The organism is Paenibacillus sp. 481 (genome assembly GCF_021223605.1).
Lineage (GTDB): Bacteria > Bacillota > Bacilli > Paenibacillales > Paenibacillaceae > Paenibacillus_B.
The window spans coordinates 4,962,992-5,020,662 of the sequence record NZ_CP075175.1 but is presented as its reverse complement, the minus strand read 5'-3'; the positions used below and the strand labels follow the sequence as shown (position 1 = coordinate 5,020,662).

Annotated in this window: 13 protein-coding genes and 1 pseudogene (2 of these 14 running past the window's edge); 2 read left to right on the top strand and 12 right to left on the bottom strand. The window is 44.1% G+C overall.

The window, feature by feature from the left end:
- On the top strand, positions 1-1,691 hold the 3' portion of the coding sequence (locus KIK04_RS21735; protein ID WP_232275740.1) for an ABC transporter ATP-binding protein. 91 nt of this gene lie to the left of the window's left edge; the window shows 1,691 of its 1,782 coding nt (coding positions 92-1,782); its start codon lies beyond the left edge, outside the window; it ends in the stop codon at positions 1,689-1,691.
- Positions 1,692-2,094: 403 nt separating this feature from the next.
- On the opposite strand, the gene KIK04_RS24495 is transcribed toward KIK04_RS21735, so the two are convergent.
- Positions 2,095-2,253 (bottom strand): hypothetical protein, encoded by a 159-nt coding sequence (locus KIK04_RS24495; protein WP_442951191.1) that lies wholly within the window; start codon positions 2,251-2,253, stop codon positions 2,095-2,097.
- 642 nt (positions 2,254-2,895) lie between these two features.
- Here KIK04_RS24495 and KIK04_RS21730 point away from each other — a divergent pair.
- Positions 2,896-2,982: pseudogene (locus KIK04_RS21730) on the top strand (transposase); the annotation flags it as partial.
- A 159-nt stretch (positions 2,983-3,141) separates the two neighbouring features.
- On the opposite strand, the gene KIK04_RS21725 reads toward KIK04_RS21730, so the two are convergent.
- The 11 genes from KIK04_RS21725 to KIK04_RS21675 all read right to left on the bottom strand — a co-directional run.
- A complete protein-coding gene (locus KIK04_RS21725) occupies positions 3,142-24,846 on the bottom strand; it encodes a non-ribosomal peptide synthase/polyketide synthase (protein ID WP_232275738.1) in 21,705 nt (7,234 codons plus the stop codon).
- A 124-nt stretch (positions 24,847-24,970) separates the two neighbouring features.
- Positions 24,971-41,074, bottom strand: a complete 16,104-nt coding sequence (locus tag KIK04_RS21720; RefSeq protein WP_232275737.1) for a non-ribosomal peptide synthetase — start codon at positions 41,072-41,074, stop codon at positions 24,971-24,973.
- 21 nt (positions 41,075-41,095) lie between these two features.
- Positions 41,096-41,320 carry a hypothetical protein gene (locus KIK04_RS21715; RefSeq protein ID WP_232275735.1) on the bottom strand — a complete coding sequence of 75 codons (225 nt, stop codon included), beginning with the start codon at positions 41,318-41,320 and terminating at the stop codon, positions 41,096-41,098.
- 62 nt (positions 41,321-41,382) lie between these two features.
- Positions 41,383-42,117 (bottom strand): thioesterase II family protein, encoded by a 735-nt coding sequence (locus KIK04_RS21710; RefSeq protein WP_232275734.1) that lies wholly within the window; start codon positions 42,115-42,117, stop codon positions 41,383-41,385.
- A 52-nt stretch (positions 42,118-42,169) separates the two neighbouring features.
- A complete protein-coding gene (locus KIK04_RS21705; protein WP_232275732.1) occupies positions 42,170-42,694 on the bottom strand; it encodes a GNAT family N-acetyltransferase in 525 nt (174 codons plus the stop codon).
- A gap of 108 nt (positions 42,695-42,802) precedes the next feature.
- The gene (locus KIK04_RS21700) at positions 42,803-47,698 is read right to left on the bottom strand and encodes a type I polyketide synthase (RefSeq protein WP_232275731.1); all 4,896 of its coding nucleotides are present in this window, start codon (positions 47,696-47,698) and stop codon (positions 42,803-42,805) included.
- 16 nt (positions 47,699-47,714) lie between these two features.
- Entirely contained in the window at positions 47,715-52,385 is a 4,671-nt protein-coding gene (locus KIK04_RS21695; protein ID WP_232275729.1) for an SDR family NAD(P)-dependent oxidoreductase, read from the bottom strand.
- Between the two features lie 20 nt (positions 52,386-52,405).
- Positions 52,406-53,650 carry an ACP S-malonyltransferase gene (fabD, locus tag KIK04_RS21690; protein ID WP_232275727.1) on the bottom strand — a complete coding sequence of 415 codons (1,245 nt, stop codon included), beginning with the start codon at positions 53,648-53,650 and terminating at the stop codon, positions 52,406-52,408.
- A gap of 29 nt (positions 53,651-53,679) precedes the next feature.
- Complete coding sequence (locus tag KIK04_RS21685; RefSeq protein ID WP_232275725.1) at positions 53,680-55,581, bottom strand: polyketide synthase; 1,902 nt, start codon at positions 55,579-55,581, stop codon at positions 53,680-53,682.
- 16 nt (positions 55,582-55,597) lie between these two features.
- Complete coding sequence (locus KIK04_RS21680; protein ID WP_232275724.1) at positions 55,598-56,665, bottom strand: ACP S-malonyltransferase; 1,068 nt, start codon at positions 56,663-56,665, stop codon at positions 55,598-55,600.
- A gap of 108 nt (positions 56,666-56,773) precedes the next feature.
- On the bottom strand, positions 56,774-57,671 hold the 3' portion of the coding sequence (locus tag KIK04_RS21675; protein WP_232275723.1) for an ABC transporter permease. 233 nt of this gene lie beyond the right edge of the window; 898 of the gene's 1,131 nt are visible here — the last part of the coding sequence; its start codon lies off the right edge, out of view; it ends in the stop codon at positions 56,774-56,776.

The window sequence follows — 57,671 nt, the reverse complement described above, 5'->3', positions numbered from 1 at the left end:
TACTATCTAATGTGCCGATATTTGCAGTTCTGTATATATTCACAAAAATGTTAGACCAGTCGATTACGCCGCTGGATGCGTGGCTGAGCGGTGGCATTATGTTGGCCGCTATTGTCGTAAGATGTATATTGCGACGCATGTTTGTTTCCTTACAGAGCGGGACAGGATATGATATCTGTGCTCGAGAAAGGGTTAGCATTGGCGACCGCTTCAAACGCTTTCCGATGAGCTATTTTACAGAGGGCAACAAGGGAAACGTAACTTCCGCTGTTTCCATTGACTTGTTATTTATCGAAGAGCATGGCATGGGGGCTCTGGATAAAGTCATTAACGGTTACATAGGCATTGTCATCGGGAGTGTGCTGCTGTTCATTATGGATTGGCGCATTGCACTAGTATCCTTAGCGATGTGTATTTTCTCGCTGTTTGCGCTTGAAAAGCTGCAAAATGTAGGCAAAGAGCAGTCTAAAATCAGACAGCGACAGCAAGCAAGCCTAACATCATCTGTGCTTGAATATGTACAGGGAATTTCCGTAATTAAGTCGTTCAACATGACCGGCGACAGAGCAAAATCGGTCAAAGACACGATCGAGCGCACACGTGACCACGCCATTGATTATGAGGAGAAGTTCACTCCTCCCAGCTTTCGCTATCAAACATGCTTTTCGATTGCAACTGCACTTGTTGTGTTACTAGCAACGCTATTTTGTTATCAAGGAAGCATGGATATGTCTGTCATGCTCCTGCTTCTCATTTATGTGTTCTATATGTATATTCCTGTAAAAGCACTATCGACGCTCACAAGCCAGATTCGGGTTATGGAAGCGGGACTTGACCGCTATGAGCAATTGAAAAATGTAGACATTATTGACAATGACGGCAAAGATATTACATTGGATCAATTTGATATCGAATTTAAAAACGTTTCGTTCGCTTATGAAAAAAGTGAGGCGATCAAAGAACTCAGCTTCAAGGTGCCCGAAAAAAGCATGACAGCTCTAGTGGGCGCGTCAGGTTCTGGTAAATCTACGATTGCGAATCTAATCGTCAGATTTTGGGATGTTCAGCAAGGCGAGGTTCTTGTCGGCGGAGTCAATGTGAAGCAGATGACATGTGACAGCCTGCTTAAAAATATGAGCATGGTGTTTCAAAAAGTGTATCTGTTTAACGATACGATTCTGAATAACATCAAGTTCGGAAAGTCTGATGCCACTTATGAAGAAGTCGTAGCCGCAGCTAAAAAAGCGCGTTGCCACGATTTCATTATGGCGCTAGAGAACGGATACGATACAATCGTCGGAGAAGGCGGCTCGACTTTGTCAGGTGGGGAGAAGCAGCGGATATCGATTGCAAGGGCTATTCTCAAAGACGCCCCCATTGTGCTATTAGATGAAGCAACAGCGAGTGTTGATCCAGACAACGAGAAACATATCCAATTAGCCATTAATGAGCTGGTCAAAAATAAAACACTTGTCATCATCGCGCATCGGCTGTCTACGATACGCAATGCGGATCAGATTCTTGTCATCGACAACGGATCGGTTATTCAAACAGGAACGCATGACGAACTTATGTTGCAAGGCGGCCAGTATCGCAATCTATGGGACAAGCGTTCCATGGCCCGCAGTTGGAAAATAGCTGCGACAACTGAACACTCGCTTGAAAAAAGCACAGTAGCGAGTACGATTTAAGCGCATTTACTGCTGCCGCTTGCTTCATTCCACTGCTTTCAGCAGTAATGGCTTCAATTACACGTGAAAGAGGCACCTATTCGCACGATATTGTGCGAATAGATGCCTCTTTTATTTTAGAAGATCATTTAACCTCCACATGTCATCTATGTATTAATGTGCGGTCCTTTTTAATATCAAAGCTACTTATCTCTACATCTGAGATTTTTTTCAATTTCGATACAACTTCCCTAGTGGAGAGTAGCCAAATGTCCCATGGTTCTGTTAATCTAACAGCATAAAAAACATGTCTATCCAATATTTTTCTAATGCATAATAGACTCTTCTATTTTCGATCCTTGGGCTTGAATTGTTCTTCGATGCACATTCAATCCAAAAGGATCGACTTCAAATAATGGATCGCTTACATCTGCGTAAAGTGTAGGATTTCCACCCGCAAGCCCAAACGAATCAACCCATGACAGTGAATCGTGTACGTACACATAAAAGCGCATTCTGCCTGCTGGGTATACGTTCCTTCAATCGGTGAATAGTAGCGGAGTCTATTGTAGTAGAGCCCAATTTTCTCAACCTCATACTGCCCCTGATACCGAAACGGACATGCACTGCACTTACCTTTTAGCCTGTAAAACGAAGTCTTCTTGTTGGAGGTTTAATGTTGTCTATCATTTTCTTGACCTCGCTCTTTTTTGATTATATTTATGATGAAAGTAAAGAACACGCAGGAAATAGACACTTTTTCCAAAAAAGTGTCTACCCTACACGGATTACAGTTCACAAAGCCACATCAAGTTCTAAAAATGAATAAATTCCACTTTATGTATTGAAAAAGCTCTTTCTTTTTCCTGATCATTTCACTTTCATTATCAGATATTTCTTATGTGCTTCTAATCATGTTAATTACAAACCAATGTCTCTTTTTATGAGGATTAAGCTTTAACCCCGCTTAATTTAGTATGCTGTTCTACTGTAGATAAAAAGCATGATATTTGCACTGATATCTATTAATATTTTACAAAAATCGGGGCATCATCAGGGAGGATATTAAATTTCAGAAAGGTTCTATAGTGCTTTTTAGTTGAGTCCGTATAATTGTGAAAAATAGCTTCTTCCAATAAATGAAGAGAGCCATATTCAAAACCCTCAAGTAGAATGTTGTTGTCGAGACAACAAACTAGTGAGGTGGATTTGAATATGGCTCAATATTACGCTTCATATCCCACGTATCCGGGATGGTAGGTTCTCTACCGATTTATTTGCCCGATACCAACGTAGCGAGCAAGCTTTTGTATTTGTGGAATTCGTTGATTCTGTTTTCTGATGTGTTTATATTTCATTTTAGAGTGCCTCCTGTGCTGGGATTTGTTCTTTGGATCGAACGTTCCCCAGCATACAGAAGGCGCTTTTTTCATTCAAACCTCGAATTCATTTATTACAGGAATGGCTCCTATCATACTTTGTTATTATCTTTATCTTTCAAACTGACATGCTGGACAATCTGAATCCATCTTAAAAACAACGATTGAATATAATCCGAACTGAGGGTGCGATTTAAAATCTTTGCCTCAAAATAAACAGCTTCTTCATTCATAGTAAAAGAGAATGAGAAATCACAGTATTCTGTATAGCCTTTATTTCCTGTGAACTGATATAAAAACATCGGAAATAACCCATTTTGCTTGTAATCAATAACAAATTTTGCTTGAGTATATTTTGGAGCTGCTTGGTTCTTGCTTTTTACGTTCTCCAACAATACATTCAAGTCGTCATGATTACTGATCTCGAACGATGAAAAAGTACTATTCGCCCCATAGCAAACCGATAGCTCCTGCTGACCTGTCGCCTCGATAACACTATATGTGTACAGAAACATTAGCCACGACTCTAGTGCTGTCTCGTTCTCTGATTGCATTTCCTTCAGTACATGGAATAAATCACTGTTATCTTGGAAACGGAATACGAATTCCTTGTTCCTACTACCTAACAGATACGAATCTGGGAACGGAATTTGTGCACATCTCAAGGCTGTTTGACTGCTTACATCTATGAACGTTGCCAGCTGGGCGATAGTAGGATTTGCGAATATATCGCCCACTTTTACAATACCTGGGTACCTCTCTTCAATTCGAGCCAGCATACTCATGATTAATAATGAATTTCCGCCTAGATCAAAGAAATTATCATGAATACCGATTTGCTCACTCACAAGAATGTCACGCCAAATGGTTACAAGTTCCTTCTCCCTATCGTTTTGCGCGGCAACAAATGTATCTTGTTCCACAAGGGCTCGCACGTTTGGCGAAGGCAACCGATGTTTATCCACTTTTCCTGATCTTGTGACAGGAATTTCCTCCAATTGCACAATAAACGATGGAATCATGTACGATGGAAGGTACTTCTTTAAGTTTTGTTTAATCTCAAATGGATCAACCACTGTATGAGATACTATATACCCACATAACGATTGGTTCTCATGAGTATTAGTTGCAACCACAACCGCATCTTGGATTCCTGCCAGCTGCCGTAGTGCACTTTCCACTTCTCCCAGCTCGATCCGGAATCCTCTGATCTTCACTTGATCATCCATACGGCCTAAATAAGCTATGTTCCCGTCCGGCAACCATTTGGCTAAGTCCCCTGACCGGTACAGTTTTCCTTCTCCGTATGGATTGTCAATAAACTTCTCTGCGGTTAGTTCCGGAAGATTCAAGTATCCTTTGGCCACACCGCTGCCTGCAATACATAACTCCCCAGGTACTCCTATTCCGCACAGCTTCATGCCATCCATCATATAGATTTGCGTATTACTCGTTGGTTTCCCAATCGGTATCGGATAAGGAATGTGACTCTCTCCATCGTATTCCCATCCCGTCGCCAATACGGTACTTTCCGTCGGGCCATAGGCATTCATATAGCGTGTACCGCTTCCCGCCTTTTCGATCATCTCCGCGTTTGCTGCCGATCCCCCGGTCGTCAGTACCCGTAGTCCGCTTATATCCGTCTGCAAATAGTATTGCGGCGGTAGCAACGTCAACGTGATTCCGTGTTTCTTCACAAAAGCGTTAAAGCTGCTCACATCCGCTATTACCGCTTGGGACACAAGAGTTAGCTTTGCACCCAACAACAGCGACAATGTCATCTCCCATACGGAGGCGTCAAATATATAGTTGGCAAACTGAAGCACGTTATCTTGCGGCGTCACTTCATACTTCTCCTGCAAGTAACTCCTCATCGCCACTACGCCGCTGTGTGCTAACATGACCCCTTTCGGCTGTCCCGTCGTTCCGGATGTATAAATAATATACGCCAAATCATCGGGGCGATTAACTGGCTCCGGATTGTCACTCGGCCCTTCCCAGAGCTTATCATCCGCCAAATTGATCGTCGGCAGATCCGTTTCCATCGTCGTCTGATACACCAGCACGGCCTTTGGTTTGCAGTCATTTAGGATAAACTGCATACGCTCGGCTGGGAGGGTAGGATCGACTGGCACATACGCTCCACCTGCTTTGATGATGCCATACATCCCGGCAATCATCTCCACACTTCGTTCTGCTACGATAACCACGCGGTCACCCGGTTGAATGTGCAGTTTGCGAAGCGCCCATGCCACTTGGTTGATTTTTTGGTTTAACGCGTCATACGTCACATCGTTATCTTCATATACAACGGCGATGGCATCTGGTGTGGTAGCCACCTGCTCTTCCCATAATGCTGGAATCGTTTTATCCTTGGCATACGGTAAGCTCGTATCATTAAATGCACCTAGGATCTGTTTTTTCTCTTTCTCTGTTATCGTCGCAAGTTCAGACAACTTCATTTCTGGGTTTACGGCGAAGGCATGTAGCACATGTTCGAGCCGCGCAAGCATGTGTACAATGTCCTCATTCGCATACACATTCGGATTGTAAAGCATTTCACAGACGATGTTCTCTCCCGACTCGTATGCGCATAACGTCAAATGATATGGCGGTTGGTCACGGGATGACGTAATCTGATACGTGAAATCGGTTAGCTTATTCTCATCCACATAATAGTTTTCAAACGCATAGAGCACTTGAATCAAGTGTTGTTTCTGCTCCGTCTGTGCTTGAATCTCTGCAAGCGAACAATACGCATACTGTTCACTTTCCGACCCTTGCTGTTGCATGTCTTTGAGCAGGTTCATAACACTCATGCCTTCTTTGCTCGCTACACGTACCGGGATCGTATTAATAAACAGACCGACGATATCTTCGATTCCACGCACATCGCTTTGCCGTCCAGATGTGACTTTCCCGAATACGACATCTTTTTGTCCGCTGTAGGCTTGCAAGACCATTCCCCACGCCGTTTCCACGACATTACTCACCGTCATTCGATGAGCGGAAGTCAATTCTTTGATCCGCGCTCGGTCCTCAGGTGTTAAGGTAATCGCTAGGCGCTCCACTTGCTGTTCGCTCGCTTGCGGAGTATACACCGGTTTGATCTCCGCGATTTCTTCATACCCTGCTAATACGTCTGACCAGTAAGACAGCCCTTTGTCTTGATCCTGTTTTTCTAGCCATACGATATAATCTTCGTAGGAGGCGTGATCTTGCTTGTCCTTCATGATCTGCTGCTTGAGATCCGCTGGTAAAGCCCCTTGTTGCAGCGCTTGATACAGTCGATTGAACTCCCCGTATACTGCGGATAGACACCAGCCATCCATAATAATGTGATGGAAATTCCAGATCAATTGATAATGGTCTTGTGACAGGACGACGTGGTGTACACGCAATAACGATTCTTGTGCAAGGTCAAAGCCTCGCTGGATTTGATCGTATGCGATCGTTTCCGCCAGTTCTGCCTGCACGATCGCTTCTACTCCCGTGAGGTCCGTTCTTGTGTATTCCACTTCCCTCTCTCGGATCACGACTTGCGCTGGCATCGATATATTTTTATGAATAATCGCCGTACGTAGCACTTCATGCCGGATCGCAAGCAGGTGGAGTGCATGCTTCACCATGTGCTCATCCGCATAGCCTTGCCCGATAAACACATTCTGGTTTCGATAGGCTGTCGATTCAGGTTCGGCGATGCTATGGTAGAGCATCCCTTTTTGCAGGGAAGTGAGTCCGTATATGCGCTCGACCTGAGATGAACCCCCGACTGCTTGTTGAATGACCGATAAATCCGTTCGGGTTAAAGACGCTGCTCGGTAGTCAGACGGTGTCTGAACCGTTTCTTTTATCGCGATACAGTGGTCTTTTATCGCTAGTAACGCTGCTTGGTATCGTTCACTAAAGGATTGCATCTTCTCACGGGATAGATAGGATCGGTTATACCCGATCACCAGCTGCAGCTGTCCATCTAGGATGCCCCCGTTGACGATCAGCTTGCGAAAGACGGTATTTTCAGCGGCTGATCCCTTGCCCGAACTAAAGAAGCGTAGCTTTTTCCCCTTCGCTTCCGCGTCCATTTGTCCCATGTAGTTAAACATGACTTCAAGCGGACGGACTGGCAATTCATCCTGTAATAGACCGTACCCAAGGCCTCGGTTCGGAACTTTACGCAGCGTCTCTTTGGTTGCAATGATACTTTCTGTGATGTCCTCATGACACGGTACCACTACCGGATATATACTTGTAAACCATCCGATCGTCCGGTCGATATCGATCCGCTTATGAATCGGTTCCCTACCGTGTCCTTCCATGCCTATCGTGACATCGTTTGCCCCTGTTAGTTTCTGCAAGGCCATTCCCAGGGCGCTAATAAGCAAGTCATTGATCTCGGTATGATAGGCCCGACCTGATTGTTGGATCAGTTGCTCAGTTTCTTCCTTATTGAAATGGATCGTGCAACTGTCATAGCCACTTTCTCCCGTCTGTTCGTTCATCCCGAGTTCGCCTGCCGCCATCTGCGCGGCGACTTGTTCCCAGTACGCCCGTTCTTTCTGCAAGAGAGAGGTGTCCTTATATTCTACCAGCGCTTCTGCCCATGCCTGATAGGACGCTGTCTTTGCTGGGAATCGGATCTTGGCCCCTTCTTTTACTTGCTGGATCGCTGTGCCAATATCTTCTTGCAGGATACGCCAGGATACACCGTCCACCACAAGATGATGGATTCCTACAAACAGTAGGTTCCCTTCACCCGTCCGGAACATCGCCGCCTTCACCAGCGGGCCTTTTTCTAAGTTGATACTGCTATGCAACTCCGTACATACCGCATTCATTCGTTCTGCTACTGCTTGTTCTTCGCTAAAGTCATACACCTTTAGCTCATACGCTTTGCTATCACTCATCCCTAGAATCTCTAGCTGGCCTTCCCGGTAGACGGATCTCAAGATATCATGATGTGCCATAAGGGCATCTAGCACTTTCCGAAGCTGCTGCTCATCGTCCAGATCTATCTCCATCAGCATGTCCTGATTGAAGTGGTCTGGCTTTGGGAGATTCCAAGACGCAAACTCCCTGATGATCGGTGTCAGCGGTACGAGGCCACTTACCTCACCTTGCTCGTACTGTTCCTCTACGGCAGACTTTTGTGCCGCATAACTAATCGCCTCAACGGTATACTTTTGCATAATATCTTTGATCGCGATCTGATAGCCTGCACTTCTTAGCTTCGACACGATCCGTATTGCTTTGATCGAGTCCCCACCTAGCTCAAAGAAGCTGTCCTGCGTGCCGACTCTCTCTACGCCCAGTACTTCACTAAAAATATCGCATAGTTGTGCTTCAAGTTCGTTTTTCGGAGCCGTGTATGCCTTCTCACTTACGACCACAATCTCCGGCAGCGCCCGTTTATCCAGCTTGCCGTTGCGCGTCACCGGCAGTTGTTCGATCTGCATCATATATGCTGGCACCATATAGGCCGGCAGCACTTCCTCCAAGTCCCGTCTCACTATTTGCAGTTGGACTCGATCTTTCGAGATGAGGTAAGCGAACAGCGCTTTCTCTCCGTCTTGGGTATCCCGTACGATGACCGCCGCGTCTTGGATTCCTTCGAGCTGCCGCAGTGCATTTTGTACTTCCCCTATCTCTATCCGGAATCCCCTGATCTTCACTTGGTCATCTATGCGCCCCAAATAGGCTATATTTCCGTCCGGCAACCATTTGGCTAAGTCCCCTGATCGGTACATCCGCTCCCCGGGTACAAAAGGGTTCGCTACGAATTTTTTATTCGTGAGTTCCGGTTTGTTGAGGTAGCCTCTTGCAACGCCAACGCCTGCCACGCACAGTTCCCCAGGCACACCAATTCCGCATAGCTTGTCCCCATCTAGCATATAAATCTTCAGTGTAGGGAGCGCTTTTCCGACATCGTTTACATCTAGCGCAATATCTTCTGCCGTGATCGCTTTGTACGTGACATGGACCGTCGTCTCGGTTATCCCGTACATATTTACGATGTTCATTTCTGGATACTTTTCATGCCATGCCTTTAACTTTCCTACTTGCAACGCCTCTCCAGCAAAGATGAGATGTTTGACGTGCAGTCTCTCACCTGCTTCTTCTAGCTCTACTTGCATCAGATTATAAAAAGAGGATGGCACTTGGTTGAGTACGGTCACCCTTTTTTCACGCAATATATCTAAAAAGGCATAACTATCTTTTTTGGCGTCGTTTGGTATGACGACGAGGTGACCTCCGTATAAGAGTGCTCCGTACATTTCCCATACCGATACGTCAAAGTTGTAGGCTGCAAATAGGCTCCATACATCCTCTTCATGGAAATCAAACGGCATGTCATCGTTATGCATCAACCGAACGACGCATTCATGTTCGATTATCGTTCCCTTCGGCTCACCGGTCGTCCCTGACGTATAGATGATATATAGAGCATCTTGCGGTGCGATGGATACATCCGGATTGGCTTCCAGTTCTGTTCTGTTTGGCACATCCGATATACTTGGTTCATCCGCATACAAATGTTCTATCGCATACATATGTCCTTGCGGAAGTGAAACCATCCGCTCTTTTCCTTGATTGACAAGAAGCAAGCTTGCGCCACTGTCTGCCAGCGTATACTGGATACGGTCTTGCGGCGCCTCTGGATCGATTGGCACATAAACATATCCAGCCTTCACTACACCAAGTATTCCAATGACCATATCGATATTACGTTCTAACAGTAACGCTACCATCGTTTCGCCTTTGCCTGTTTCGCTCTCGGCTTTAGTAGCAAGCAGCCTATTGGCAACGATATTCGCCTTCGCATTCAACTCCGCATACGTCAGTTGCTCCGTCCCGCAAGATACCGCTATCCGATCTGGTGTTTTCTTCACCTGCGCCTCGAATAAGCTTTTGATCGATTCCTCATGCGGATATGGAGTTGGCTTCGTTTGAAACGCACCTAGGATCTGCTCTTTTTCTTCTTCTGTTGTCGTCTCTAGTTCAGACAACTTCATTTCTGGGTTTATGGCTAAGGCATGCAGCACATGTTCGAGCCGCGCAAGCACTTGTGCAATGTCCTCACGTGCATACCTATTTGGATTGTATAGCATTTCACATACGATCTTCTCTCCCGACTCGTATGCGCATAACGTCAAGTTGTACTGGTTTTGATCGCGGCCAGATACGATCTTATACGTGAAATCTGTAAGCGTGTCTGTATCGACATAATAGTTTTCAAACACATAGAGCACTTGAATCAAGTGCTGTTTCTGCTCCGTCTGTGCTTGAATCTCTGCAAGCGAACAATACGCATACTGTTCACTTTCCGACCCTTGCTGTTGCATGTCTTTGAGCAGGCTCATAACACTCATGCCGTCTTTGCTCGCTACACGCACCGGGATCGTATTAATAAACAGACCGACGATATCTTCGATTCCACGCACATCGCTTTGCCGTCCAGATGTGACTTTCCCGAATACGACATCTTTTTGTCCGCTGTAGGCTTGCAGCACCATTCCCCACGCCGTTTCCACGACATTACTCACCGTCATTCGATGAGCGGAAGTCAATTCTTTGATCCGCGCTCGGTCCTCAGGTGTTAGGGTAATCGCTAGGCGCTCCACTTGCTGTTCGCTCGCTTGCGGAGTATACACCGGTTTGATCTCCGCGATTTCTTCATACCCTGCTAATACGTCTGACCAGTAAGACAGCCCTTTGTCTTGATCCTGTTTTTCTAGCCATACGATATAATCTTCGTAGGAGGCGTGATCTTGCTTGTCCTTCATGATCTGCTGCTTGAGATCCGCTGGTAAAGCCCCTTGTTGCAGCGCTTGATACAGTCGATTGAACTCCCCGTATACTGCGGATAGACACCAGCCATCCATAATAATGTGATGGAAATTCCAGATCAATTGATAACGGTCTTGTGACAGGACGACGTGGTGTACACGCAATAACGAGTCTTGTGCAAGGTCAAAGCCTCGCTGGATTTGATCGTATGCGATCGTTTCCACCAGTTCTGCCTGCACGATCACTTCTACTCCCGCGAGGTCCGTTCTTGTGTATTCCACGTCCCTCTCTCGGATCACGACTTGTTTGGGCATCGATATGTCTTTATGAATAATCGCCGTACGTAGCACTTCGTGCCGTATCGCAAGCAGGTGGAGTGCTTGCTTCACCATCTCCTCATCCGCATAGCCTTGCCCGATAAACACATTCTGGTTTCGATAGGCTGTCGATTCAGGTTCGGCGATGCTATGATAGAGCATCCCTTTCTGCAGGGAAGTAAGTTCATAGATTCGCTCTATCTGAGAGGAGCCCCCCACTGTTTGTTCAATGACCGACAAGTCCGTTCGGGTTAAATACGCTGTCCGGTAGTCAGACGGTGTCCGAACCGTTTCTTTTACCGCGATACAGTGGTCTTTTATCGCCAGTAACGCTGCCTGGTATCGTTCACTAAAGGATTGCATCCGATCATGGGATAGATAGGACCGGTTATACCCGATCGCCAGCTGCAGCTTCCCGTCTAAGATACCCCCGTTGATGATCATCTTGCGGATGACGATATTTTCATCGGCAGATCCCTTACCTGAACTAAAGAAGTGTAGTTTTTTCCCCTTCGCCTCTGCGTCCATTTGTCCCATGTAGTTAAACATGACTTCAAACGGACGTACCGGCAATTCTTCCTGTAACAGACCATATCCAAGGCCCCGGTTCGGGATCTTACGTAGCATCTCTTTGGTTGTAATGATGCTTTCTGCTAGATCCTCATGACACGGTACCACTACCGGATACATACTTGTGAACCATCCGACCGTCCGATCGATATCGATCCGCTTATGAATCGGTTCCCTTCCGTGTCCTTCCATGCCTATCGTGACATCGCTTGCCCCTGTCAGTTGCTTCACGGCCATTCCCAAGGCGCTGATAAGCAAGTCATTGATCTCGGTATGATATGCCCGACCTGATTGGTGAATTAGCTGCTCGGTTTCTTTTTCATTTAATTGTATCGTGCAACTGCCGTACCCGCTTTCTCCCGTCTGTTCGTCCATCCCGAGTTCGCCCGCCACCATCTGCGTGGCTACTTGCTCCCAGTACGTCCGCTCCTTCTGCAGCAGGTGGCTCTCCTTATATTCTGCCAACGCCTCCGCCCATGCCTTATAGGACGCTGTCTTTGCCGGGAATTGGATCTTTGCCCCTTCTTTTACTTGCTGGATGGCCGTACTGATATCTTCCTGCAGGATACGCCACGATACCCCGTCCACCACCAGATGATGGATCGCCACAAACAGCAGATTCCCTTCATCCGTCCGGAACATCGCTGCCTTCACCAGCGGGCCTTCTTCTAAGTTGATGCTGCTATGCAGATCCGTACATGCCGCTTCCATTAATTTTACTGCTGCTTGTTCTTTGCTATAGTCATACACCTTTAGTTCATATGCTTTGTTGTCACTCACTTTTACGATCTCTAGCTGACCTTCCCGGTAGACGGCTCTCAGGATATCATGATGTGCCATAAGGGCATCTAGTACTTTCCGAAGCTGCTTCTCCTCTTCCAGATCAATCTCCATCAGCATATCCTGATTGAAATGGTGTGGCTTAGAAAGATTCCAGGAGGCAAACTCTCTGACGATCGGTGTCTGCGGTACGCTACCGCTTACTTCCTCTTGATCGTATTGTTCCTCTAGGGCAGACTTTTGTGCCGCATAGCTAATCGCCTCAACGGTATACTTTTGCATGATATCTTTGATGGCAACGTGATAGCCTGCACTTCTTAGCTTCGACACGATCCGGATTGCTTTGATCGAGTCTCCGCCCAGTTCAAAGAAGCTGTCCTGCGTACCGACTCGCTCTACGCCCAGTACTTCACTAAAGATATGGCATAGTTGTGCCTCAAGTTCGTTTTTCGGAGCCGTGTATGCCTTCTCACTTACGGCCACGATCTCTGGCAGCGCCCCTTTATCCAGCTTGCCGTTGCGCGTCATCGGCAGTTGATCGATCTGCATCATATACGCTGGTACCATATAAGCTGGCAGCACTTCCTCCAAGCCCCGTCTCACCGCTTGCAGCTGGACTTGGTCTTTCGAGATGAGGTACGCAAACAGCGCCTTCTCTCCGTCATGGGTTTCCCGCACGATGACCGCCGCATCTTGGATTCCTTCGAGCTGACGCAACGCATTTTCTACTTCTCCCGGCTCGATCCGGAACCCTCTAATCTTCACTTGATCATCTATGCGCCCTAAATAGGCAATGTTCCCGTCCGGCAACCATTTAGCTAAGTCCCCTGACCGGTACAGTTTTCCTTCTCCGTATGGATTGTCAATAAACTTCTCTGCGGTTAGTTCCGGAAGATTCAAGTATCCTTTGGCCACACCGCTGCCTGCAATACATAACTCCCCAGGTACTCCTATTCCGCACAGCTTCATGCCATCCATCATATAGATTTGCGTATTACTCGTTGGTTTCCCAATCGGTATCGGATAAGGAATGTGACTCTCTCCATCGTATTCCCATCCCGTCGCCAATACGGTACTTTCCGTCGGTCCATAGGCATTCATATAGCGTGTACCGCTTCCCGCCTTTTCGATCATCTCCGCGTTTGCTGCCGATCCCCCGGTCGTCAGTACCCGTAGTCCGCTTATATCCGTCTGCAAATAGTATTGCGGCGGTAGCAACGTCAACGTGATTCCGTGTTTCTTCACAAAAGCGTTAAAGCTGCTCACATCCGCTATTACCGCTTGGGACACAAGAGTTAGCTTTGCACCCAACAACAGCGACAATGTCATCTCCCATACGGAGGCGTCAAATATATAGTTGGCAAACTGAAGCACGTTATCTTGCGGCGTTACTTCATACTTCTCCTGCAAGTAACTCCTCATCGCCACTACGCCGCTGTGTGCTAACATGACCCCTTTCGGCTGTCCCGTCGTTCCGGATGTATAAATAATATACGCCAAATCATCGGGGCGATTAACTGGCTCCGGATTGTCGCTCGGCCCTTCCCAGATCTTATCATCCGCCAAATTGATCGTCGGCAGATCCGTTTCCATCGTCGTCTGATACACCAGCACGGCCTTTGGTTTGCAGTCATTTAGAATAAACTGCATACGCTCGGCTGGGAGGGTAGGATCGACTGGCACATACGCTCCACCTGCTTTGATGATGCCATACATCCCCGCAATCATCTCCACACTTCGTTCTGCTACGATAACCACGCGGTCATCCGGTTGAATGTGCAGTTTGCGAAGCGCCCATGCCACTTGGTTGATTTTTTGGTTTAGCGCGTCATACGTCACATCGTTATCTTCATATACAACGGCGATGGCATCTGGTGTGGTAGCCACCTGCTCTTCCCATAATGCTGGAATCGTTTTATCCTTGGCATACGGTAAGCTCGTATCATTAAATGCACCTAGGATCTGTTCTTTTTCTTCTTCCGTTGTCGTCTCAAGTTCAGACAACTTCATTTCTGGGTTTTCGGCAAAGGCATGTAGCACATGTTCGAGCCGCGCAAGCATGTGTACAATGTCCTCATTCGCATACACATTCGGATTGTAAAGCATTTCACAGACGATGTTCTCTCCCGACTCGTATGCGCATAACGTCAAATGATATGGCGGTTGGTCACGGGATGACGTAATCTGATACGTGAAATCGGTTAGCTTATTCTCATCCACATAATAGTTTTCAAACGCATAGAGCACTTGAATCAAGTGTTGTTTCTGCTCCGTCTGTGCTTGAATCTCTGCAAGCGAACAATACGCATACTGTTCACTTTCCGACCCTTGCTGTTGCATATCATTCAGCAGGCTTATTGCACTCATGCCCTCTTTGCTCGTTACACGCACCGGGATCGTATTAATAAACAGACCGACGATATCTTCGATTCCGCGCACATCGCTTTGCCGTCCAGATGTGACTTTCCCGAATACGACATCTTTTTGTCCGCTGTAGGCTTGCAAGACCATTCCCCACGCCGTTTCCACGACATTACTCACTGTCATTCGATGAGCGGAAGTCAATTCTTTGATCCGCAATCGGTCCTCAGGTGTTAAGGTAATCGCTAGGCGCTCCACTTGCTGTTCGCTCGCTTGCGGGGTATACACCGGTTTGATCTCCGCGATTTCTTCATACCCTGCTAATACGTCTGACCAGTAAGACATCCCTTTGTCTTGATCCTGTTTTTCTAGCCATACGATATAATCTTCGTAGGAGGCGTGATCTTGCTTGTCCTTCATGATCTGCTGCTTGAGATCCGCTGGTAAAGCCCCTTGTTGCAGCGCTTGATACAGTCGATTGAACTCCCCGTATACTGCGGATAGACACCAGCCATCCATAATAATGTGATGGAAATTCCAGATCAATTGATAACGATCTTGTGACAGGACGACGTGGTGTACACGCAATAACGAGTCTTGTGCAAGGTCAAAGCCTCGCTGGATTTGATCGTATGCGATCGTTTCCACCAGTTCTGCCTGCACGATCGCTTCTACTCCCGTGAGGTCCGTTCTTGTGTATTCCACTTCCCTCTCTCGGATCACGACTTGCGCTGGCATCGATATATTTTTATGAATAATCGCCGTACGTAGCACTTCATGCCGGATCGCAAGCAGGTGGAGTGCATGCTTCACCATGTGCTCATCCGCATAGCCTTGCCCGATAAACACATTCTGGTTTCGATAGGCTGTCGATTCAGGTTCGGCGATGCTATGGTAGAGCATCCCTTTTTGCAGGGAAGTGAGTCCGTATATGCGCTCGACCTGAGATGAACCCCCGACTGCTTGTTGAATGACCGATAAATCCGTTCGGGTTAAAGACGCTGCTCGGTAGTCAGACGGTGTCTGAACCGTTTCTTTTATCGCGATACAGTGGTCTTTTATCGCTAGTAACGCTGCTTGGTATCGTTCACTAAAGGATTGCATCTTCTCACGGGATAGATAGGATCGGTTATACCCGATCACCAGCTGCAGCTGTCCATCTAGGATGCCCCCGTTGACGATCAGCTTGCGAAAGACGGTATTTTCAGCGGCTGATCCCTTGCCCGAACTAAAGAAGCGTAGCTTTTTCCCCTTCGCTTCCGCGTCCATTTGTCCCATGTAGTTAAACATGACTTCAAGCGGACGGACTGGCAATTCATCCTGTAATAGACCGTACCCAAGGCCTCGGTTCGGAACTTTACGCAGCGTCTCTTTGGTTGCAATGATACTTTCTGTGATGTCCTCATGACACGGTACCACTACCGGATATATACTTGTAAACCATCCGATCGTCCGGTCGATATCGATCCGCGTATGAATCGGTTCCCTACCGTGTCCTTCCATGCCTATCGTGACATCGTTTGCCCCTGTTAGTTTCTGCAAGGCCATTCCCAGGGCACTAATAAGCAAGTCATTGATCTCGGTATGATAGGCCCGACCTGATTGTTGGATCAGTTGCTCAGTTTCTTCCTTATTGAAATGGATCGTGCAACTGTCATAACCGCTTTCTCCTGTCGGTTCGTTCATCCCGAGTTCGCCTGCCGCCATCTGCGCGGCGATTTGTTCCCAGTACGCCCGTTCTTTCTGCAAGAGGGAGGTGTCCTTGTATTCTACCAACGCCTCCGCCCATGCCTGATAGGACGCTGTCTTTGCTGGGAAGCCGATCTTGGTCCCTTCTTTTACTTGCTGGATCGCTGTGTCGATATCTTCTTGCAAGATACGCCACGATACACCGTCCACCACAAGATGATGGATTCCTACAAACAGTAGGTTCCCTTCACCCGTCCGGAACATCGCCGCCTTCACCAGCGGCCCTTTTTCCAGAACCATACTGCTATGCAGTTCTGTACATGCCGCTTCCATGAGTTCTGCTACTGCTTGTTCTTCGCTAAAGTCATACACCTTTAGCTCATACGCTTTGCTGTCACTCACCTTTACGATCTCTAGCTGACCTTCCCGATAGACGGATCTCAAGATATCATGATGCGCCATAAGGGCATCTAGCACTTTCCGAAGCTGCTGCTCATCGTCCAGATCAATCTCCATCAGCATGTCCTGATTGAAGTGGTCTGGCTTTGGAAGATTCCAAGACGCAAACTCCCTGATGATCGGTGTCAGCGGTACGAGGCCACTTACCTCACCTTGCTCGTACTGTTCCTCTACAGCAGACTTTTGTGCCGCATAGCTAATCGCCTCGACGGTATACTTTTGCATAATATCTTTGATCGCGATCTGATAGCCTGCACTTCTTAACTTCGACACGATCCGGATCGCTTTGATGGAGTCCCCGCCTAGCTCAAAGAAGCTGTCCTGCGTGCCAACTCGCTCTACGCCCAGTACTTCACTAAAGATATCGCATAGTTGTGCCTCAAGTTCGTTTTTCGGAGCCGTGTATGCCTTCTCACTTACGACCACGATCTCCGGCAGCGCCCGTTTGTCCAGCTTTCCGTTGCGCGTCACCGGCAGTTGATCGATCTGCATCATATACGCTGGTACCATATAAGCTGGCAACACTTCCTCCAAGTCCCGTCTCACTGCTTGCAGTTGGACTTGATCTTTCGAGATGAGGTAAGCGAACAGCGCTTTCTCTCCGTCTTGGGTTTCCCGTACGATGACCGCCGCATCTTGGATTCCCGCTAACTGTCGCAGTGCATTTTGTACTTCCCCGATCTCTATCCGGAATCCCCTGATCTTCACTTGGTCATCTATGCGCCCCAAATAGGCTATATTTCCGTCCGGCAACCATTTGGCTAAGTCCCCTGACCGGTACATCCGCTCCCCAGGTACAAAAGGGTTCGCTACGAATTTTTTATTTGTTAGTTCCGGTTTGTTGAGGTAGCCTCTTGCGACGCCGACGCCTGCCACACACAGTTCCCCAGGCACACCAATTCCGCATAGCTTGTCCCCATCTAGCATATAAATCTTCAGTGTAGGGAGCGCTTTTCCGACATCGTTTACATCTAGCGCAATATCTTCTGCCGTGATCGCTTTGTACGTGACATGGACCGTCGTCTCGGTTATCCCGTACATATTCACGAGATTCATCTCCGGATACTTCACATGCCATGCCTTTAATTTCCCTACTTGTAGCGCCTCTCCAGCAAAGATGAGATGTTTGACGTATAGTCTCTCACCTGCTTCTTCTAGCTCTACTTGCATCAGGTTATAAAAAGAAGAAGGCACTTGGTTGAGTACGGTCACCCTTTTTTCACGCAATATATCTAAAAAGGCATAACTATCTTTTTTGGCGTCGTTTGGTATGACGACGAGGTGACCTCCGTATAAGAGCGCTCCGTACATTTCCCATACCGATACGTCAAAGTTGTAGGCTGCAAATAGGCTCCATACATCCTCTTCATGGAAATCAAACGGCATGTCATCGTTATGCATCAACCGAACGACGCATTCATGTTCGATTATCGTTCCCTTCGGCTCACCGGTCGTCCCTGACGTATAGATGATATATAGAGCATCTTGCGGTGCGATGGATACATCCGGATTCGCTTGTAGTTCTGCACCCCGTGCACCCCATGCTGTATCCGATTCATCCGCATACAAATGCTCTATCGCATACATATTTCCTTCAGGAAGTGAAACCATCCGCTCTTTTCCTTGATTGACAAGAAGCAAGCTTGCACCGCTGTCTGCCAGCGTATACTGGATACGGTCTTGCGGCGCCTCTGGATCGATTGGCACATAAACATATCCAGCCTTCACTACACCAAGTATTCCAATGACCATATCGATATTACGTTCTAACAGTAACGCTACCATCGTTTCGCCATTGCCTGTTTCGCTCTCAGCTTTAGTAGCAAGCAGCCTATTGGCAACGATATTCGCCTTCGCATTCAACTCCGCATACGTCAGTTGCTCCGTCCCGCAAGATACCGCTATCCGATCCGGTGTTTTCTTCACCTGCGCCTCGAATAAGCTTTTGATCGATTCCTCATGCGGATATGGAGTTGGCTTCGTTTGAAACGCACCTAGGATCTGCTCTTTTTCTTCTTCCGTTGTCGTTTCTAGTTCAGACAACTTCATTTCTGGGTTTACGGCTAAGGCATGCAGCACATGTTCGAGCCGCGCAAGCACTTGTGCAATGTCCTCACGTGCATACCTATTTGGATTGTATAGCATTTCACATACGATCTTCTCTCCCGACTCGTATGCGCATAGCGTCAAGTTGTACTGGTTTTGATCGCGGCCAGATACGATCTTATACGTGAAATCTGTAAGCGTGTCTGTATCGACATAATAGTTTTCAAACACATAGAGCACTTGAATCAAGTGCTGTTTCTGCTCCGTCTGTGCTTGAATCTCTGCAAGCGAACAATACGCATACTGTTCACTTTCCGACCCTTGCTGTTGCATGTCTTTGAGCAGGCTCATGACACTCATGCCTTCTTTGCTCGCTACACGCACCGGGATCGTATTAATAAACAGACCGACGATATCTTCGATTCCACGCACATCGCTTTGCCGTCCAGATGTGACTTTCCCGAATACGACATCTTTTTGTCCGCTGTAGGCTTGCAAGACCATTCCCCACGCCGTTTCCACGACATTACTCACCGTCATTCGATGAGTGGATGTCAGTTCTTTGATCCGCGCTCGGTCCTCAGGTGTTAAGGTAATCGCTAGGCGATCCACTTGCTGTTCGCTCGCTTGCGGAGTATACACCGGTTTGATCTCCGCGATTTCTTCATACCCTGCTAATACGTCTGACCAGTATGACAGCCCTTTGTCTTGATCCTGTTTTTCTAGCCATACGATATAATCTTCGTAGGAAGCCTGATCTTGCTTGTCCTTCATGACCTGCTGCTTGAGATCAGATGCCAAAGCCCCTTGTTGTAGCGCTTGATACAGTCGATTGAACTCCCCGTATACCGCCGATACACTCCAACCATCCATAATAATGTGATGGAAATCCCAGATCAATTGATAACGGTCTTGTGACAGGACGACATGGTGTACACGCAATAACGGGTCTTGTGCCAGGTCAAAGCCTCGCTGGATTTGATCGTATGCGATCGTTTCCACCAGTTCTGCCTGCACGATCGCTTCTACTCCCGTGAGGTCCGTTCTTGCGTACTCCACTTCCCTCTCTCGGATCACGACTTGTGCTGGCATCGATATATTTTTATGAATAATCGCCGTACGTAGCACTTCATGCCGGATCGCAAGCAGGTGGAGTGCTTGCTTCACCATGTCCTCATCCGCATAGCCTTGCCCGATAAACACATTCTGGTTTCGATAGGCTGTAGATTCAGGTTCGGCGATGCTATGGTAAAGCATCCCTTTTTGCAGGGAAGTGAGTCCGTATATGCGCTCGACCTGAGATGAACCCCCGACTGCTTGTTGAATGACCGATAAATCCGTTCGGGTTAAAGACGCTGATCGGTAGTCAGACGGTGTCTGAACCGTTTCTTTTACCGCGATACAGTGGTCTTTTATCGCTAGTAACGCTGCTTGGTATCGTTCACTAAAGGATTGCATCTTCTCACGGGATAGATAGGATCGGTTGTACCCGATCACCAGCTGTAGCTTTCCATCCATGATGCCCCCGTTGACGATCAGCTTGCGAAAGACGGTATTTTTAGCGGCTGATCCCTTGCCCGAACTAAAGAAGCGTAGCTTTTTCCCCTTCGCCTCCGCGTCCATTTGTCCCATGTAGTTAAACATGACTTCAAGCGGACGGACTGGCAATTCATCCTGTAATAGACCGTACCCAAGGCCTCGGTTCGGAACTTTTCGCAGCGTCTCTTTGGTTGCAATGATACTTTCTGTGATGTCCTCATGACACGGTACCACTACCGGATATATACTTGTAAACCATCCGATCGTCCGATCGATATCGATCCGCTTATGAATCGATTCTCTTCCGTGTCCTTCCATGCCTATCGTGACATCGCTTGCCCCTGTCAGTTGCTTCACGGCCATTCCCAAGGCGCTAATAAGCAAGTCATTAATCTCGGTATGATACGCTCGACCTGCTTGGTGGATCAGTTGCTCAGTTTCTTCCTTATTGAAATGAATCGTGCAACTGTCATAACCGCTTTCTCCTGTCGGTTCGTCCATGCCAAGTTTCCCAGACTCCATCTGCGTAGCTACTTGTTCCCAGTACGCCCGTTCTTTCTGCAAGATTGGGCTGTCTTTATATTCTGCCAACGCCTCCGCCCATGCCTTATAGGACGCTGTCTTTGCTGGGAATCGGATTTTGATTCCTTTTTTTACTTGCTGGATCGCTGTGCCGATATCTTCTTGCAGGATACGCCACGATACGCCGTCCACCACAAGATGATGGATCCCTACAAACAGCAAGTTCCCTTCACTCGTCCGGAACATCGCCACCTTTACCAGTGGTCCTTTTTCCAGAACCATACTGCTATGCAGTTTCGTACATGCCGCTTCCATGAGTTCTGCTGCTGCTTGTTCTTCGCTAAAGTCATACACCTTTAGCTCATACGCTTTGTTGTCACTCACCTTTACGATCTCTAGCTGACCTTCCCGGTAGACGGATCTCAAGATATCATGATGCGCCATAAGGGCATCTAGTACTTTCCGAAGCTGCTTCTCATCTTCCAGATCAATCTCCATCAGCATATCCTGATTGAAGTGATGCGGCTTAGAAAGTTTCCAGGACGCAAACTCCCTAATGATCGGCGTCAAAGGTACGAGGCCACTTACTTCAGCTTGCTCGTACTGTTCCTCGATTACAGACTTTTGTGCCGCATAGCTAATCGCCTCAACGGTATACTTTTGCATAATATCTTTGATCGCGATCTGATAGCCTGCACTTCTTAGCTTCGACACGATCCGGATTGCTTTGATCGAGTCTCCGCCCAGTTCAAAGAAGCTGTCCTGCGTGCCGACTCGCTCTACGCCCAGCACTTCACTAAAGATATCGCATAGTTGTGCTTCAAGTTCGTTTTTCGGAGCCGTATATGCCTTCTCACTTACGGCTACGATCTCTGGCAGCGCCCCTTTATCCAGCTTGCCGTTGCGCGTCATCGGCAGTTGATCGATCTGCATCATATACGCTGGTACCATATAAGCTGGCAGCACTTCCTCCAAGTCCCGTCTCACCGCTTGCAGCTGGACTTGGTCTTTCGAGATGAGGTACGCAAACAGCGCCTTCTCTCCGTCATGGGTTTCCCGCACGATGACCGCCGCATCTTGGATTCCTTCGAGCTGACGCAACGCATTTTCTACTTCTCCCGGCTCGATCCGGAACCCTCTAATCTTCACTTGATCATCTATGCGCCCTAAATAGGCAATGTTCCCGTCCGGCAACCATTTAGCTAAGTCCCCTGACCGGTATAGTTTTCCTTCTCCGTAAGGATTGTCAATAAACTTCTCTGCGGTTAGTTCCGGAAGATTCAAGTATCCTTTGGCCACACCACTGCCTGCAATACATAACTCTCCAGGTTCACCTATTCCGCACAACTTCATGCCATCCATCATATAGATTTGCGTATTGCTCGTTGGTTTCCCAATTGGTATCGGATAAGGAATGTGACTCTCTCCATCGTATTCCCATCCCGTCGCCAATACGGTACTTTCCGTCGGGCCATAGGCATTTATATAGCGTGTACCGCTTCCCGCCTTTTCGATCATCTCCGCGTTTGCTGCCGATCCCCCGGTCGTCAGTACCCGTAGTCCGCTTATATCCGTCTGCAAATAGTATTGCGGCGGTAGCAACGTCAACGTGATTCCGTGTTTCTTCACAAAAGCGTTAAAGCTGCTCACATCCGCTATTACCGCTTGGGACACAAGAGTTAGCTTTGCACCCAACAACAGCGACAATGTCATCTCCCATACGGAGGCGTCAAATATATAGTTGGCAAACTGAAGCACGTTATCTTGCGGCGTCACTTCATACTTCTCCTGCAAGTAACTCCTCATCGCCACTACGCCGCTGTGTGCTAACATGACCCCTTTCGGCTGTCCCGTCGTTCCGGATGTATAAATAATATACGCCAAATCATCAGGGCGATTAACTGGCTCCGGATTGTCGCTCGGCCCTTCCCAGATCTTATCATCCGCCAAATTGATCGTCGGCAGATCCGTTTCCATCGTCGTCTGATACACTAGCACGGCCTTTGGTTTACAGTCATTTAGGATAAACTGCATACGCTCGGCTGGGAGGGTAGGATCGACCGGCACATACGCTCCACCTGCTTTGATGATGCCATACATCCCCGCAATCATCTCCACACTTCGTTCTGCTACGATAACCACGCGGTCATCCGGTTGAATGTGCAGTTTGCGAAGCGCCCATGCCACTTGGTTGATTTTTTGGTTTAACGCGTCATACGTCACATCGTTATCTTCATATACAACGGCGATGGCATCTGGTGTGGTAGCCACCTGCTCTTCCCATAATGCTGGAATCGTTTTATCCTTGGCATACGGTAAGCTCGTATCATTAAATGCACCTAGGATCTGTTTTTTCTCTTTCTCTGTTATCGTCGCAAGTTCAGACAACTTCATTTCTGGATTGTTGGCGAAAGAGAGTAAGACAGCTTGTAAGCGCAATAACATTGCTTCTATTTCCTTTGATCCATAACGATTTGACGCATACTGCATCTGAAAACGCAAAAACCCGTGTTCATAATTTGCGATTAAGACTAAATCATAATTCGTTTGCTCCCGATAAGCTTCTATTTTTAACCCAAGTCCCTCACTGTGCTGTGTCACTAAAGTCTCATCAATCTCATAATTTTCAAAGGCATATAAGTACTTGATTAACTCTGATTTTTGCTTCGTTAAACTCAGTATCTTCTGTAAGGGACAATAAGAATAAACTGTACTTTTCGTTCCTTGTAGCTGCGTGCTTTGCAAAACTTCAACAACGTTATCATCTTTTGTATACCTAATTCTTGCGGGAATCGTCACGATAAATGGACCTACAATTTTTTCAATTCCTCTAATTTCAACATGCCTTCCTGAAATCACCTTGCCATAAACAACATCTTTGGCACCTGTATACGCTTGCAAAACAATTCCCCAGGCTGTTTCCACAATCGTATTCATCGTAATATGATGGGTGGCAGCGAGATTTTGCAAACTTGCCGTCTGTTCTTTAGATAATGTCATGTCGCTCAAAGAAACAGTTTCCACCGTTAATGGCGTTTGCTCCATTGACTTTATATCCGCTGTTCCATCATAGTCAGATAACAATTCTTCCCAATACGCCATTCCTTCAGTAGCATTTTGCTGCTCTAGCCACTTCACATAATCCCCATATTTTTCGCTTCTCTTCTTATCGGTTTCCACTATCGAAATGATAGATTCCAAGCTCTTTCCATGTTCAAGCATGTCATAATACGTTTTGAAATCACTGAACAAAATAGATAAGCTCCAACCATCAATAATGATGTGATGAAAAGTCCATAACATCTTATATTGGTTTGCTCCAAAATGAACGAGCTTGACCCTTAATAAAGAATCGCGTTGTAGATCAAACCCGCGCTCCACATCAAGTTGCGCAATCATATCCATTTCATTATTTCGATCATCTGCCGCAATATCCGATACATCTATCCGTTCATATTGTATTGTCCGGTTCTTGAGTACAATTTGTCTTGGCACAGTCAATTTCTCAAATACGATGGAAGTTCTTAACACGTCATGCTTCATCGTTACAAGTTGGATAGCCTCTTGTACCTTTACTTCATTAATCATACCGTTCAGTTCAAAACGATGCTGAACGACATAAGCGGTAGAATCACCATTCATCAGCTTATGATAGAGCATCCCTTCCTGTACTGGGGTAAGAGAGTAAATATTCTCAATATTAGAACCTAAAACCATCTTTGAGCTCATGTATGCTCCTCCACCTTATAGTAGATTTATTCTAGATCGAATAGCTCATTTATCACCTGGAAATCGTCTGTAACCAAATCAGTGGCATCCGTATCTGAGATCGTGATGCCACCTTATAATAGATTTATTCTAGATCAAATAGCTCATTTATCATCTGGAGATCATCTGCAATCAAATCAGTGGCATCCGTATCCGAGATCGTGATAGCCACTTCCTCCTGCGATGTACAAAATTGAATCGTAGCCATTAAACAATCATGGAATGTTTCAATAAAAAGTTGTATCTTCCCAGCAGATAACTTGCTTTTGTCATAGACAATACTGAAATGCAACTGTTCTTTCAGCAAGCTTCCGTTAATATTGATTTTACGGTTTACAATATTTTCAGCTGCTGATCCCTTGCCCGAACTAAAGAAGTGTAGTTGTCTCCCCTTCGCCTCAGCATCCATTTGTCCCATGTAGTTAAACATGACTTCAAGTGGTCTGACCGGCAATTCGTCCTGCAATAGACCGTATCCAAGGCCTCGGTTAGGGATTTTACGTAGCATCTCTTTCGTTGTAATGATGCTTTCTGCTATATCCTCATGACACGGCACGACCACTGGATATATACTTGTAAACCATCCGACCGTCCGGTCGATATCGATCCGCTTATGAATCGGTTCTCTTCCGTGTCCTTCCATGCCTATCGTGACATCTCGTGACCCTGTCAGTTTCCTCACGGCCATACCCAAGGCGCTAATAAGCAAATCATTGATCTCGGTATTATACGCCCGACTTGCCTGGTGGATCAGCTGCTCGGTTTCTTCCTTATTGAAATGGATCGTGCAACTGCCATACCCGCATTCTCCCGTCTGTTCGTCCATCCAGAGTTCACCTGCCGCCATCTGCGTGGCGACTTGTTCCCAGTACGCCCGTTCTTTCTGCAAGAGAGGGCTGTCCTTATATTCTACCAGCGCCTCCGCCCATGCCTGATAGGACGCTGTCTTTGCTGGGAAGCCGATCTTGGTCCCTTCTTTTACTTGCTGGATCGCTGTGTCGATATCTTCTTGCAAGATACGCCATGATACACCGTCCACCACAAGATGATGGATTCCTACAAACAGTAGGTTCCCTTCACCCGTTCGGAACATCGCCACCTTTACCAGTGGTCCTTCTTCCAGATCCATACTGCTATGCAGTTCCGTACATGCTGCTTCCATGAGTTCTGCTGCTGCTTGTTCTTCGCTAAAGTCATACACCTTTAGCTCATACGCTTTGCTATCACTCATCCCTAGAATCTCTAGCTGACCTTCCCGGTAGACGGCTCTCAGGATATCATGATGTGCCATAAGGGCATCTAGCACTTTCCGAAGCTGCTGCTCATCGTCCAGATCAATCTCCATCAGCATGTCCTGATTGAAGTGGTCTGGCTTTGGAAGATTCCAAGACGCAAACTCCCTGATGATCGGTGTCAGCGGTACGAGGCCACTTACCTCACCTTGCTCGTACTGTTCCTCTACGGCAGACTTTTGTGCCGCATAACTAATCGCCTCAACGGTATACTTTTGCATAATATCTTTGATCGCGATCTGATAGCCTGCACTTCTTAGCTTCGACACGATCCGTATTGCTTTGATCGAGTCCCCGCCTAGCTCAAAGAAGCTGTCCTGCGTGCCGACTCTCTCTACGCCCAGTACTTCACTAAAAATATCGCATAGTTGTGCTTCAAGTTCGTTTTTCGGAGCCGTGTATGCCTTCTCACTTACGACCACAATCTCCGGCAGCGCCCGTTTATCCAGCTTGCCGTTGCGCGTCACCGGCAGTTGATCGATCTGCATCATATACGCTGGCACCATATAGGCCGGCAGCACTTCCTCCAAGTCCCGTCTCACCACTTGCAGCTGGACTTGGTCTTTCGATACGAGGTACGCAAATAGCGCTTTCTCTCCATCAGGCGTTTCCCGTACGATGACCGCTACATCTTGGATCCCTGCCAGTTGCCGTAGTGCACTTTCCACTTCCCCGATCTCTATCCGGAATCCCCTGATTTTTACTTGGTCATCCATACGGCCTAAATAGGCTATACTCCCGTCCGGCAACCATTTGGCTAAGTCCCCTGACCGGTACATCCGCTCCCCAGGTACAAAAGGGTTCGCTACGAATTTTTTATTCGTTAGTTCCGGTTTGTTGAGGTAGCCTCTTGCGACGCCGACGCCTGCCACACACAGTTCCCCAGGCACACCAATTCCGCATAGCTTGTCCCCATCTAGCATATAAATCTTCAGTGTAGGGAGCGCTTTTCCGACATCGTTTACATCTAGCGCAATATCTTCTGCCGTGATCGCTTTGTACGTGACATGGACCGTCGTCTCGGTTATCCCGTACATATTCACGAGATTCATCTCCGGATACTTCACATGCCATGCCTTTAATTTCCCTACTTGTAGCGCCTCTCCAGCAAAGATGAGATGTTTGACGTATAGTCTCTCACCTGCTTCTTCTAGCTCTACTTGCATCAGGTTATAAAAAGAAGAAGGCACTTGGTTGAGTACCGTCACCCTTTTTTCACGCAATATATCTAAGAAGGCATAACTATCTTTTTTGGCGTCGTTTGGTATGACGACGAGATGACCTCCGTATAAGAGCGCTCCGTACATTTCCCATACCGATACGTCAAAGTTGTAGGCTGCAAATAGGCTCCATACATCCTCTTCATGGAAATCAAACGGCATGTCATCGTTATGCATCAACCGAACGACGCATTCATGTTCGATTATCGTTCCCTTCGGCTCACCGGTCGTCCCTGACGTATAGATGATATATAGAGCATCTTGCGGTGCTATGGATACATCCGGATTGGCTTGTAGTTCTGCCCCCCGTGCACCCCATGCTGTATCCGGTTCATCCGCATACAAATGCTCTATCGCATACATATTTCCTTCAGGAAGTGAAACCATCCGCTCTTTTCCTTGATTGACAAGAAGCAAGCTTGCACCGCTGTCTGCCAGCGTATACTGGATACGGTCTTGCGGCGCCTCTGGATCGATTGGCACATAAACATATCCAGCCTTCACTACACCAAGTATTCCAATGACCATATCGATATTACGTTCTAACAGTAACGCTACCATCGTTTCGCCTTTGCCTGTTTCGTTCTCGGCTTTAGTAGCAAGCAGCCTATTGGCAACGATATTCGCCTTCGCATTCAACTCCGCATACGTCAGTTGCTCCGTCCCGCAAGATACCGCTATCCGATCCGGTGTTTTCTTCACCTGCGCCTCGAATAAGCTTTTGATCGATTCCTCATGCGGATATGGAGTTGGCTTCGTTTGAAACGCACCTAGGATCTGCTCTTTTTCTTCTTCCGTTGTCGTTTCTAGTTCAGACAACTTCATTTCTGGGTTTGCTGCACATGCCAATAATACATTTTGTATCTTTGACATCACATTGACCATGTCGTCTGCTGCCAGCTGTCTAGGATCATACAATACATCGACATGTAGCTGACTGCTACCAAGATACGCTTTAAACGTGGTCGTATAATTGGTTTGCTCCCGTCCATCTTCCACGGTAAACCGAAAAGCTGAAGTTTCACTTTGGCTTACTTCATCCCATGTATCATTGTTATCAAATGTAAACAAAACTTTAACTAAATCCGTGTTTTGTTGAGTCAGTCGTTGTACTTTGGCAAAAGAGCAATGTCCATGCTGATCACTTAGTATCGCTTGTTCTTGCGTTTTTCTCCAAATATCGTATATGTGCATTCCATCATCACAACAAATACGAATTGGAATGGTATTAACAAATATTCCGGCAATATGCTCTATCCCACTTACGTCAGCATTTCTTCCGGAGACCACTTTGCCAAATACAACATCCTTGATGCCGCACAATTCCTGTAAAACGATACCTAAAGCCGTCTCTACCATCGTATTCAGCGTAATATTGTACGTTGCAGCCATATGAATAAGTTGTCTTGTTACATCAACAGAAAGTTTATGATTAATTCGTTTCATCTCGTTAGATGTTTCTTCAGGTTGACGGAGCGGCTTAATGTCAGCAGACTCTTCGTAGTCTTGTAGGAGCTCTCTCCAGTATAGTAAGCTCCTTTCTTCGTCTTGTTTTTCCAACCAGTTAACGAAGTCCTTGAAATTTAAGCTCTTTTCCTTCTCTTCCACTAGCCCCTGCTCAAGCTCGACAACAGACAAGCCTTGTTGTAGCTTTTCGCATATTTGTATAAAGTCATTAAATATGACGTTGTCTGACCATCCATCCGAGACGATGTGGTGAGAACTCCATATTAATTTCCCTTCAGTTTTACTTAACATGATGTTAGTAACCCGTAACAATGCTTCTTGCTGTAGATCAAAACCCCGTTGCAAGTCAGAATCAATCCATGTAGCAGTATGAGAAGCTTGTTCTGCAACATCCTTGCCCGACCAGTCCACAACTGCATATTCGATTTCACGACTACGCAAAAGAAGTTGTCTAGATTTAGCACCATGGTCATATACAATTGCAGTACGCAGTACATCATATCGTTTCGCTAGCAGTTTCAGAGCTACCTCAAACGTATGTTCACTTTGATTACCGTTATAGTGGTACACCAATTGTGTAACATAGCTGGTTGATTGCCGATTCAGTAAATAATGATATAAGATTCCTTCCTGCATCGGAGTTAGCGAATAAATATCAGCAATATCCTCTTTATTAGCAATGAACTCCTGGATCAGTCCTAATTCATCACTCGTCAAGTCATCACAGGAATAATCAGAAGCCGTCTTCACCGGCTTGTCTTGTACACAGCAATAGGCGATAATATCGCTAAGCTTTTCCTTATATAATGCTGCAAAACGCTCTACGGTGTTCCTATTATATTTACTGCGGTCATAGCGGATAATAAAATGTAGCATATTCTGTGAAATATACCCGTTCATATCCATTGCGCCTTCGGTACCATTCGAATTTGCTAAACTCTTGTTGTTCGTAAACAGGGTAGCATTCGATTCTGTATCCAACTGTCCTAAATAATTGAAGTGAATATCGGACTCAATCGCCAAATAATCACCTTGTAATAAGCCAAATCCCAACCCACGTAAAGGTACTTTCCGTAACATTTCTTTTGTATCAATAATACTGTTCTGTAAATCATCATGACACGAAACACGAATAGGGAACTTTATCGTAAACCATCCTATCGTACGATCGATATCCGCTTTCTTGTGTATCGCTTCTCTTCCATGTCCTTCTAGACAAACAGACACTTTTGATTGTTTCGTCAGCGCATGTGTTGCAACGCCGATTGCACTTATAAGCAAATCATTAATTTCGGTACCAAACGCTTTTCCCGCTTGCCTTATAAGCTGTTCTGTCTCATCCTTACGGAACGTTATTGTCACATCTTCATACCCATGATCATGCGGATCGTCGTCTATAAGCAGTTTCTCTTCCTGCATGGCTGCGATGATTGTATTCCAATAATTCGCTTGGCTAGTAATCTCGTTTGTACTTTTAAATTGTTCTAATGATTCCGCCCAGTCTTTAAAAGCAAGTGTTTTGGATGGTAGCTTTATTTCCTTTCCGTCTTTAAGCTGCTGAAGAGCAGTCTCCAAGTCTTCAAGCAAAATTTGCCATGACACTGCATCAATGACAAGATGATGAATACACAAGAAAAGATAATTGTCAGACTCCGTTTTGAAAAGTGCCGCTTTCATCAAAGGCCCCTTGTTAATATTCATGCTTTGATGAATTTCGTAGAAAGCGCTTTCAAACCACGCCGAACCGTTAAGATCAGCCTGAACCTCAAACACTTGTAACTCATAAAGTTTACTGTCCGTACTACTTAAAATGGTCAGACTACCATCGCGGTAAATAGCCCGTAATATATCATGGTGAATAGCAACAGCTTGTAATGCTTTATGAATGTGCGTTTCGTTATCTGTACTAACTGACAAAAAAGCATCTTGATTATGATAGTTACGATTAGAGTAATTTCTTACTCCAAAATCATGTAAGATCGGTGTATTCATGACCTGACCCGTAACTTCACCCTGCTCATATTGGATCTCTGATTCCCTACCTACTCTGTATGCAATCTTTTCAACTGTGTATTGACTTAAAATATCCGGTACCGAAATAAGATAACCGGCGCTTCTCATCTTCGATACAATCCGGATAGCTTTTATGGAGTCTCCGCCAAGTTCGAAGAAACTATCTTTTATACTAATACGTTCAACACCAAGTACTTCTCGGAAAATATTCACAAGCACTGATTCAGTTTGATTTCTCGGAGCAATATACTGATTGCCCCTTCCCTTGCGATCTGGCTCAGGAAGGCTGCGGCGATCTAATTTCCCATTATTCGTAATAGGAAACTGCACTAGTGGAACGATATATGCTGGGATCATATAATCAGGTAAAACTAGACGAATATTTTCTCTAATTGCTTCAATATCCAAAGTTACCTGATCATTTGGCACCACATAAGCGCATAAATAATCATCCCCTGCCGCATCTTCTCTAACTATCACAACAGCATTCAGCACGTCAGGTTGTTTCCGCAAGACATGCTCAATTTCGCCCAGTTCGATGCGGTATCCTCTAACCTTTACTTGACCATCGATGCGGCCCATATATTCAATATTACCGTCTGGAAGCCAGCGGGCAAGGTCTCCCGTGCGATACATCCGCTCACCCTGCAAAAATGGGTTGGCAACGAATTTCTCTGCGGTAAGATCACTCCGATGAAGATATCCCCTAGCAACGCCCGGTCCACTGATACAAAGCTCACCTGCCACACCGATTGGCAGCGGAGATCCGTACGAATCTAATATAAAGATTTGTGCATTGGCAATCGGTTTTCCAATCGTAACTTTGTCATGTAAATGAATTTCAATCCCAGTTGCGTCTACCGTTGCTTCTGTCGGACCATACACATTGAACAAACGAATATCCCAATTTTCAATCAAAGCGGTAGCCAAATCATCCGTTAATGGCTCGCCGCCAACAACGATTACTTCCAAACCATGTAATGGATGAGCATCCCCAACTTCATCCATAAGTATCTTCATCCGCGTCGGTGTACCCTTCACGATGTTCACATCATATTGCTCAATCAATTGCAAGAGTAACTTTGGATCGTGATGTGCTTCCTCATCGGCAATTACAATTTCCATTCCTTTGAGCAAGGCAAATAGTGTTTCATAGACTGTGCCGTCGAACGCAATATTCGATACACATAACATGGTCTTCGTCGAATCCAAGTTTTGCAACTGATCTAGCCCTGCAATCAAGTTACTAATCGAACGATGCTCCACCATTACCCCTTTTGGTTTGCCTGTAGAGCCTGAAGTATAGATGATATAAGCGATATCGGTTGCGTCTGCAATCGTATGCAAATTATGGCTAGATTCATCATATTTTTCTTGATCCACATGAATGCGTCTTACATGGGAAGGTAGCTCGATCGTGTCATCGTATTGCCGCTGGGTCAATACTGTCGATAACTCGCTATTTTCCACCATATAATGAACCCGCTCCAAAGGATATGTCGGATCTATTGGCACATAAGCTGCGCCTACCTTTAACGTTGCGAGTATTCCGACCATCATTTCTATACTGCGACCGAGTAAAATACCGACAAAATCTCCGCGGCGCGTACCATGAAGTTGCAATATTCTCGCAAGCTGATTTGCCCTTACATTTAACTGTTCGTACGTCAGAGCTTGATCTCGAAAGCGTAGAGCCGTTTTATGCGGCATAGCCTGTACAATCTGCTCAAATTGTTCATGAATGGGTGTCGTCGCATCATAAACACAGGACGTAGCGTTAAATGCGGTCAATATGTGCTGCCTTTCTGCTTGCGTCATCATTGGCAATTGACAAATTTCAAGTTTAGGAGATTGCGTAACTGCTGCCAACAACGTTTCATAATGTTTCAACATTCGGCGTACGCTATCTTCATGATATAGGCTTGTTGCATAGCGTACTTCAATGCGATAGCCACTTGCCATTGGCGTCACTTCTAAGGTTAGATCAAATTTAGCCGAAGTTTGCTGTAAACTATACTCATCATGAACATCCATACTGTTTATTCCATAAAAATCAAAATCTGCTTCTTCATTATTCTGAAGCACAAACAACACATCAAAAAGCGGATTCCGGGACATATCCCGATGCAAGCCCATCGTATCAACCAGATCTTCGAGTGGATATGCTTGATGCTCTATCCCTTTTAGACATGCTTCTTTCATCTCCGACAGAAAATCCACGAAATTCTTCTTTTCCGAAGGTCTTCCACGTAATGCAATCGTATTCACGAACATACCGATTAATGGCTCTGTATCATAGTGTAAACGTCCATTAACAGGGCAACCTACGATAATATCATCCTGACGGCTATATTTACTCAACAACATCATCCATGTGCTCAGCAGTATCATATACTCGGTTGCACCTGATGCCCGGCTCAATGCTGTTACAGCTTCCCTTAACTCTACATGACTCACGACTGCTTTCCCTGTATACTGTTGTACTTGCGGACGTGTAAAATCTGTTGGTAAATCCAGTAACGGTATTTCACCTTGCAACGAGTTCAACCAATACGTCTCATGTTCCGTAATGTCTTGAGTCTGTAACCATTCGCTATAATCTTTATATTGAATCGGCATTTTCTCAAGGGGTTCGCCATTATATAGCTTGGACAAATCGTGCATTAGATTATTTATTGATGTTCCATCAGAAATGATATGGTGCATATCAAAGGCTAGGAGATAACTACCTTCTTTTTGATTCGTTACTTTAGTTACTTTAACACGTAATAATGGTGCTTGAGACAAATCAAATGCACGCACAAACCTTGTATCATCATCTTCTTCCTCAGTAATCAGAAGCGTAAACGGCACATGGTCATGAATACGCTGTATGGCTTCTCCGTTCTCCATATGAAAGCTTGTTCGTAAGCTTTCATGCCGTTGGATGAGTTGCTTCAATGCTAACTGAAGCCGTTCAATATCAAGGTCTGCATCCATTCGACGCCATAACGTCATATTATAAGCCGTACTATGCGGATCCATCTCTTGAATCGCATAAAGACGCTTTTGAGCTGAAGACATCCGATATGTTTCTTTCTGCATGGCATGCGGTATGGGTTCAAACACAGTCTTCGTATATAACGTATTCTGCGTAGTATGTCCTGCACTAATTAGTTCAAGGTGCTGACTAAGCGCTTTAATATGCGGATGCTCAAACAATTCTGTTATCGGTAACCGTATGCCAATCATCGCTTCAATCTGATTGATAACGCGTACAGCATGTAAGGAGTGACCACCTAAAGCAAAGAAATCATCATAAATACCAACACGCTCAACAGAAAGGACATCACCGAATATATTGCAAAGAATGACTTCCAGTTCAGTCGCCGCAGCTGTGTATTGCTGCTCATGCACGATCTGTATTTCAGAAAGCGCTCGCTTATCTACCTTTCCGTTTCGTGTCATAGGAACTTTCTCAATCTGTATCATATGCTGCGGCACCATATAGGCAGGAAGTGTCTCACCTAGGGAATTCCGCACGTTATGCATCTGAATCTCCGTGCTAGATACTAGGTATGCATACAGTTCCTTTTCACTTCCATCTTGTCTATCTTGTTCGCCGACGATGACGATTGCATCTTGGATACCTTCTAATCTTCGAAGAGCATGCTCTACCTCGCCCACTTCAATCCTGTACCCTCGAATTTTCACTTGGTCATCCATACGTCCAATATACGCAATATTCCCATCCGGCAACCACATCGCAATATCTCCAGAACGGTACAACCGCTCATCAGGAATAAGCGAATTCTCAATAAACTTCTCCACAGTAAGTTGTGGTTGGTTCATATATCCTTTCGCCACGCCGTCGCCGCCTACAACAAGTTCCCCTGGAACACCAATTCCACATAGTTGCATTTTTTTATCCAAAATATACGCTGTACTATTGCTGATTGGCTTCCCAATTGGGATATTGGAGTAATCCGTATCTATTGCATACGTAACAGAAAAGGTCGTATTTTCTGTTGGACCATAACCATTAATCACGCTAAGTTTCGGATGCTTTTCCCTTACTGCTTGAATATGTTTCGCCGATAACCGCTCTCCTCCTACTAATAAATACTGTAAGGGTTGAAAAACTTCGCACCTAGTATCTACCATATAATTGAAAAGCTGCGCAGTCATCCACATCATCGTAATCTGGTGCTCGTATATCAACGTTCCTAGCATGTTCCCGTCTGTTATGCTCTGCGTATCGGCTAACACCAATTTCCCGCCGTTGAGAAGTGCACCCCATATTTCAAATGTTGACGCATCGAAGGAGAGTGCACCGGTTAATAATATATGCGCCCCACTTAAATCAACATAGTTCGTTTGCTTCACAAGCCGCACGACATTTTGATGTGTAACACAAACACCTTTCGGATATCCTGTCGTACCGGATGTATACATGACATACGCAATATCATCTGCCGTTACTAAGGCACGCTCTGTCATCGCTGCATAACTTCCATTTAGGTCTATGACGGTGCAGTACTCTTGGAGGACATGAATCGTATCCCCTTTTACATCACCGCACAGCACGATATTCAAACCACAATCTTCCAAAATAAAGCGTAGGCGGTTATCCGGTTCATCCGTATTTATTGGTACATAGCCACATCCTGCTTTGAGTATCCCCAGTAGCCCTACAATCATGTGCACGCTTTTCTCACACACGATCCCAATTAATTGACCTGAAGATACCCCCCTTTTTCGCAATTCGGTAGCAATACCTTGCGCGGCCTTGTCTAATTGTTGATAGCTTAATTGTTCCTTATCGTATACCACACAAATTTGATCGGGCGTAAGTTGAGCCTGTTCTTCAAATAAGTCTGGAATTGATTTATGTTTCGGATATGTACTTGCCGTATTGTTGAATTCACCTAGTATACGTGCCTTATCTTCGTTGGGAATGAATTCAACATCGAAAATCTTCTTCTCAGGATACTCAGCAAATGCACATAATACATGGTTTAACATGCTGAGCATCATCTCTACTTCTTCTACAGCATGCTTGTTTGGATTATAGAGAACTGTAAATCGTAATGCCTCTTCCTCTACAGCAGCCAATAGATTAAGCGAATAGTTTGTTTCATCTCTCGAAGAAACTAGCGCTAATTGCAAACCATCTGTATGTTCACTTTGCTGTTCTTGTGCCAAATGATTCTCAAAAACAAACAGCGATGAAATTAAATCTGATTTTTGTGCGGTCTGTTCTTGAATTTTAACCAATGAACAGTGAGCGTGCATCGTACTTTCAATACCTTGATCTTGTAATTCCTGCAAAAGTGCTACAATCGTTGTATTCTCGTCTGCGCTTACCCTTACTGGTATCGTGTTAATAAAAAGACCTACTATGCTTTCAATCCCTCTTACTTCGGCATGTCTTCCCGAAATGACTTTGCCGAACACGATATCATTTGTAAAGTTAAGCTGTTGTAATACGATCCCCCAAGCTGCTTCCGTGATTGTATTTATGGTTATCTGATGCGCTTGTGCTAAAAGTAACAAACGGCTTGTTAATTCAACGTCCAGCTTCTTTTTCACTTGAGCCAAGTTGGAGCTGGAATATGGTGGTTCGAAATACGGACGGTATTTGTATGTTAAGTCATAATCACGAAGTCGTTCGTACCAATATGTAAGCGCAAGTTCCTCATCCTGATTCTGAAACCACTGAATATAATCACCATACGTCGCAACCTGGAACTTCTCTTGTTCAATAACTTGTTCAACATCGTATGTACGATAACCATCTTGAAGCAAGTTATAGTAATTTTTTAAGTCGTTACATAATAATTCACTACACCATCCATCTGCAATAATATGATGAAAGCTCCAGATCAATTGCGTGCAATTCGTGGATAGTTTAATCATTTTTATGCGAAATAGCGCATCAAGCTGCAAATCAAATCCCCGCTTGACATCCATCTCTATCCGTTCATTTAGCCTAGCTAGTTGCTCTTTCTCATCGTATGCTGTTAAATCAATTTCTTCCCAATCAAGTGAGCGATGTGACAAAATGATCTGTTTCGGATGTTTTAACCCTTCATACACTATCGCCGTTCTCAACACATCATGTTTTTTAAGCAAACATTGAAACGCACTGCGCATGAAATTAGGATTTATATGTTGATTCACCTGATAAACAAACTGGGTTAAATACTCAGAACTACTATTTTTCAGGTCATGATACAAAATACCTTCCTGTAGCGGCAATAAATCAAATATATCCTGTATATCATTTTTCTCTGGATAAAGTCGATGCAGGACACTCAAATCTTCATCCGTAAGCGAAATTGCAGAATAGTCAGACGGTGTCCGAACCGATTCTTCTTGCTGCATACAATGTGCAATCATAGACTGAGTGCACGCTTTATATAGCTCAGCGAATCTTTGTATCGTACTGCTTGAAAAAAGACCTCTATTATAACGGAAAGTAAATGTTAATTTTCTTTCACTTATCACACCGTTTATAAACAGTTCTGACAACATTTTATTCTCATCCGCTAAGCCTTTGCCTGAACTAAAAAAGTGTAATTTCTTGCCCTTTGCCTCAGCGTCCATTTGCCCCATATAGTTAAACAACATATCAAGCGGACAAACCGGCAACTGTTCCTGCAATAGGCCATACCCAAGACCTCGGTTCGGGATTTTTCGCAATATCTCTTTTGTCGTAATGATACTTTTTGCTATCTCATCATGGCACGATACCACCACCGGATACACACTTGTAAACCATCCGATTGTCCGGTCGATATCGATCCGTTTATGAATCGGTTCTCTTCCGTGTCCTTCCATACCTATCGTGACATCTTTAGCCCCTGTCAATTTCTTCACAGTCATCCCCAAGGCACTAATAAGCAAGTCATTGATTTCGGTATGATACGCTCGACCTGCCTGGTGAATAAGCTGTGTGGTTTCTTCTTCACTTAAATGTATCGTGTAGTTGCCATATCCGCTTTCTCCCGTCTGTTCGTTCATGCCAAGTTTCCCGGACTCCATCTGCGTGGCTACTCGTTCCCAGTACGACCGTTCTTTTTGCAATAGAGGGCTGCCCTTATATTCTGCCAGTGCTTCCGCCCATGCCTTATATGACGCCGTCTTTGCCGGAAATCGGATTTTCGTCCCTTCTTTTACTTGCTGGATAGCTGTGCTGATATCTTCTTGCAGGATACGCCACGATATGCCATCTACCACAATATGATGGATTCCTAGAAACAGGAGGTTCCCTTCACCCGTCCGGAACATCGCTGCCTTCACCAACGGTCCTTCTTCTAAGTCGATACTACTATGCAAATCTGTACAAGTAGCATCCATTAACCTCGCTGCTGCTTGTTCTTCGCTATAGTCATACACCTTTAGCTCATACGCTCTGTTGTCACTCATCCCTAGGATCTCTAGCTGACCTTCCCGGTAGACGGATCTCAGGATATCATGATGCGCCATAAGAGCATCAAGCACTTCCCGAAGCTGCGTCTCATCTTCTAGCTCAATCTCCATCAGCATGTCCTGATTGAAGTGGTGTGGCTGAGGAAGATTCCAAGTCGCAAACTCTCTGACGATCGGTGTCAGCGGTACAAGGCCGCTCACTTCATCTTGCTCGTACTGTTCCTGAATTACAGATTTTTGTACCGCATAGCTGATCGTTCCGACCGTATTCCTTTGCATAATATCTTTGATGGCGATATGATATCCCATACTTCTTAGCTTCGATATGATTCGTATTGCCTTGATCGAGTCCCCGCCCAGCTCAAAGAAGCTATCCTTCATGCCGACCCGCTCCACGCCGAGTACTTCACTAAGGATATTGCACAGTTGCTCTTCCAGTTCGTTTTGCGGAGCGATGTATTCCCTTTCGCTTACCGCTACGATCTCCGGTAGTGCCCGTTTGTCCAGCTTACCGTTGCGCGTCACCGGCAGTTGATCGATCTGCATCATATACGCTGGCACCATATAAGCCGGTAGTATTTCCTCTAAGTGCTGCCTCACTGCTTGCAGCTGAACCCGAGCTTTCGAAACTAGGTAAGCAGAAAGCGCTTTCTCTCCATCAGGCGTTTCCCGTACGATGACCGCCGCATCTTGGATCCCTTCTAGCTGCCGCAGTGCATTTTCCACTTCTCCCGGCTCTATCCGGAACCCCCTGATCTTCACTTGCTCATCAATACGACCCAAATAAGCAATATTTCCATCCGGTAGCCATTTCGCTAAGTCCCCCGACCGGTACATCCGCTCCCCGGGTACAAAGGGGTTCGCTACGAATTTTTTACGGGTTAGTTCCGGCTTGTTGAGGTAGCCTCTTGCAACGCCGACGCCTGCCACGCACAACTCCCCAGGCACACCAATCCCGCACAATTTGTCCCCGTCTAGTATATATACATGACTATTTGCAATCGGTTTACCAATCGGGATGTTGCTTGGCACGCTGCTTATCCCATCATCTTCCCAATATGTAGCCTGCACCGTACATTCTGTAGGGCCATAAGCGTTACAATATCCGATATCACTATTCCGTGTTTGTTCAATTACCGTCTCATTTGTTGCCGCTCCAGCCGTTGTTAACCATCTAACTCCAGTAAGCTCCGTCTGGATATAGTATTGTGGCGGCAGTACAGCTAATGTAATCTTGCTTTCTTGCATAAAAGAATTAAAACGTGTTACATCCGCTATAATGGATTTTGACACCAAGGTCAGCGTCGCTCCCAGCAATAAGGATAACGTCATTTCCCATACAGAAGCGTCAAAGACATAGTTGGAAAATTGAAGCACATTATCTTGACTTGTAACGTTATATTGCTTCAGAAGATGATGCCGTAAGGACACAACACCGCCATGCTCTAACATTACGCCCTTCGGTTGCCCCGTAGTCCCGGATGTATAGATGATATAAGCCAAATCATGAGGACGATTAATTTGCTCGGGATTATCGCACATCCCTTCCCATAACATATCGTCAGCAAGATTAATCGTTGGCAGATCCGTTTCAATCGTGGCTTTATACACAAGCACGGCTTTTGGTTTACAGTCAGCTAGGATGAACTGGATTCGCTCTGCTGGAAACGTAGGATCGATCGGCACATATGCAGCGCCTGCCTTGATGATGCCATACATTCCGGCAATCATCTCCACACTTCGCTCTGCTACAATAAGCACTCGGTCATCAGGTTTGATGTCCAGTCCGCGAAGTGCCCATGCCACTTGGTTGATTTTTTTGTTTAACGCCTCATACGTCACGTGGTTGTCTTCATATACAACGGCGATGGCATCTGGTGTATGTGCAACCTGCTCTTCCCATAATGCTGGAATCGTTTTATCCTGTGCATACGGTAAGCCTGTATCATTAAATGAACCTAGTATCTGTGCTTGCTCTTCCTTTGTTATTGTGTCAAGCTCAGATAACTTCCCTTCAGGGGTTGCTACGATCACTTGTATCACATGTTCTAGCCGTACAACAATTTGTGCGATGTCCTCACGTGCATACACGCTCGTATTGTATAATATTTCACATACTATCTTTCCTTCATATTCGTATGCGCATAACATCAAGTTGTACTTAGTTTGCTCCAAGCCATCCTCAAGCTCGCACATAACATCCGTTAGCTTATTCTCACTCGCATAGTCGTTTTCAAACCGATAGAGCACTTGGATTAAGTTTTGCTTCTGCTCCATCTGCGCTTGAATCTCAGCGAGCGAACAATAAGCATATTGCTCACTTTCAGTCCCTTGCTGCTGCATTTCTTTGATCAGTTCCAATATACTCATATCTTCTGTGCTCGCTACACGCACTGGTATCGTATTCATAAACTGACCCTCGATGCCCTCTGTTCCGCGCACATCGGCTTTATGCTCGGACATTACTTTGCCGAACACCACATCTTTCAGACCGCTGTATGCTTGTAAAACAACTCCCCAGGCCGTTTCCACCACATGACTTACCGTCAATTGATGGGTAGCTATTAGTTCCCGCAACTGCCATGCATCTTCAGGAGATAATGTAACCGCCAAGCTCTGTATGTACTGTTCACTCTCTTGCGGTGTATATATCGGTTTAATCTCAGCAACTTCTTCATATTCTGCTAATACATCTGACCAGTAAGACAGTCCTTTTTGTTGATCTGATTTTTCTAGCCATATCATATCTTCTTCATGTTTCTTGTTGGGAACGAATTTTCTCATGATGGCTCTATATCCTTTCAACTATTTATTCTTCTGCTTTGCAACTTGCATACCGCCGATAATCAGCATAACAACCCCAATTAATGCCAAAATAATCCGAAATACTAATGGACTCAATGAAAACAAAGTTTCACCTTGCCAGTGCAAGCCGAACAACCTTTCATTCAGCCCCACAATCGCCATTATCGGCTTAAGAAACACACTTAGCGCTAATAATGCGATCCCCCAAATCATATTGCTGTTCATGGATTCAAAACCTCTTTTCCAAATTAGGATAAATGAAAATTAGTTCACAATAAAACGAGCAATCATGGACTTTCTATAATTCCATCTGATATAGTCAATGTTTGCTTGATAATATCCACAACAGGTCCATAATTCTCTGTAATAAAAAAGTGTCCACCATCTACCGTATGAAAAGTCGCTGCCCCACCTGCATAATAGCTCCACTCGGACATGTCATACCTATTAGCACTGTGGTCGTTGCGACCATTTATGATTGTAATATCACAAGCGATCTTATCTTTTTTCTCTTGGTGACAATATGTTTCTGATATCTTAAAATCAGCACGCAATATCGGTAAGAATAAATCAAGCAACTCTTTATTTTCGATTATTTCATGCGTATTGCCTCCATAACTCATAACCGCATGCAAAAATTGCTCATCTGGCAATCGATGAATTAAAGTTCGGTTATACCTATTTTGCGGTGCGTTACGTCCGCTAAAAAAAATATGCTGCGGTTTATGAACACCCTTCTCGATTAACTTGTAATACGTTTCAAACGTAAGTAATGAACCTAAACTATGCCCATATATCGCATAATCGTCGTTCGAAGCAACGTTGCTTGCTATCGTAGTAGTAATATCCTCAACAATAGTATCTATGTCATCCAGAAGTGGCTCAAATATTCTCTTGCCACGGCCCGGCAATTCAACAGGTAATAATTGGATATTATTCTCTAGCGATTTGCTCCATTTGCGATATACTTCGGCGGATCCCCCTGAAAAAGGAATGCAAAATAGTTTAATCTCATTGCCCATATGAATAACCCCTTCCATCCATTCAGAAACATACATTTATTTCAAATAGATCCTATTTTACTATGGATTCTATTATTTTCTCATCTAGATTTTTAATCGCCAACATCGAATTATTATCCTGAATGATGCCTGTATCTACAAAACCAAATGAAGCGTATAACGTTTTAGCTTTGACATTACTTGTTCGATAAAAGAGGGCTACATATTCTGCTTCCCCATATGGCCTATTTTCAATATCCATCAACATTTTTTCAAAGGCAAGTTTGCCATATCCTTTCCCCTGATAACTCTTTTCAATCATAATATGCCATATAAAATAGCTCTTCTTTCCGTAAAAAACTTCATTTTCAAATGATTCATGATCCAACGTATCATAAATATACATCAAAAATCCGACCGCAACTCCATCGGCATAAATGGCAAAGGGAGCCGCTGGTATCCCGTCTGCGTTCAACATATGAGCGTCTGCAAAGCTTCTGAGATTAGTAGTTTCGATAAAGTCTTTCTGGTTTTCTCCAACTTCAAGTGCTATTACTTCATCTATGTTATCTCCGGTTATTTTTCGTAATTCAATCATTTTTTTATCTCCTTTTAAAATAGATGAGACCCTCCCTATAAAAATAAAAGTGTCGAGAAAGTCCATCGGACCTTCTCGACACTCTGTAGTGATACCATTAAGTATCATTTATTTGTCATTTTTAATGACTTTTATCGCTTCATCAAAAGAGGATACATTGCCTTGTTCCACATTGTCTAACATGGACATAATATCGTCATCTGACAATTCATAATTCGGTACAATAATCGCCTTATCATCGGATTGTTCTTGACCGATACCTCGCTTCTTATCAATGAGCCCCGCTAATTCTTCTACGGAAGAGTGCGTAAAAATATCCGTAATATCAATCGTTCTAGGATATATCGCATTAATTTCCTTTAAGAGCTCCATCGCATGAATGGAATCCCCTCCGAGAGAATTAAAACTCTCATAGATATCAATCTCCCTTAAATCCAACACGATAGCATAGCGGAACGCCACTTCATTCTCTGTAGTCGTATAATTATCATTTTTACCTATAATTTGTATATCTTCTGGTGTAATCGTCTGTTTTGCTACTTGTTTTTTCTGTGTATTGTGACGACTTACATGACGATCAAGATTTTTCTTCAACCATGCCGATAATTTAAACGGAAGATGATTCTCCCCTATTTGTTGAAGAACGTCATAATTGATTTGCCCTGGTATTACATTGCTTAAATCGTACTTTATAATCTCATTTAGCGCCTGAATAGCTACTTCTGTCTCCAGTGAACGGAATAAGGTGACGGCATCAGCAACCTGATAATCTACCGCCATACCCACTTCGCTCCATCCTGGCCAATTCACAGTTTGCGCAGGTATACCTTTTTTCCGAAGGTACGGCGCATATGCATCGAGGAACGCGTTCGCTGCAGTATAATCACTTTGCCCCGGTCCCCCTAACAAAGACGTCATCGAAGAAAACAGGATAAAGAAATCAAGCTTCTCTCCTCTCGTCAGAGCGTCCAATACTACCGTACCATTAATCTTTGGTCTTATGACATCATGAAATGCATTCATATTTTTGATAAACAGGAATCCATCTCCTGCCATACCAGCGCAGTGGACAATGCCATGAATAGGGCCATATTCGGCTCTTAGCTCTGATAGAATGCTGTCCATTTGTGCCATATCACTAACATCCGCATAGCGAAGCAAAATGGTACATCCTAAGTTTTCAAGATATAAGATCGATTCAATCAGGGTTTTAAGTTTACGATCCCCATTCGACAGTATGGTCTGCCACGTTGACCGGTCAGGCAATGCTTTACGAGCTAGAAGACAAATGGTTCGCGCTCCCTTATTTCCTAAATCTATTGCCACTTGCAACCCTAATCCACCGGTTCCTCCTGTAATTAAATAGACGCCTGTTTGCTTAATTTCCAGCTCCGTTATCGATTCTTGTTTCGGTTCGATCACAGTAAGTGCTTCCGTGAATCGTTGATTGTTTCGATATGCGATGCGGAAGGTTGGATTCTCCGTCAACACCTCATCTAGTACAGTCTCCATATCTGTTGCTTCATCTATGTCGATACAACGATAGCGAAGACCCGGATACTCTGTCACCGTCGACTTGGTTACTGCCAGAAAAGCTGCGTGTGCAGGCTTGATATAAGCTTCTTCCCCTGTTACTTCATGGGCATAGTCAGTCAACAATACAAAATCGACAGCATCACTGATCGTTTTAAGTAACGCTCTGGTCAAATAAACCACACTATAGAGACCTTGATGTAATTCTTCTCCATATTGCTCCGCCAATACATCCGTTCGTGCAAAGTCAACAGTGCTGAAGTGATATACGGAACGAAGATTGTTCACACCAATCGCAGCAAGCAGTTTGTCATAATCTTCCTCATTTTTACCAACCGTAAACTGGGTTTCATCCATTTGGCTAAATTCTTTGCCAACTGAGACAAAAAACAATCGACTGTCTTGAGGCTGGATTCGTTTTGCAAGTGCACGAGCATAATGTTCGCCCTGGTCACAAAAAACTAATATATCACCTTGCACATTCTGAGTTTTTTGTATCGTTGCCGGTTGCAACATCCAGTTTATTCCGTAATAGGCGTTCTTATTAAACTCATTCATTTTGCTAATTTGCCTAAGCGTGACTTCTTCCGCCTCTGCAATAACATTGCCGGATATATCTACGAGTGAAACACGGAACGTAAACACTTCCGTGTTATTATCTTTCGTCAAAATAGTAATCTTACTATAAAAATGACGCGGAACTCGGCGATAAAATTTTAAGTTTTTATACGAGAAAGGCAATAGTTTACGCCCACCCGTATAGAGTTGGATCACAGGTATATTAATTGCATTGTCAACCAATGCCGGATGGAAAGAAAAATGGTCTAAATCAGACAAATACTTGTCTGGAATTTGTATCTCGGTAATAATTTCATCCCGATCACCATTTGCTCTGGTGAAGAAATTCATGATGGAATCCCAACGCTCACCAAAATAATTTTCATTCTCCCAACTAGTATTAATTAGCACTTTTTCTTCTAAGCCTTGTTTAATACTAAACTTTTTCAAAGCGGGATCTGATTCTATTTCTGAAAATGGTAACTGCTTAGACGGCGCATCATCATGCATACAAACCGTGCCTTTAGAATGTTCTATCCACACGTCCCCAGTCGATTCCTCACGTCTAGAGACAACCGAAAAATCTGCATTAACGTCGTTTTGGGTAATAACAATATGGATATCCATATCCCCCTCATAAGATAGCAATGGGGCCATAAAAACGAGATCCTGAATCACAATATTTGCATTGTTAAAACAATGCTGGCATGCTTCTTTAATCATTTCAAGATATGCCGTTCCGACCAGCAGATGGGTGCCCATAAGCTTATGGTCGGTAATAACCCATTCTTTTGCTAGTTCGGGATTAATGAGATACACACTTTGCTTCATCGAATCAACCATACAGTGATGAACAAGCGGATGTAATTTCGTACTATCCGGTTTCCTAAGAATAGATTGTGCCGCTGTAACCGGTTCAGCCCAATAATGCGTTCTATCAAATGGATATGTTGGTAAAGAAACGCGCTTATAGGCGCCATTTTGATACAACTGTTTCCAATCAACTGTGGCTCCTTTCACATAAAGCTCACAAAGCTGGGAAAGTTGTGAACTATTTTCACCTAAATCGCTCCCTGTTAATACAAGGTTTTGCGCTTCTTGTGTTATGCGATTTAGCTCACTAGTTGAAATATCGCCTTCATTTATACTTTGCCGCTTATCCGATACGACATGATTTTTTCCATAGTGAATTCCATGATTGACCATATTTTTCAAATCATTTTTGTTCAGAATAGTAAGTTTTTCTCTTAAGTCTTTGAGAGTATTGAAGACAATAGCGATTCGATATGTATAATGCCCCCGGCCCGTGTTCGCCGTATAGCATAGGTTACCCATCGGTATATCTTGTTCGTTCTCAAGAAATTGTTCATAGTTATGAATTAGGCTTTTTAAAGCGGTCTCAGTTTTTGCCGATAGAGAAAGTACATGATTTGAAGTCGGGTCTGGTAACCGATCAGAATCCTTATATTCTTCCACGATAAGGTGGCAATTGGTTCCACTAAAACCAAATGCACTTATTCCTGCTCGCAGCGGCATTTCCCCGCTATCCCAGTCCATGCATTTGTCGACTACATATAATGGTGAATTGATAAAATTAATGTATGGATTCGTCTCCTCAAAATGAAGACTCGGTGGTAACATCCGATGTTTCATAGATAGAAGAACTTTTAATAGATTTGCTGGGCCGGCAGCACCGACCGAATGTCCAATGTTTGTTTTCACAGAACCAATTCCACAGAATTGCTTTTTATCCGTGAATTTTGAAAAAGCATTAGATAAGCCAGTAACTTCAATCGGGTCACCGAGCAACGTTCCAGTACCATGTGTCTCAACGTAACTGATAGATTCAGGTGAAACGTTAGCTCTTTTCCACGCATTAATGATGACTTCCTCCTGAGCAAGGGGATTCGGAGCAGTGATACCGTTTGAAGCCCCATCATTGTTTACTGAGCTCCCCTTTATCACACCATAAATGTGGTCGCCATCTTTTATCGCTTTCTTTAGTGGCTTCAATAAGAAAACAACTACACCCTCAGAGAACACTGTACCACTACTCTTCTTATCGAAGGTGCGGATGAGATAATCTGTGGATTGGACGGAGTCCATAATATTCATATCCTCATCTGATGTTTCCTTGTTAGCACTATCTTGCATATTTAGACCAGCGATGCCGAGGTTAATCCCACCGGCTAGTGCCATATCACACTCTTGATTGCGAAGCGCACTACACGCTTCATGTATGGCGACAAGTCCGGAAGAGCAGGCAGTATCAACGATGAAAGCTGGCCCTTTTAAGTTAAACGTATAGCTAATACGACTTGCTAAGATACCACTCCAAAATCCACTTAGTTTCATCTGATCATCTTCGGTCAGGTATTTATAGTGGATAGAGTTTGTTTGATCTTTTCCTACAAATACACCCATGTTCGAATTGGTTATCGCCGGAATGCTATAACCGGCATCTTCGATTGCTGTCACCGCAGCTTCCATGAATACCCTTTGCTCAGGTTCGATATAGCGCGCTTCCCGTGGAGGAATCCCGAAAAAGGCGGCATCAAATTTATCCCAATCCGTAATATAACCACCTTGAAACTGTTCAAGTTTGTCATAATTTTCTGGCGAAGGTGTATAGCCGATATACTCGCCAAAAGCAATATTCTTTAAGATCATCTCGTCAAAAACGAGTCTATCTTCAGGTTTCGGTACAAAGCACAACCTACCATTTACTAAATTATCCCAGTATTCCCCTGCATTTTTTGACATAGGCAACCTGTTTGCAACGCCAATGACCGCTATTTCGGTTAATTCGTCTTCTTCATTTTGTTGAAGTTTCGCTAACAAACTTACTGCTTCTGTTTGGGAAATATGCTTCTTGCTGAGTTGTTCTAAAATAAATTTCTTCACAGTATTCATAGCTAAATCCCTCCTTTTAATTGCGCTTATCCAGCAGCGCTAGCACCTGCTCCATATTCATATCACCTGCAACGAATTGGTCTAACATATCCTCTATGTCACTACCACTTTCTTCCTTGATCGTTATCTTGTCGCTCTTCGTTGTCTTTTTCTCTATATGTTGCGCGATTTCTACTACTGTAGAATACACAAACATATCCGTAATCACGATGATACCGGGGTAGAACTTATCCAGTTCTTTTTGAAGATATGCAGCAAGCAATGAATTGCCACCCGATTCAAAAAACTTAGCATGGATATCTACTTGATCTGTGCCGAGAGTTTGTGACCAAGCGTAGATTACATTTCTTTCAATGTCAGTAATATCGCTCATACTCTTCCCGATCACAACAATCTCTTTATCCTCGGGGTTAGTTCTCTTACTCCGATGACTCTGATCGTTACCTCTATGATTGCTACTATTCGCAAACAAACTGATGATAAGTTTGTCGTGTTCCATTTCTAATGCTTTATAATCAATATCTCCGATCAGTACCTGTGGCAGCTTTGTTTTTAAGGCATGCCAGAACGCGGCGGCTCCTTCTTCATCATCAAGGAATCGCACATACACCCCATCTTCGCGTATACCACTTGCTGCCGCCATCCCTGATTCACGCCACCCTGTCCAGTTGATGGTCAAACTTGGCAACCCTAATGCACGGCGGTAATATGAAAAACTATCCATAAACGCATTCGCAGCGACATAATCGCTTTGTCCTGCTGAACCAAATATGGAGGAGTAAGAAGAACACATCACAAAAAAGCTTAATGGATCCTCGCGTGTCAGTTCATGCAATATCCAGGTTCCGGCAATTTTCGGGCTTAAGACCGATTCATACGTTTGCCATGTCTTATTCATAATGAACCCATCTCCAGCAATACCCGCAGCATGTATCACCCCACGGATCGCTCCATGTGCTTCTCGTAATTGCTGTATTACATCATCCATTTGTTCATAGTCAGCAATATCGACCTGCACAATATCCAATGAATGCTCTTGAGACCAAAGGCTTTGCACCTGCTCCAGTTTCTTGCGCAGAACTGGATCAGTAGAATCCGATAGATGCGAAAACGTATCTCTTGAATAAGTTCTATTAAGTAATACAATATGTATAGTTGGATTAAGGTGGAATAAGTATTGGGCCATGGCTAACCCCATGCCGCCTAACCCACCTGTGATGATATAAACCCCGTTATCAATTAACGTCATTTGTTCACCATCAAGAGTTGTTCCCTGTGTGACATTGTTAAGTTGTTGCATATACTTCACATTTTTTCGATAGGACACAGCATGCAACGATTCATTACTAAGCATGTCTTCGATAAGAACGTCTGCCGACGTATCGTTATCAATATCTATTACGCGTGTCTTTATGTTCGCATACTCTCTGCCAATCGAATTGACCATACCACTCAATCCGTAGCTCAATGGTTGAATCCATTCTTCCTCACCAGTTACTTTCGTTGCATTTGAGGTGAACATAACCAAGTTTATGGAATGACGAACATCTTGGTTAAGTAATTCCTTTATCAAATTAAATGTGCTTTTGAAGAGCAACTCCATCTCAGTTACAAGCTGTGAGGCTGTTTGCACCTCTTCATACATAAGCGAAGCAATATGAACAATATATTTAATATTCTCCTTCGCCAATGAAGATAGAATGGTATCAAAATCACATGCCTCTCCTAACTCTACAGCTATCATCCGCTTTCCAAAGTACTGTCGCATCTGCAACATCAAAGACGAATTGAGTTGCTCTCGACGATACATGATGAGTATGCAATCGTCTTCCTTCACAACATTCACCACTTTATCAAAGGGGTCAGGGCAAGCAATCCAGTGTGTCGTTCTATACTGATGTTGGGATGACTTCATAAAGTTCTCCTCATCATGGATTTTTTTAATAACATAATTGTTCAGCTCCCCAATGATACGACCATCCTCGTCCAGTAGCGTGACGTCAAAAGCCGCAAACTCCTCCGTTACACGATCTTGCTCTTTTAGTTTAATATAGCTATACATTCTAGCCGGAAGAGGTTGATAGAAGCGTGCTTGTTCACAGGAGAACGGTAAAAAGACATCATTAATAATCAAATTTCCAGAATTAATGGCCGGATCAAGTAAAGACGGAAACAGTATATATTGATCCAATTCTGTTAGTAAGGCCTTATCAACTGAGAAATAAAGTAAAAGTTCTGTATCATTTTTATAAAGGGCCGATAGATTGTTCCACTTATTCCCCTTAATTTCTACAATTGTTTTAGGTGCCAATGATGTATGCCTATCCATTACCTCAGAACGAGCTATAATGGAAGGGATGTCAATTGACATATTTTTAGGGGCTGCATGTTTTCTTCCGCGCACAGACACTTCTAAATGATGGATCCATTCACTTTCCTGATCGTTTTTACTAAAGCAATTTACTGTAATGACACCATGCTCTTCTTTTATGATGGTATGAATCGTACGAGTTTCATCCCTGCCACAAGCAAAAGGAACACAATATAATAGATTCTCAATATCAAATTGAGCATGTTTTAAATAGCGAGTACTAACGAATACGGCCATTTCAAAAAAAACAGTGCCAGGTAAAACATGAACACCATTTATCATATGACATTTTAATTCCCAACATTGTTCAACATTCATCTTTGTCATATATACATGCATACGATGGGTATCTAACACACATGTATGAACTAATGGATGTAGATTCTCTTTGCGAGATTCAAATAATGGTTTTTCTTGTCTCGACGGTAACGAAATCCAATATCTTTTGTGATCGAACGGATAAGTAGGAATGCTCAACTTACGTCGTTCTTCTCTGCCATATAATTGTTCCCAGTCAATAGTCGCACCTTGGACATATAGTGCCATTAATGCATTTAATAAGCCCTTATATTGCTCTTCGTCCGACTCATGAATAATTTGCTGCGTGATTTCAGCAGCTTTTTGCGACAGTAATTGCACCGTATTGCGATGAATATATCCATCCGTAATATCGGAATCCGTTATTTTATGCTGGCCATAGACATATCGGTTATCGGTAACATTTTGTGTGAAACTAATCGCAAAAAGATCATCCGGAGAATGAAGAATCATCGCAAAACGACATTCAAAATGAACTCTCCCGACATTCGCGGTATAGCATAAATCATCAAGATTGCAGTTTGGCATTTGCTTTAAGTATTGCTTATACTGCTCAATGTAACGGCGAACAGTCTGCTCATCTTTGGCTGAAACGGTAAATATTCGAGACTGTTCTGGACTGTATGTTACACTTTCTACTTGTGGGGCTTCTTCTAAGATGACATGGCAGTTTGTTCCGCTCATGCCGAAGGAGCTAATGCCACATCGTCTTGGATAATGCGACGACTCCCAATAACGTAACTTATCATTAACATAAACAGGTGATGATGAAAAATTTATCTTTTGGTTAGGTGCTGTGAAGTGAAGCGTTGGAGGTAATTGCTTATGCTTCAGCATTAATACTGCTTTAAGTAGCCCTACCGCTCCTGCTGCACTATCAAGGTGACCCACGTTACTTTTTACAGATCCGATTGCACAAAATTGTTTCTTGTCCGTCACTCGGCTGAACGCACGTTCTATTCCGTTAATTTCCACAGGATCGCCAAGTTTTGTTGCTGTACCATGCGCTTCAATATATGATATCGTCTCAGGATTGATGCGAGCGTCTTTCCATGCCCCTCTTATGACAGATTCTTGAGCCTCAGCATTTGGTGCAGTTATGCCAACCGAAGCTCCATCTTGGTTGACACTTCCTCCTTTAATAACCGCATAAATATGATCGCGGTCGCGGACTGCATCGCGTAACGACTTCAGGATAAAACATACAACACCTTCTCCTGTACCTGTACCGTCTGCATCATAGTTAAACGTCTTCGTTCTCGAAGAAGAAGATTCAATTCCCATCTTGTTCTCAATTACTTCAGGTGCGGGTATCATTCTGAAGCGAACAGAACCCGCAATCGCCATTGTAATGCTACCATTTTTAATTTGCTCACAAGCCGTATGCACAGCTACCAAAGAGGATGAGCAAGTCGTATCAATATTAATTGCCGGCCCTTTTAGATTTAATATGTAGCTGATTCTACTTGCGATAATGGCATCCACATTTCCAGAAACTGAAATTCCGTACGTATGCGCATCATTCTCTTTCAGCAACGAACGGTAGGCATCAGGCGGACTTGTATAGCCTACAAACACACCTGTCGGACTTCCTTTTAAACAACCGCCACCATAGCCGGCATCCTCAAGCGCTGTCCAAGCCGACTCCAAAAACATACGCTGCGCTGGATCCATAAACTCAGCTTCCCGAGGTGAGATATTAAATACACTTGGATCGAATAAATCGATTCGGTCCATATAAGCAGATTGTCCTAAACCTTCAGGTATTTCCTTCTGGTGCATGTATTGATATGATCGAACCGCATCCTCATACCGTTGTTGCGGAAAATCAGTGACCAAATCCATCCCATTACGGATATAATCCCAAAACTCTTGAACATTGTTGGCTTTTCCAACCTGTGCATGTAAACCAATGATCGCTATATCCTGGACAGAAGGTTCATGACAATCGGAATCGGATGGCGAATACGGTATTTGCTTGATCATATTCAAATCCACTGGATAGCCCCCTTCTTTTGTTAAATTGCATTGTAATCAAAATGCTCGAACATGGTTTCTGTATTGGAATCTCTGAATAACTCTTTTAATCTTGCGATCTGTTCTTCCCGGCTTGTTTGCTTCGTTTCGAACATCATTAGTAGCATCGTAATAGCCTGTTGCATCTCATCTTCAGTAGCAGCTCTTCCTTCCTTCTCAATCTCGCTCTGAAGTGCATTTAACTTGTTATAAGGTTCAATAACCCCTCGTTGATATTGTTCACTATCCCAATTATGATTACGGGTAGCCGCAAAAATACCTAAACTTCTGGACAAAAACGGAATAGCCGTATCCTGAATCTGTTTTTCAAGTTTTTCGATATCATCAATATGGTCATACGCAAATATAGGCGTGTCACCGAAAATGTTATTCATCAATTTTTTAAGTACGTGTCCCGGACCTACTTCCACACCGTACTTGATCATATATTTTTTAGCATAGAGCATGCAGTCTACCCAGCGAACAGGTGTGTAAATTTGCGCTGTAAGATTAGGGATGATATCCTCACTGCTAAGGTAAGGCTTAGCTGTTACGTTAGAAAGTACAGGTATTGTAAAATGATTAAATTGGTATTTATGAAGTTCTTCTTCAAAGAGCGTTGCGACCGGTTGCATAATGCTACAATGAAAAGGAGCACTTACATTGAGATAAACCGATTTTATCCCCTCTTCATTCAGTACATTTACAACTTGCTCAACAGATTTACGATGTCCAGAAATAACGGTTTGCGTGCGTGAATTATAATTTGAGATACTTACGACTTCGTTTAATTGAGTAACCGAACGACAAATATGCTCAAGTTTCTCCACATCACGCATCAAGACGGACACCATGCAACCTGCTTCCGGTGCAATCGCTTCTTGCATCAACTCTCCCCGTTTGCGCACAATTTTAACAGCATCGGCAAAATCAATGGCACCTGCGCAAGTGAGTGCAGTAATCTCACCTAAACTATGTCCAGCCATTAAGTCGGGTTTAATCATATGCCTATCCATCAATACACGAAACATGGCTACACTTGTAGTTAGAATCGCAGGCTGGGCATTATGTGTTAATGTTAAATTCGCTTGGTCACCTTCAAAACACAACTTCTTTAGATCAAGTGACAACGCATCACTTGCTTCAGCGAATACATCTGAAGCGATTTTAGAATTTTCACACAGTGCTTTTCCCATGCCAACATACTGTGAACCTTGCCCTGGAAAATAGAATGCTTTTCTCATCATAATAATTGATTAGACCGTTCAACAACGACCTAATCTCCCCCCCCTATCCAACATTTCGATTGTGTAAAACTGTAACCTGGAACATCAATCAATCTAGATTGTTCGTCATGAAACAACCTATTAAAATCAATGGTATAACCGTTCACATAGTACTCCGCTATTTCACGCATATCATACCTGTCAAAAGAAGATAGCATGCCTTGCTCGACATCACGATTTTCCGCAACGCTCTTTCTTCTTTTCTCATCATAATAAATATCACCACTGGATCTGTTATCGACGATCCATTGGCTTAACGTCTCATAGAGGTCATCAAATGTACGGTATACAACCGCTAGGCGATACGGACTATAATGCTGGCGACGCGCTAGAACCGTATAGGAAAAATCAAGCACGTTAGCCGACTCCGTATCCTTATATTGCTTTACAAATTCCGCAAATTTGCTGATTGTCTGTTGCAAGGAAACAAGCGTGTGCCCCGAAATACAAAATAAATAAGAATCTTTAATCCATGGCTGGGAGTTCCGTTCTTCAGGGATATACTCTTCATAAATGGTAAGTGCATTCCCTCCGCCATATCCGTAAGAAAACGATGCGGCGATACGTTTTTTCCCTTCTTCAACTTCCCAGTCCTTCAATTTGTCATTTACATAAAATGGAGAATTTATAAAATCCAAATAGGAGGAAGGGGTATCAAATTTATAGACAGGCGGTATCTGCTTATGCTTTAAGGCAAGCGCACAACACACCGCATTACTCAAACCTAGCATTGCTTCTGAATAACCTAGATTCGCACTCGATATGCCCAGTGCACAATATTGTTTTTTCTGTGTAGAAGCTTGAAAGCCACTAATCAATCCTTTAACTTCTAACGCTTGTTCAATACTTTCACAATACCCTTCACCGTCAACATACGTAATATCTTCCGCTCGTACATTCGCATCGTTAAGCGCTCCCTGTACGACTTGTGAAATCATTTCCGAACTTGTATTCAGAAAGCTAATGGCGGCCCCACTGTTATTTGTATGTATCCCCCGGATAATCCCATGTATCCGGTCTTGATCCGCCACAGCCTTATCAAGCGGCTTTAAAAACAAGGCGATTGATCCTTCTCCTAAATAGTTACCTCCAGGATCATCATCATAGCCTTTACTCGCAATATCCGGCGCATGATGAAAAACTTCATTCAATGCTATTCTGTTATCAAGCAAATGGGAAATATTCATTCCCCCGACAAGTGCTGACGTAATTTTACCCGTTTCAAGCAAATTGCAAGCTTCATAAAGCGCTAATGCAGCAGTAACACAGCTATTCTCAATCACCGTTGAAGGACCTCGCAAATCAAATTGATGTGAAAGGCGAGTAGCAAGAAAGCTCGTCCAATTCAACATATACGAATTCATGTTGATATCACCGATATGCTTCAGATAATTAACTAATTGGTTAGCAGTAAAATTAGCGGCGATATACACACCTGTAATCTCATTTTTACGGTCTGTGTTAAGATAACCTGCATCTTCAAGTGCCCGGTAAGCAGCTTGAAGCATGATTTTATGGCTAGGTTCCATTAATGATGCATCTTTATGCGGTATACCAAACAATTCGTAATCAAACCGATCGATATCTGATAAGATGGCACCATAATGATAATTACGCTCATCTGTATCTAATCCACCCAATAATTGCGCGGCACGTGTTATTCTATCCTTTGGACATGCCTGTATTAACGTGCGCTTGTTCGATATTACATCCCAGATGTCATTATAATTATCCGACAAAGGAGATTTCCAACCCATCCCAACTATAGCAACTGGTGTCTTTTGCGAATTCAGTCCCTTTAATAATTGACTCGCCTCTGCTTTATCTATTCTTCCTTCTTTGAACATGGAGATAACGAGGTCCATTGCCTTCGTCTTTTTAGTTGTTATCATATCGTTCGCTCCTTCCTTAAGACATATCACTAAACGATGTGCCTTTTGTTAGTAACGCGGCCTTATTCAATTCAATGAACATATCAACATCTTCAACGAGAGTTTCTTCCTGAAGATCCGATAGTCTTAGGTTTATCTCATTTGCATCAGTCTTTTTTCCATGCATAATTTGCATAAAATAGCGGCTTGCATCTGCCATATGTGAGTCGGAAGGTTGTTCATTGGAAGACGAGTACTTATCATAGATGTCTTTCAACTGATTGTATGGCGTAACGACATTTTGAACATAATCCGTATCGTCAAAATTATGGTTTGGTACACTGACTGCAACTCCTAACATCCTTGACAACAAATACGTCTTATTAAATAACTTTCTTTTCTTAAACAGTTCTGTAGAATAATAAGGGTCGCCTTCATAATCCATGGTAAAAACACGTGCTGCAGGCTCAACATCTAAAACCTGAGAACGCAACATGTTGGAAGGACCTATTTCAATGTAGCGATAAATACCTTGGTCCATCATATATCGAATCGTATCTTTCCATCGGGTCTGGGTATAAGGTTGTAACATTACCTTCACAACATCTTCACTGCCTGTATATATTTTTCCATCTACAGCAGTAACAACGTTTTTAACATGCTTTTTTAAGGGCAGTTTTGCAATAAGTTCCTGTAACCGAAACGATATTTCTTCCTTATTTGATGCATCGTTTTGGGACAGAGTAATTTGACTATGCTCTACAATAAAATGAAGTGCATCTGAAAAATCGATTGCCCCTGAACAAACTAATGCCGACAATTCTCCTATATCGCGACCTGCATAATAAGCCGGCTTCATATTAAATACGTCTTGAAATACAGTAAAAAACGCAATGCTCGTTGTCAAAATAGCTGCCGGCACAAATGTTTGATCATTGAATTCCTTAATATCACCGTACATCATTCGTTCCCGCAATTGATAACCTAGACACTCGTCAGCCATATCATAAACCCTCTTTGCTGATGCATAGTTATCATACATGGATTTTCCCATTTTTAAATATTGTGATCCTATACCTGGCAGTAAGATCGCTATGTTGTGCATAAATGCTCCCTCCTTGGATGTTAAGACAGGTCGTAATCCATTGGATTACGACCTGTCTTTGCATACCATTTCCTTTTTTGATCTACCACAATTGTTTCTATGTTCCTATCACGTCCTTACCTTTTCGTCCCTTACGATAAAGGAAACAAATATAAGTAGAGCTGCAAAGCTAAGCATATATATCATTTGCTGTGAAGAAGCAGCAATACCTTTCCCGGCTATAACATCTCTACCTGCTTGCAAAAACCATGTCGTCGGAAAAAAATCTCCGATCTGCTGCGCAAATTTAGGCATAATCTCCCGCGGCCAAAAACACCCCCCCAGCATTAGCATAGGAAAGTAAATTAAAGTCGAGAGCGAACCAGCCATCAGGCGGGTATTCGAGAATCTACTGATTGCTACACCTAGAGCGACACAAACAAGGGAGAAGACCAAGCACACGAGCAACACTTCGTGCTTCTGCTCAGTGGTCTGCCAAAATTGAAAATCTACTATGCTAGATATAACGTTCAATAACAATACGGATTGAACAGCAGCGATCACAAAACATGCCAGCATGTTTTGTATAAGATAACTTAGTCTTGATACAGGCGTAACTGCAATACGATCATACACACCTGATAATTTATCTTGCAAGATTAAGCTGCTGGAGAATGTCATGAGAAATATCATACCAGAAGCAATGAATCCTAATGATTTTACCGCATTGCTGACGTCTCGTTCTGAACCTGCATACTTAAGCGCACTTTCATATGTAACGTTAAACGCGCTGTTCTTGTAGGCGTCTATGCCTTGGTAAAAAATCTTCTCATCACCTCCAGACGCTCTTGCAATTTGTTTTGCAGAAGATACATAGCTTGACACATACATTTTTACAGGACCAAAGATGTCAGTACCTGCCAAATCATAGATTAATACAGAGACGTCCTCACCTTTCAACAAGCTTTCGGTGAAGCCCTGCTGAAAAAGAAACCCACCATCTAATTTTGAATTAATAACCATGCTT

Excerpts from the sequence above, each read along its gene's own strand:
- KIK04_RS21715 (WP_232275735.1), bottom strand. The coding sequence starts at position 41,320 with ATGAACAGCAATATGATTTGGGGGATCGCATTATTAGCGCTAAGTGTG.
- KIK04_RS21705 (WP_232275732.1), bottom strand. The coding sequence starts at position 42,694 with ATGATTGAATTACGAAAAATAACCGGAGATAACATAGATGAAGTAATA.
- KIK04_RS21680 (WP_232275724.1), bottom strand. The coding sequence starts at position 56,665 with ATGCACAACATAGCGATCTTACTGCCAGGTATAGGATCACAATATTTA.
- KIK04_RS21720 (WP_232275737.1), bottom strand. The coding sequence starts at position 41,074 with ATGAGAAAATTCGTTCCCAACAAGAAACATGAAGAAGATATGATATGG.
- KIK04_RS21725 (WP_232275738.1), bottom strand. The coding sequence starts at position 24,846 with ATGAGCTCAAAGATGGTTTTAGGTTCTAATATTGAGAATATTTACTCT.
- KIK04_RS21685 (WP_232275725.1), bottom strand. The coding sequence starts at position 55,581 with ATGATAACAACTAAAAAGACGAAGGCAATGGACCTCGTTATCTCCATG.
- fabD (WP_232275727.1), bottom strand. The coding sequence starts at position 53,650 with ATGATGAGAAAAGCATTCTATTTTCCAGGGCAAGGTTCACAGTATGTT.
- KIK04_RS21700 (WP_232275731.1), bottom strand. The coding sequence starts at position 47,698 with ATGAATACTGTGAAGAAATTTATTTTAGAACAACTCAGCAAGAAGCAT.
- KIK04_RS21710 (WP_232275734.1), bottom strand. The coding sequence starts at position 42,117 with ATGGGCAATGAGATTAAACTATTTTGCATTCCTTTTTCAGGGGGATCC.